Annotated in this window: 49 protein-coding genes and 5 tRNA genes (2 of these 54 cut by a window edge); 44 read left to right on the top strand and 10 right to left on the bottom strand. The window is 56.4% G+C overall.

All coding sequences use genetic code 11. From position 1 onward, the window contains the following. On the top strand, positions 1-145 hold the 3' portion of the coding sequence (locus tag A3K90_RS03780) for a hypothetical protein (protein ID WP_292005026.1). 80 nt of this gene lie to the left of the window's left edge; the window shows 145 of its 225 coding nt (coding positions 81-225); the start codon falls outside the window, past its left edge; it ends in the stop codon at positions 143-145. 174 nt (positions 146-319) lie between these two features. Here A3K90_RS03780 and A3K90_RS03775 read toward each other — a convergent pair whose 3' ends face one another. The 3 genes from A3K90_RS03775 to A3K90_RS03765 form a co-directional block, all read right to left on the bottom strand. Beyond that, entirely contained in the window at positions 320-1,093 is a 774-nt protein-coding gene (locus tag A3K90_RS03775) for an SDR family oxidoreductase (protein WP_076792368.1), read from the bottom strand. A 26-nt stretch (positions 1,094-1,119) separates the two neighbouring features. Next, positions 1,120-2,289 carry a Coenzyme F420 hydrogenase/dehydrogenase, beta subunit C-terminal domain gene (locus A3K90_RS03770; RefSeq protein WP_303681247.1) on the bottom strand — a complete coding sequence of 390 codons (1,170 nt, stop codon included), beginning with the start codon at positions 2,287-2,289 and terminating at the stop codon, positions 1,120-1,122. A 251-nt stretch (positions 2,290-2,540) separates the two neighbouring features. Continuing rightward, positions 2,541-3,164: a hypothetical protein gene (locus A3K90_RS03765; RefSeq protein ID WP_303681246.1), complete on the bottom strand. Its 624-nt coding sequence runs from the start codon at positions 3,162-3,164 to the stop codon at positions 2,541-2,543. A gap of 278 nt (positions 3,165-3,442) precedes the next feature. Between A3K90_RS03765 and A3K90_RS03760 the strand changes: the two genes are divergently transcribed. From A3K90_RS03760 to ribE, 17 genes are all read left to right on the top strand, one after another. Next, entirely contained in the window at positions 3,443-4,486 is a 1,044-nt protein-coding gene (locus tag A3K90_RS03760; protein WP_303681245.1) for an IS630 family transposase, read from the top strand. A 110-nt stretch (positions 4,487-4,596) separates the two neighbouring features. Continuing rightward, the gene (locus tag A3K90_RS03755) at positions 4,597-5,253 is read left to right on the top strand and encodes an isoprenylcysteine carboxylmethyltransferase family protein (RefSeq protein ID WP_303681244.1); all 657 of its coding nucleotides are present in this window, start codon (positions 4,597-4,599) and stop codon (positions 5,251-5,253) included. Beyond that, the gene (locus tag A3K90_RS03750; protein WP_292002549.1) at positions 5,250-6,122 is read left to right on the top strand and encodes an alpha/beta fold hydrolase; all 873 of its coding nucleotides are present in this window, start codon (positions 5,250-5,252) and stop codon (positions 6,120-6,122) included. Before A3K90_RS03755 ends, A3K90_RS03750 begins: the two co-directional genes overlap by 4 nt. A gap of 116 nt (positions 6,123-6,238) precedes the next feature. Beyond that, positions 6,239-6,469 carry a metal-sensitive transcriptional regulator gene (locus A3K90_RS03745; protein ID WP_303681243.1) on the top strand — a complete coding sequence of 77 codons (231 nt, stop codon included), beginning with the start codon at positions 6,239-6,241 and terminating at the stop codon, positions 6,467-6,469. 6 nt (positions 6,470-6,475) lie between these two features. Further along, complete coding sequence (locus A3K90_RS03740; protein ID WP_303681242.1) at positions 6,476-7,795, top strand: TolC family protein; 1,320 nt, start codon at positions 6,476-6,478, stop codon at positions 7,793-7,795. A 39-nt stretch (positions 7,796-7,834) separates the two neighbouring features. Beyond that, on the top strand, positions 7,835-8,248 hold the full coding sequence (locus tag A3K90_RS03735; RefSeq protein WP_303681240.1) for a hypothetical protein: 414 nt from the start codon (positions 7,835-7,837) through the stop codon (positions 8,246-8,248). Continuing rightward, positions 8,245-11,454 (top strand): efflux RND transporter permease subunit, encoded by a 3,210-nt coding sequence (locus A3K90_RS03730; RefSeq protein WP_303681239.1) that lies wholly within the window; start codon positions 8,245-8,247, stop codon positions 11,452-11,454. The genes A3K90_RS03735 and A3K90_RS03730 overlap by 4 nt, the downstream gene beginning before the upstream one ends. A 20-nt stretch (positions 11,455-11,474) precedes the next feature. Then, positions 11,475-11,783, top strand: coding sequence for a hypothetical protein (locus tag A3K90_RS03725; RefSeq protein ID WP_303681238.1), 309 nt, complete (start codon positions 11,475-11,477; stop codon positions 11,781-11,783). A gap of 7 nt (positions 11,784-11,790) precedes the next feature. Next, entirely contained in the window at positions 11,791-12,438 is a 648-nt protein-coding gene (locus tag A3K90_RS03720) for a hydroxyacylglutathione hydrolase family protein (protein ID WP_303681237.1), read from the top strand. A gap of 203 nt (positions 12,439-12,641) precedes the next feature. After that, positions 12,642-13,088 (top strand): CBS domain-containing protein, encoded by a 447-nt coding sequence (locus A3K90_RS03715; RefSeq protein WP_011358708.1) that lies wholly within the window; start codon positions 12,642-12,644, stop codon positions 13,086-13,088. Between the two features lie 135 nt (positions 13,089-13,223). Further along, the gene (locus A3K90_RS03710) at positions 13,224-14,927 is read left to right on the top strand and encodes an FAD-dependent oxidoreductase (protein ID WP_303681236.1); all 1,704 of its coding nucleotides are present in this window, start codon (positions 13,224-13,226) and stop codon (positions 14,925-14,927) included. A 12-nt stretch (positions 14,928-14,939) separates the two neighbouring features. Next, positions 14,940-15,974 carry a succinate dehydrogenase/fumarate reductase iron-sulfur subunit gene (locus A3K90_RS03705; RefSeq protein WP_303681235.1) on the top strand — a complete coding sequence of 345 codons (1,035 nt, stop codon included), beginning with the start codon at positions 14,940-14,942 and terminating at the stop codon, positions 15,972-15,974. Between the two features lie 17 nt (positions 15,975-15,991). Continuing rightward, on the top strand, positions 15,992-16,840 hold the full coding sequence (locus A3K90_RS03700; protein ID WP_303681234.1) for a CoB--CoM heterodisulfide reductase iron-sulfur subunit B family protein: 849 nt from the start codon (positions 15,992-15,994) through the stop codon (positions 16,838-16,840). A gap of 153 nt (positions 16,841-16,993) precedes the next feature. Beyond that, complete coding sequence (gene hemE / locus A3K90_RS03695) at positions 16,994-18,049, top strand: uroporphyrinogen decarboxylase (RefSeq protein WP_303681233.1); 1,056 nt, start codon at positions 16,994-16,996, stop codon at positions 18,047-18,049. 84 nt (positions 18,050-18,133) lie between these two features. Beyond that, the gene (locus tag A3K90_RS03690) at positions 18,134-18,973 is read left to right on the top strand and encodes an ion transporter (protein ID WP_303681232.1); all 840 of its coding nucleotides are present in this window, start codon (positions 18,134-18,136) and stop codon (positions 18,971-18,973) included. Between the two features lie 112 nt (positions 18,974-19,085). Beyond that, the gene (locus A3K90_RS03685) at positions 19,086-19,721 is read left to right on the top strand and encodes an SIS domain-containing protein (protein WP_303681231.1); all 636 of its coding nucleotides are present in this window, start codon (positions 19,086-19,088) and stop codon (positions 19,719-19,721) included. Positions 19,722-19,747: 26 nt separating this feature from the next. Then, a complete protein-coding gene (gene ribE, locus A3K90_RS03680; protein WP_303681230.1) occupies positions 19,748-20,215 on the top strand; it encodes a 6,7-dimethyl-8-ribityllumazine synthase in 468 nt (155 codons plus the stop codon). Positions 20,216-20,338: 123 nt separating this feature from the next. On the opposite strand, the gene A3K90_RS03675 is transcribed toward ribE, so the two are convergent. From A3K90_RS03675 to A3K90_RS03665, 3 genes are read right to left on the bottom strand one after another with little or no spacing between them, the layout of a single operon-like run. Beyond that, positions 20,339-21,034 (bottom strand): 1-acyl-sn-glycerol-3-phosphate acyltransferase, encoded by a 696-nt coding sequence (locus tag A3K90_RS03675; RefSeq protein ID WP_303681229.1) that lies wholly within the window; start codon positions 21,032-21,034, stop codon positions 20,339-20,341. A gap of 27 nt (positions 21,035-21,061) precedes the next feature. Further along, a complete protein-coding gene (gene thrC, locus A3K90_RS03670) occupies positions 21,062-22,378 on the bottom strand; it encodes a threonine synthase (RefSeq protein WP_303681228.1) in 1,317 nt (438 codons plus the stop codon). Positions 22,379-22,407: 29 nt separating this feature from the next. Then, on the bottom strand, positions 22,408-23,370 hold the full coding sequence (locus A3K90_RS03665; RefSeq protein ID WP_303681227.1) for a homoserine kinase: 963 nt from the start codon (positions 23,368-23,370) through the stop codon (positions 22,408-22,410). Positions 23,371-23,583: 213 nt separating this feature from the next. On the opposite strand from A3K90_RS03665, the gene atpA reads away from it, so the two are divergent. The 6 genes from atpA (at position 23,584) to A3K90_RS03635 (ending at position 32,297) form a co-directional block, all read left to right on the top strand. Next, positions 23,584-25,167 carry a F0F1 ATP synthase subunit alpha gene (atpA, locus tag A3K90_RS03660; protein WP_303681226.1) on the top strand — a complete coding sequence of 528 codons (1,584 nt, stop codon included), beginning with the start codon at positions 23,584-23,586 and terminating at the stop codon, positions 25,165-25,167. Positions 25,168-25,212: 45 nt separating this feature from the next. Next, a complete protein-coding gene (locus A3K90_RS03655; RefSeq protein WP_303681225.1) occupies positions 25,213-26,085 on the top strand; it encodes a F0F1 ATP synthase subunit gamma in 873 nt (290 codons plus the stop codon). 375 nt (positions 26,086-26,460) lie between these two features. Next, entirely contained in the window at positions 26,461-28,920 is a 2,460-nt protein-coding gene (gene thrA / locus A3K90_RS03650) for a bifunctional aspartate kinase/homoserine dehydrogenase I (RefSeq protein WP_303681224.1), read from the top strand. After that, positions 28,913-30,208, top strand: a complete 1,296-nt coding sequence (locus tag A3K90_RS03645) for a CinA family nicotinamide mononucleotide deamidase-related protein (protein ID WP_303681223.1) — start codon at positions 28,913-28,915, stop codon at positions 30,206-30,208. The genes thrA and A3K90_RS03645 overlap by 8 nt, the downstream gene beginning before the upstream one ends. 88 nt (positions 30,209-30,296) lie before the next feature. Then, on the top strand, positions 30,297-32,177 hold the full coding sequence (gene mutL, locus A3K90_RS03640; protein WP_303681222.1) for a DNA mismatch repair endonuclease MutL: 1,881 nt from the start codon (positions 30,297-30,299) through the stop codon (positions 32,175-32,177). 47 nt (positions 32,178-32,224) lie between these two features. Next, positions 32,225-32,297, top strand: a tRNA-Arg gene (locus tag A3K90_RS03635). 45 nt (positions 32,298-32,342) lie between these two features. Here A3K90_RS03635 and A3K90_RS03630 read toward each other — a convergent pair. Next, positions 32,343-32,759: a cytochrome c gene (locus tag A3K90_RS03630; protein ID WP_303681221.1), complete on the bottom strand. Its 417-nt coding sequence runs from the start codon at positions 32,757-32,759 to the stop codon at positions 32,343-32,345. Positions 32,760-32,846: 87 nt separating this feature from the next. Here A3K90_RS03630 and mtgA point away from each other — a divergent pair, with 87 nt between their 5' ends. Then, positions 32,847-33,668, top strand: coding sequence for a monofunctional biosynthetic peptidoglycan transglycosylase (gene mtgA, locus A3K90_RS03625; protein WP_303681220.1), 822 nt, complete (start codon positions 32,847-32,849; stop codon positions 33,666-33,668). Between the two features lie 68 nt (positions 33,669-33,736). On the opposite strand, the gene rd is transcribed toward mtgA, so the two are convergent. Further along, positions 33,737-33,904: a rubredoxin gene (gene rd, locus A3K90_RS03620; protein ID WP_303681219.1), complete on the bottom strand. Its 168-nt coding sequence runs from the start codon at positions 33,902-33,904 to the stop codon at positions 33,737-33,739. A gap of 134 nt (positions 33,905-34,038) precedes the next feature. Next, complete coding sequence (dapF, locus tag A3K90_RS03615; RefSeq protein WP_303681217.1) at positions 34,039-34,845, bottom strand: diaminopimelate epimerase; 807 nt, start codon at positions 34,843-34,845, stop codon at positions 34,039-34,041. A 387-nt stretch (positions 34,846-35,232) separates the two neighbouring features. Between dapF and A3K90_RS03610 the strand changes: the two genes are divergently transcribed. The 3 genes from A3K90_RS03610 (at position 35,233) to A3K90_RS03600 (ending at position 39,123) form a co-directional block, all read left to right on the top strand. Then, positions 35,233-37,437: a photosystem I reaction center subunit IX gene (locus tag A3K90_RS03610; protein ID WP_303681216.1), complete on the top strand. Its 2,205-nt coding sequence runs from the start codon at positions 35,233-35,235 to the stop codon at positions 37,435-37,437. 93 nt (positions 37,438-37,530) lie between these two features. Beyond that, the gene (locus A3K90_RS03605; protein WP_303681215.1) at positions 37,531-38,283 is read left to right on the top strand and encodes a 4Fe-4S dicluster domain-containing protein; all 753 of its coding nucleotides are present in this window, start codon (positions 37,531-37,533) and stop codon (positions 38,281-38,283) included. An 87-nt stretch (positions 38,284-38,370) separates the two neighbouring features. Continuing rightward, positions 38,371-39,123 (top strand): polyprenol monophosphomannose synthase, encoded by a 753-nt coding sequence (locus tag A3K90_RS03600; RefSeq protein ID WP_303681214.1) that lies wholly within the window; start codon positions 38,371-38,373, stop codon positions 39,121-39,123. A gap of 85 nt (positions 39,124-39,208) precedes the next feature. On the opposite strand, the gene fusA is transcribed toward A3K90_RS03600, so the two are convergent. Next, complete coding sequence (gene fusA, locus A3K90_RS03595; protein ID WP_303681213.1) at positions 39,209-41,281, bottom strand: elongation factor G; 2,073 nt, start codon at positions 41,279-41,281, stop codon at positions 39,209-39,211. A gap of 168 nt (positions 41,282-41,449) precedes the next feature. Here fusA and eno point away from each other — a divergent pair, with 168 nt between their 5' ends. The 16 genes from eno to rpoC form a co-directional block, all read left to right on the top strand. Next, positions 41,450-42,763, top strand: coding sequence for a phosphopyruvate hydratase (gene eno / locus A3K90_RS03590; protein WP_303681212.1), 1,314 nt, complete (start codon positions 41,450-41,452; stop codon positions 42,761-42,763). A gap of 97 nt (positions 42,764-42,860) precedes the next feature. Then, on the top strand, positions 42,861-43,175 hold the full coding sequence (locus A3K90_RS03585; protein WP_303681211.1) for a septum formation initiator family protein: 315 nt from the start codon (positions 42,861-42,863) through the stop codon (positions 43,173-43,175). Positions 43,176-43,236: 61 nt separating this feature from the next. Beyond that, positions 43,237-45,303, top strand: a complete 2,067-nt coding sequence (gene ispG, locus A3K90_RS03580) for a (E)-4-hydroxy-3-methylbut-2-enyl-diphosphate synthase (RefSeq protein ID WP_303681210.1) — start codon at positions 43,237-43,239, stop codon at positions 45,301-45,303. A 1-nt stretch (position 45,304) separates the two neighbouring features. After that, complete coding sequence (locus A3K90_RS03575) at positions 45,305-46,087, top strand: SDR family oxidoreductase (protein ID WP_303681209.1); 783 nt, start codon at positions 45,305-45,307, stop codon at positions 46,085-46,087. Between the two features lie 70 nt (positions 46,088-46,157). After that, positions 46,158-46,230 (top strand) — tRNA-Thr (locus tag A3K90_RS03570). A 12-nt stretch (positions 46,231-46,242) separates the two neighbouring features. Next, positions 46,243-46,325, top strand: a tRNA-Tyr gene (locus tag A3K90_RS03565). Between the two features lie 25 nt (positions 46,326-46,350). Beyond that, positions 46,351-46,423, top strand: a tRNA-Thr gene (locus tag A3K90_RS03560). A 20-nt stretch (positions 46,424-46,443) separates the two neighbouring features. Continuing rightward, positions 46,444-46,516, top strand: a tRNA-Trp gene (locus A3K90_RS03555). A 52-nt stretch (positions 46,517-46,568) separates the two neighbouring features. Beyond that, positions 46,569-46,760, top strand: a complete 192-nt coding sequence (gene secE, locus A3K90_RS03550; protein WP_303681208.1) for a preprotein translocase subunit SecE — start codon at positions 46,569-46,571, stop codon at positions 46,758-46,760. 22 nt (positions 46,761-46,782) lie between these two features. Continuing rightward, positions 46,783-47,361, top strand: a complete 579-nt coding sequence (nusG, locus tag A3K90_RS03545; protein ID WP_303681207.1) for a transcription termination/antitermination protein NusG — start codon at positions 46,783-46,785, stop codon at positions 47,359-47,361. A gap of 48 nt (positions 47,362-47,409) precedes the next feature. Then, positions 47,410-47,835 carry a 50S ribosomal protein L11 gene (gene rplK / locus A3K90_RS03540; protein ID WP_303681206.1) on the top strand — a complete coding sequence of 142 codons (426 nt, stop codon included), beginning with the start codon at positions 47,410-47,412 and terminating at the stop codon, positions 47,833-47,835. 71 nt (positions 47,836-47,906) lie between these two features. Continuing rightward, entirely contained in the window at positions 47,907-48,596 is a 690-nt protein-coding gene (gene rplA, locus A3K90_RS03535; RefSeq protein ID WP_303681205.1) for a 50S ribosomal protein L1, read from the top strand. A gap of 18 nt (positions 48,597-48,614) precedes the next feature. After that, on the top strand, positions 48,615-49,133 hold the full coding sequence (rplJ, locus tag A3K90_RS03530; protein ID WP_303681204.1) for a 50S ribosomal protein L10: 519 nt from the start codon (positions 48,615-48,617) through the stop codon (positions 49,131-49,133). A 75-nt stretch (positions 49,134-49,208) separates the two neighbouring features. Then, positions 49,209-49,583 (top strand): 50S ribosomal protein L7/L12, encoded by a 375-nt coding sequence (gene rplL, locus A3K90_RS03525; RefSeq protein ID WP_303681203.1) that lies wholly within the window; start codon positions 49,209-49,211, stop codon positions 49,581-49,583. Between the two features lie 180 nt (positions 49,584-49,763). After that, on the top strand, positions 49,764-53,669 hold the full coding sequence (gene rpoB, locus A3K90_RS03520) for a DNA-directed RNA polymerase subunit beta (protein WP_303681266.1): 3,906 nt from the start codon (positions 49,764-49,766) through the stop codon (positions 53,667-53,669). A 74-nt stretch (positions 53,670-53,743) separates the two neighbouring features. Continuing rightward, positions 53,744-57,671, top strand: the 5' portion of a protein-coding gene (rpoC, locus tag A3K90_RS03515) for a DNA-directed RNA polymerase subunit beta' (protein ID WP_303681202.1). Its footprint extends 569 nt past the window's final position; only the first 3,928 of its 4,497 coding nucleotides appear in the window; it begins with the start codon at positions 53,744-53,746; the stop codon falls past the right edge of the window.

Below are 57,671 nucleotides of genomic sequence, written 5' to 3'. Positions count from 1 at the left end.
CTCACCGCTTGGTATTCCACCTTTTATCAGGGGGATTCCAAGAGTTCTGCTTGCCGGTGCAGGTGGATTTCTTGCAGGAGCGGTTGCTGAAAAGGTTATTGAGAACATTGGTCTGATATTGCCACCTCACCCTGAAGAGGATTAGCCATACCCACCGGAGAGCATCACTGCTCCCGCATCATCAGACGTATATTCCTGACTTGATTTATTGTCGGTTGAAACACGCGTTCAGGTGACTTGAAGCCTGGAAACGGAATTTTCAGGGTGTTATCTTATGATTGTCTCTTTTTGTGTGGTTGCTATTTCCATTGCAGTTAGGTCACCTGCCCAATAAAAAATTGAAAGGCAATGACGCGAGTTTGCCGATCATGTCGGGCGGCGTCATGCGGTTGATGCATGCCCCATGTGTATTGTTTGCAAGAATTCTTTTTGCAAGGTCTTCCGTTGCTTCCCGAACATTTTCGCCAAGCAGTGAAAGAAAGAGCCGGCCAGCATCGGTTTGCTGTGCGGTTTCAGCTTGCAGCGCCGTACGTATGATTCCCGGTATGATTGTGCCAACCTTGATCTTAAGCGACCTGGTCTCTTCAATAAGGGATTTCGAGAAATAGTGTACAGCCGCCTTTGTCGTTCCAAAAATACCCATTCCGTGAATTATTCCCCCGTCGGCCCCCTGACCTTCAAGATTGTACAGGTATCCCGATCCCTGTTCGATCATTCCTCTGATGGCTACATGAGACCCATTTATGGTTCCGGCAAGATTTACATCGAGGGTATGGCCGATCTGCTTCATATCGAGTTTCCAGAACGGAAGCAACGGGTGGGCAATGCCGGCGTTGTTTATCCAGATATCTACCTGGCCGATCGATTTATGCGCATGGTTCCAAAGTTCCTGAACCTGCTTGTAGTCGGAAACATCACAGGTTTTAGCCGAGATATGTTCGGAGCCATGCTGCTCGATCAGTTCATTCAGGGCTTTGTCAAGGTTACTACTGTTGCTGCTGCTGATCATGACACGGCAGCCTTTTGAGAGAAATGCATGCGCAAGACCCAAGCCAATCCCTCTACTGCTTCCCGTGATGACGATGTTTTTCATGTTAATAGCAGTTTGTTCGGTTAAATTCAGGACTCGATTATTCTTTCTATCGATGAAAGATCATATTGAGAAAGAAGGTCATAGATATGGGTCGGCACAATGCCTATATCGTCCGGACGGTACATTTTAAGGAAATAGAAGTTCCTTATAGCATGTATATCTATTGAGTATTTTGCAAATTCAGTTCCTCCTGGACCGGATTTCGCTTTTTTATAGCTCAGATAGATGCCAAGCCATTTAGGCATCGCTTTCCGGTCATCAAGCTTCTCCGGTTGAAGAATCGGCATGAGAGTTGGCTGAAGTGCTGCTTGTACCGCACTATGACTATCGCCAAAAAAAACTTCAGGTGACGTTTCTATTTCATCATTGATAAGATCCAGCAGCTTTTTTCCTCTTTCAGTTCTGACAATAATCCATTGTGTTTTTCTGTTTTTGCTGTAGGGGGCGCCTAAATAGCCGACAGTGATATCTGAAAGGCTGTTAATGTAATCAAAGCAACTCAGGCAGGAGTTCGGAAACACTCCTACTTTCATAACCGCTGATGGAAGGCAGAAAAAAGGGATTTTTTCGACTTTTCCGGCTTTGTGCAGAATATGTACCCTGTAGTCCTGCATGAATTCGAAATTGATAACCGTTTCCGGTTTTTTGCTGATATTCCGGAAAACCCATTGAAGGTGGGATGGTTCCAGATTATCTGTGCAAGGAATGCCTACGATATACAGTTCCAAATTGGCAAAATAGGGTTTTTTTCTTGTAAAATCCCTTACCATATGTACATGGCAGGCAGCGCCGACAATCAGGAGTCTTGTCGTTTTTTCCCGATAAGCCGTATGCAATGCCTGAAGCACCGGAGAAAGTACGGGTTTGTTGCCGCGGGCCTCATGAATATCCTGAGCGGTTTTAGCAAGCACTGCTTTTGGTTTCAGAGGCTCTCCATGAAGCGTAAGCACCGCATCCACAAGGTTTGTTTGCAGAGCCATTGTCGATATTCGGGTAATGATGCCGCTCCATTGCGCGCCATTGACAGGTTTTTTAAGTGTTGCGTTGAATCGTTTGAGGCTGATACCGAAACGCAGTTCGTCGCTGTCTTCCGGGTTCCTTACTCTTCCGAAAATCCTTTGTTCATGATTTTCTACCCATCCACAGCGAAAAACACAGCTTTCCAGGCTCTCCTTCACCGGCCAGACATTGCCCATGCATAGACCGCAGTTGCTGCACAATGGCTCGTCGAAGCGAGGTGTCTGTATTTTTGATGGTTTAGTCATAGGAAGAGATGAAGTTTTCAACGACACAACAGAATGTTGCATTAAAATAGGTATTTTGTTTTGAGTGATCAAGAGGCATGCATCAAGCCTTTATTTTAAGGGCGCTTTGTGCATGGTACATGATAACTTATGCTGATAATCAGACTGCGGTCAGACAAACCCTGTGTTGCCATCTTTTCTGTCTATTTCTTTCCACCTTCGGCGGCAATTTCAGGCATAGAGCAGCAGATATCCGACTGAACCTGACAAAGCATGCTTTCGGTTGCCTGTTGCATGATTTTCGACATAATCATATCGGTCATGAATTTCAGTGCCGGTTCCGGCATGAGATTGAGCGGAAATGACAGTTTGAAATCCAGCGATATATTTGTTTCGAAATGAACCGTCGTCCGATTGTCTGTCTGGTGAAGAAGGAAAATTTCAGAAAAAGTTTTGCCGATGAAGGTATGGTCGTTGTTAAAAAGCAGTTCCGGGGCCGAGTCGACGGTTTCCCAGATAATTTTTTTCCCGGGGGTCTCTGTATCGATGGGAGCCCGGCTTTCACCGGCGTAGCGCCTGAAAACAGCACTGTCTGTCGGTATATGTTCTTCGGTCTGTCTGACAAAAAAGATTGCTACGATCGGGTTATTTCGAGGATCGTCAACCTCGAAGGTCCATTGAAAAACATCGAAATCCGGTATATAGCGGACATATCTGCAGTACGGATTGCATTTCAGGATTTTCTCGTGATTTGAGAAATAAACAGTCGATTCCTGCAGGCATGACTCAAGAACGACCAATGCTTTACTTTTTCCTACAACTTCCATGATTACACAAAAACGTTTCTTTCTCCCTGATGTTGTTTCATACTCACTTACTACTCTAAAAGGGCGCGACAATTTGTTTTTTTAACTGGACGCGCGATTAAGGCTCAGGATGAACGGACATTTGCTGCCTGAGTGTTTCTGATGAACAGGTTTACTCGCCCAACAGTTCCTTACCTGAAGATTTCAATATCCCCTTAAAATCTAACCGTTCTTGCCAGTATTGCAAACAACTATTATTAATCCGGCAATTATAGTTCTCAATTTATTATATTGAGAGCATGGAAAAAATAGACGTTAGAAAAGTATCGGACCGTGAGCGTGAATTATTGCGCAAACAGGTCATAAGCCTTCGAACGAAAGGCAAAAAAAACAGCGAAGTAGCCGAATTGCTTGGCTTGCCTGTTGAGACAACCAGCCGTTGGTGGCAGTGGTATTTACGCGAAGGAAAGCAGATGCTTTCGGTGCCGAAACGTGGTCGCAAAACCGGTGAAAAACGACATCTGAGCGTAGAGCAAGAGAAACAGATCCAGAAGATGATAGTTGATCATTATCCTGATCAATTGAAACTGCCATTTGCACTCTGGGACCGACAAGCCGTTCGGCAGTTGATCAAACTGCAGTTCGGTTTTCTTATGCCTATTCGAACGGTCGGAGAGTATCTTTCACGCTGGGGCTATACTCCTCAAAAGCCGATCCGAAAAGCATGCGAGCAGCGTCCTGCGGAAGTCGGACGGTGGATGGAAGAATCATATCCTGCCATAGCAGCGCAGGCCAAGGCTGAAAAGGCAGAGATTTACTGGGGAGATGAGACCGGTATCGCAACGAATGGCAACTGTGTACGCGGCTATGCCCCAGCCGGGAAGACCCCTGAATTGCGCCTGAATGCCCGGAAAGAGCACATCAGCATGATGTCAGCAATCAGCAATCGGGGCAAACTGCGATTCATGCTGTATGAAGATGCGATGAACGGCAAGCGGCTCATAGAATTCATGAAACGTCTGGTCAGGGATGTCGGTCACAAAGTGATTCTGATCCTCGACAATCTGAAAGTACATCATTGCAAACCGGTCAAAGAATGGCTTGGCAAAAACACAGAGAAGATCGAAGTTTTCTATTTGCCCGCCTATTCACCGGAATTGAATCCTGATGAGTATCTGAATAACGATTTGAAACTCGCAGTGCATGGAAATAATGGTGGTGTTGCCCGCACAAAAGATGCGATTCGGAAGAAGACCGTTTCACATTTGAGGCATCTGCAGAAGACGCCGGAACAGGTAGAAAAACTATTTGATCACCCAAGCGTTCGGTATGCAAAGGGTTGAGTCCTTTAATTGCCGGAGTAATAACCTGACTTCACCGACCCTTTTCATTATATTTTCAGAGAGCATTACCTTTCCTCCGATGTGAGCTTGAAAAACCAGTAAAACAATGTATGGCCATGCATGATGAGTTGCCGTTCAGGATTATTTTTGCCGGGATCTACGTCGCGGGTTTCCTGATGAGAGGCTTGTTCATACAGCGCATGAAACCTCAAGAAAAACCGATAATACCTGAAGCGGGAAATGCAGGGGAAATAAGCCGTTTCAGGGTTATTTTCCAGAAGGTAATGTTTTTTTTATGGATAGCTATCGTGGCGAGTTACACATGGTATCCACCATGGGTTGAGGCTTTGCATTTTCCTTTTCCCACATGGCTCCGTTACGGGGGCGCTATTGCTGCTGCAGTATCTTTTCTGTTTCTTTTTCTGACCATGAAAACACTCGGAAGATACTGGAGTCCTTTGCCAAGATTGATGGAAGGGCACAAGCTTGTAATCACAGGGCCCTATCGTTTTATCAGGCACCCCATGTATACCGCCATGATGGTGCTTTTTATAGCTTTTATACTTATTACGGCGAATGTGGCCGTAACTGTGTTTAGCTTGGTTGCCATTGTGTTGACTGTCAAATGGGCTTTAAAGGAGGAGAAAATGCTGATCGGTTTTTTCGGGGACGAATACCGGGCGTATGTGACGCATACGGGTGCTTTTTTGCCTGCCCCCAGGAAGATGGTTCGGCAAATCTTTTTTAACCAGCACGAACAGCCATGAGTTTTGCCGATATAACAAGAGGGAAGATATATTATGAAGACACCGGATGGGGTGTTGGCGACGATCGGGAAGTCGTTTTGTTTTTCAACGGCTGGTCAATTTCTGCGAGATACTGGATACCTGTAATAGATCGCTTATCTTCGCAGTACCGTTGTCTTTCCTTCGATCAAAGCGGAACGGGCCGAACCGTATGCAGCCCATCGTGTCTTTCCTTTTCCGTCGAGGGGTTTGCCGATGAGGCGTCGGAATTGCTTGTACGTCTTGGCCTTCTCGGCTCCAGAAAGCTGCATATTGTCGGCCACTCGATGGGAGGTATGATCGCGACGGAAATCTGCAACAGGCATCCCGAATCCCTTGTTTCGGCAACAATTGTCAATTGTGGTATTTTCGATGACGAACTGCTCAAATCTTTCCATCATGTTCTGGTCGGCGGTATGATAGATGTTGCCATGCTCTTCAAGTGGGTATTTCTTTTCGAACCGTTCAAGTCGTTGTTCATCGATCGCGCGATTAGCCGGCCCATCGACCAGAAGTACAGGACTGTTTTCGTCGAGGATTTCGTGACAAGCGACACCAGGGCAGCGACCGCTGTCGGAAAATTTGCCATAGATCCTCAAATAATAGGGAGATATACGTCTGAAGCTGTAAAGATCTGTGCGCCGCTTCTCTGTGTGGTCGGCATGGCCGACCGAACAATCCCGCCAGAAGGCATGCAAACCCTTTATAACAGACGTATCGAGCAGAGTGCCTTCTTAACCAGGCAGGCCAGGTTCGATCATGCCGGCCATCTGCCGATGCTCGAAGTGCTTCCGGAGTTTGAACTGGCTCTTCGCAGCCATTTTTGTGCAGCAAGCAGACTTATCGGATAAGCAGAGAGCGCGAGCTCCTGTTTTTTTTGAAAAAATTTTTTATAGATTCCATGCCCATACGGGGTATGGGTATGTTTCTGTGCTGTCGGCAAGTCCTGCAACTTGATGATAAAGATATGGATGATGTGATTTTGAGGTTGAAAAAAGTTAACGGCCAGATACAAGGGCTGATAAGGATGGTGGAGAACAGTGATAACTGTGAAAAGGTCATAGTCCAGTTCCAGGCGGCTAAAGCCGCTCTTGAAAAGACCTATTCGCTGGTTCTCGACAGGAGTCTCAAAGAGTGCATGAGCCAGGACGATTCGAAAAATGTTGAAAAGATTCTTAAACTGATTTCCAAACAGTAATACACGATGAAGGTATCCAAGGCGCTCGCCGCTTTTCTGGTTGCGGCATCCCTTTCAACCCCTTCCGGGGCGGAGGCTGCGGCAAAGACGCTGAAACTCTCCCTCAAGGAGGCCATCACGATGGCCCGCGAGAAAAACTCCACCATCAAGGCTGCCCGCAGCCGCGTGGATCAGGCCGAAGGGCGGATCGTGCAGAGCCGCAAGTCCTACCTTCCCTCCGTGACCCTCTCCGAAACCTATTTCCGCACCAACGATGCGGGCGCGGTGCTGGTTGGTAAGCTACAGCAGAATATCGCCAACCCAGCCGTTGATTTCGGGGTCGAAGCATTGAACAACCCCGATCCCATCAGCGACTTCAACACATCGCTGCAGCTCATGCAGCCGATCTACAACCGTGATGGCGCAATCGGTCGCGGCATGGCTAGGAAGGCCAAGGTCGCCGAGCAGTACATGACCGCGCGTACTGAAGAGACCATTGATCTCTATGTCAGCAAGGCCTATTACGGCATGATGCTTGCCCTCCGCAACATCACCGCTATCGACCAGTCGATTGCCACCATGCAGCGCCACAGCACCGAGGCCGGCAGGGCTTACAATTCCGGCATGCTTCCGAAGTCCGACAAGCTTTCCACCGATGTTCGCCTGGCTGAGCTTCGTGAGCAGAAGATGATGCTTCAGGACGGCGTGAAGGAGGCCAAAGACGCCCTTCGTGTCCTGCTCAACCTTGAGGCTGATGTCAATATCGAGCCTACCGGCACCTTTTCAGTGGACGCAGCGCTTCCTTCTGTCGCGGCCTCTTCTACCCGTTCCGACCTCATGGCTATGGAGACCTACCGTCAGCTTGCTGAAGAGCAGGGCGAGATGGCCAGTGCCGCAGGCCTTCCCCGCCTTAATGCATTTGCCCGCGCTGACCACCATACCGCCGACTTCGACAAGGATGGCTCAAGCTGGATGGTTGGCCTGAACATGCAGTGGCAGATCTTCGACGGCATGGCAATTTCCGGCAAGGTGCAGGAGGCCAAGGCCCGTGAGCGTGAGGCTCGTTATAGTTATGAGGCGGCCAAGAGCAACAGTGCTGCCGAGGTGGCCAAGGCCCTCCGCTCGATGAAGACCGCCAAGGAGCGGATCGCGGTCGCTGGCCAGTCGCTTGAGGAGGCGAAGGTAAGTCTCGACTATATCGGCGAGCAGTACCGTACAGGCAAGGCGATGACCTTTGAGCTCCTCATGCGGGAGGGTGCATATACCTACGCCAAGATGAGGCTGAACCAGGCGAAATACGACTACGCGGTCGCCAAAAGCGAACTGGCCTATTACGGGGCGAAATAACTCAGCTCTCTGCAACTGCACGGTAAATCATTGAAGCATATGGCACTGAAAAAACAAAATATTGTCTTTGCGGCCTTCACTGCCCTGCTCTTTGCTGGGTGTGGCGGCCATGAGGCGCCCTCTCCCCAGCAGCCTGCTGCCGCTGAGACGGTCGCTGTCCAGAATATTCTGCCGGTGGAGGCCGTGCAGGGCTCCGGCAATGGAAGTCAGCTGCTCGTTCCCGCTACGGCGGTGTTCCGGGAAGGCGCCTTGCAGGGAGTGCTTGTTGTTGGAGACGATGGCCGCATAGCAGTTCGCTGGATCAGCACCGGCCATGCCGTTGCCGGGAATCTTGTCGTGCTCGCCGGCCTCGATGCGGGAGAACTTGTCGTCGGGTCCTATGATCCGGCACTTCGTGAAGGAATTACAGTAACAAAGAGTCAGTCTGTGACAGAGGAGGTTCAGTCCAAATGAATGAAGGTATTGCCGGTAAACTCGCCAAGCAGTTTATCAATTCGAAGATTACGCCCCTCCTGATGGTTGCGGCGCTCCTGGTCGGTGTCATTGCGACATTCATGACCCCAAGGGAGGAAGAGCCGCAGATTGTCGTGCCGATGGTCGACATCTACATTCCCTATCCCGGAGCAGCGCCTTCCGAGGTTGCGGAGCGTGTTGCAAAGCCGTTCGAGCGCTCACTCACCGAAATCCAGGGCGTTGATTACGTCTACTCGACCTCCATGCCCGATTTCGCTCTTGTGACCGTCCGCTACGATGTGGGCGCAAGCACTGAGGAGAGCATGGTCAAGCTCTGGGGCACACTCATGAAGAACATGGACAAGATGCCTGCAGGTGTCCAGATGCCGCTCATGAAGAAGGTCGCCATCGATGACGTTCCCGTACTGAACCTCACCTTCTGGGGCGGCAAGACCGATCCCTACCGGCTCCGTCAGGCCGCCATTGATGTGGCTGACGAACTGAAGAAGATCCCCGATATCGGTGATGTCGAGATCAAGGGCGGTCTGAAGCGCCAGGTCCGCATCCTGCTTGACAAGAGCAAACTGCAGCGCTACAATGTCAGCGCGCCGCAGATCATGCAGCAGATCCAGTCGGCCAACAGCCAGATCACTTCTGGCGACTTCACCTCGATGAACCGCGAGGTCATCGTCCGCACCGGCAAGTTCCTGGAGAGTGCAGAGGATGTGGGCAGTGTCGTTGTCGGCGTTTACGGCGGCTCGCCCGTCTACGTCCGTGATGTTGCCACCATCAGCGACGGTCCTGAAGAAGTGAACAACTACAACTTCCTCACCTGGGGAGCAGCTGCTCCGGCCGGCATGCCGGATGGCGAGTTTCCTGCCGTAACCCTCACCGTCGCCAAACGCAAGGGCACCGATGCCAGCGTGCTGGCCGGCAAGGTGATCGCCAAGGTCAATCAGCTTGAGGAGCAGAAGGTTGTTCCCCACGGCATCACCGTCACTGAGACCCGCAACTACGGTGAAACCGCAACCGAAAAGGTTTTCACCCTTCTCGAGCACCTCAGTATCGCCGTTGTCGCCGTGACGATCGTCGTCGGCTTCTTCCTCGGCTGGAGAGGTGCGCTCGTCAACTTCATGTCGGTGCCGATCACCTTCGCGCTGACGTTGCTTGTATACTTCCTCTTTGACTACTCGCTGAACCGGGTGACGCTCTTTGCGCTGATATTCGTTACCGGCATCGTGGTTGATGACTCCATCATCATCGCTGAGAACATCCACCGGCACTTTGCCATGAAGCGGCAGCCGAAACTCCAGGCCGCAATCACCGCGGTCAGCGAGGTCGGTAACCCGACCATTCTGGCGACCTTCACCGTCATCGCCGCAGTGCTCCCGATGGTGTTCGTTTCCGGCCTCATGGGCCCTTACATGAGCCCGATGCCCATCGGCGCATCGCTCGCCATGATCTTCTCGCTGCTTGTCGCCCTCATCGCCACCCCGTGGCTCTCCTACCGCCTGTTGAAGACCGAGGAAGGCGGACATGATGAGTACGACATCCAGAAGACCTCATACTACCGTGTGTTCAACTCAGTGCTCTCTCCGCTTATCGACAGCAGCCTGAAGCGCTGGATGGCCTTCGGTGTGGTCGGACTGATGCTGCTTGGCGCCATAGCCCTTGTGCCCCTTAAGGCTGTCGAGATGAAGATGCTGCCGTTCGACAACAAGAACGAGTTCCAGGTCATCATCGATATGCCGGAAGGCACCGCTCTTGAAGAAACCGGACGGGTTGCCCAGGAAATCTCAGGCTACCTCCGTACGGTCCCCGAGGTCGAAAGCTGCCAGTACTACGTAGGCACCAACGCGCCGATCAACTTCAATGGCCTCGTGCGCCATTACTACCTCCGCCAGGCCGACAACATGGCCGATGTGCAGGTCAATCTCGTTGACAAGGCTCAGCGCAGCGACCAGAGCCACGACATCGCCAAGCGTGTCCGTGCGGGCGTGCAGGAGATCGGCAGGAAATACGGTGCAAATGCCAAGATCGTCGAGATTCCTCCCGGTCCTCCGGTCCTCTCCACCCTCGTTGCTGAAATCTACGGCCCGACAGAGAAGGACCGCATTGAACTTGCCGGGAAGGTAAAGCAGATTTTCCTTGAGACTCCCGGCGTGGTCGATGTCGACTGGCTTGTCGAGGACGACCAGGAGGTATACGACCTTGTTGTTGATAAGAAAAAGGCTGCCTTCCGGGGCGTCTCTGTCCAGCAGATCGCCCAGACGCTCCGCATGTCGGTTGCCGGCATGGACATCGGTGCGCTACATGGCCAGCCGGACCTCGAGCAGGTGGTCATCCACGTGCGCCTGCCGAAGGCAGACCGCACCTCACTTGGCGACCTCTCCAACATCTTTGTCCAGTCTCAGGGTATGGGCTCGATGACGAGCCGCCTTCGTGCCGGCGAGATGATTCCGCTGTCGGAACTGGTGAAGGTGGAGAAGAGCGTGCAGGACAAGAGTATCTACCGCAAGGACCTGCACGATGTGGTTTACGTTACGGCTGACGTCGCCGGCGTGACCGAAAGCCCTGTTTACGCAATGCTGGAGATGGACAAAAAGATTGCCGCCCTGAAGCTGCCTGACGGACACAGCGTTTCTCCGCTCTACACCTCTCTTCCTGAGAGCGAGGCCAAGACGGCCATGAAGTGGGACGGCGAGTGGCAGATCACCTTCGAGGTGTTCCGCGATCTCGGTACGGCGTTTGCTGTCGTGCTCGTCATCATCTATCTGCTTATTGTCGGCTGGTTCCAGTCGTTCAAGACGCCGCTCATCATGATGATTGCCATTCCGCTGAGCCTTGTTGGCATCATTCCCGGCCACTGGATTCACGGGGCGTTCTTTACGGCAACAAGCATGATCGGCATGATTGCGCTTGCAGGTATCATGGTCCGCAACTCGGTGCTGCTCATCGACTTCATCCAGATTCGCCGCGACGAGGGCGAGGGGCTCAAGCAGGCCATCATCGAGTCTGCCGCGGTCCGTACCCGTCCGATCATCCTCACCTCCGGTGCGGTGGTCATTGGTTCCATCGTCATGCTGTTCGACCCGATCTTCCAGGGCCTGGCCATTTCGATGATCTGGGGCGGCGTGCTCTCGACCATCCTGACTCTTGTCGTCGTGCCGCTGGTATACTACATGGCTGAAAAGAAAAACGCATAACCCCAACCAGGGACACCATTATGAAATTTCTCGCAATCATGGGGCATGAGGAGACCCGCCCCCAGGTCCGCAAGCTGTTCAAGGAGCACCGGGTCCATATGTTCTCGAACATTGCCATCCGTGGCTGCAACTGCCAGCGTTCTGACATGGAGCACCAGTCCTGGTGGCCTTCTGACGAAAGCCTCGGCACATATTCCTCGCTCTGCTTCGCCATCCTTGACTCATCGAAGGCTGATGAGATCATGGAGGCGCTTGAGCGCAACCCCATCGCAGTCGACAAGGACTTTCCTGCACGCGCGTTTCTCATGAACGTCGAAAAGTTCTTATAACAGGGCGATGACATTGCTGGTCGAGCAGTTCCGCACCGGCGGCGACAGGAACTTCGGTTACCTCGCCGCCGATGCAGAGAGCCGTCTGGCTTTCATCGTCGACCCCTCCTACAGTCCCCAGCCCATTGTCCATGCCGCCACTGAGCGCGGCTACAGCGTCCGCTACATCTTCTCGACTCACGGCCATCAGGACCATACCTGCGGCAACGATCAAGCCCGGAGGCTTACGGGTCTGGAGCCTCTTCTCTATGGTTGCACCTGCCCTCTTACCGGCATCAAGGTGCTTGATGGCGCACATTTCCCTCTCGGCTCGCTAGACCTGGCCGTCATCCATACGCCGGGCCACACTCCCGACTCCATCTGCCTCTATTCCGAAGGCGCGCTCTTCACAGGCGACACGCTTTTTGTCGGAAAAGTCGGTGGTACCGGCACTGATGACGAGGCCCGGAACGAGTACGACTCCCTGCACCATAAAATCCTGACGCTCCCGCCCGAAACAACGGTCTGGCCGGGTCATGACTACGGCCTCCGGCCTGTGTCTGACATTGGCACCGAGAGGATGACGAATCCCTTCCTTATGCGAGCGGATGTTGCCCTGTTTATTGATCTAAAGAGGAACTGGGCGGCTTATAAAAAGGCTCACGGCATCGCCTGACTCCGGGCCTCTGGTGGCGATTTTCTGAGCGATTTTGTGAATCAGCCCGTATTGCTTACATTATAGGCTCAGTTTTTTCCCTTCGGGTAGCAGGCCCTCTGCGCCCCGGTGCAGTTTCTCATGCAGTATGATCGAGAGAGCGGGCAGCACATTCTCCGGCCCGTCCGGTGTTTTATCCATTCTAAAGTAACCAGATGTCGACTATGGACCAGCTTATTACATTACGGACGCTGCCGGTATCGGCCCTCATGCAGAAGGATTTCGCAATGATCAAGGGAAGCTGCACGGTTGCAGAGGCCCTGCAGATCATGAAAAAAAGCGGCGAGAGCGGTCTTATCGTAGAGCCGCGCAATGAAGACGACTGCTACGGCGTCATCACGGAAAAAGACATTCTCGGCAAGGTTATCGATCCCGGCGAAGATGTGCATCGTGATCCCTGGAATACCCCTGTCTTCCAGATAATGAGCAAGCCGGTCATCAGCGTCAACCCGAGCCTCCGCATCAAGTATGCGCTCCGCATGATGAAGCGCACCAATGTCCGCCGCCTGACGGTGATGGACGGCAACGCGGTGGTAGGCGTACTCAATATGACCGATGTCCTCCATGCCGTCGAGGAGCTGCCGGCTCACGACGACCATGTCGCCCTGTAAGGTGACGGTCCCCAGCGGCCTTTCCTGAGAGATTCCGAGAAAGAGACTATCCAGAATGCGGGGCTCCGCCACTGCTGTGCCTTGCCATTTAATCCGTGCGCCTGCCAAAAGAGGCCATACATAAGACTTGAGCGAATGAAACCATTTGATATCATTATCGTCGGAGGGGGGGGCGCCGGGCTCTACGCCGCCATGGAAGCGATGAAGACGAATCCGTCGCTGAACATCGCAGTGCTCTCGAAGGTCTATCCCAACCGCTCCCACACGTCTGCCGCCCAGGGCGGCGCCAACGCCGCGCTCGCAAACACGGCCAAGGACGACTCGGTCGAACTGCATATTTTCGACACCATCAAGGGTAGCGACTACCTCGCCGATCAGGATGCCGCCGAAGTGCTCTGCACCGAGGCTCCGAAAATCATCCGCGAACTCGACAACATGGGTACCCCGTGGTCGCGCCTTGACGACAAGACCATCGCTCAGCGCCCCTTCGGCGGTGCAGGCCGTCCCCGATGCTGTTACTGCGCCGACAAGACGGGGCACACCATCCTCCAGACCCTCTACGAACAGTGTCTGAAGAAAGGTGTGGTATTCTTCAACGAGTACCTTGCACTCAACCTTTCCGTAAAGGGCAGTCGCTCCAAGGGGCTCATCGCCATGGACATCAAGACCGGCAAGATCGAGGCGTTCACCGCCCGGACCGTGATCTTTGCCACCGGCGGCTATGCCAAGATGTACTGGAACCGTTCGAGCAACGCGCTCGGCAACTCCGGCGACGGTCAGGCCATCGCCTACCGCGCAGGCATTCCGCTGAAAGATATGGAGTTTGTCCAGTTCCACCCGACCGGCCTGCGCAAGAGCGGTCTGCTTGTTACAGAGGGTGCTCGTGGCGAGGGCGGTTACCTTGTCAACAGCCTCGGCGAGCGTTTCATGTCGCGCTACGCACCTGAAAAGATGGAACTCGGACCGCGTGACCTCGTCTCCCGTTCCATCGAAACCGAAATTCTCCAGGGCCGCGGTTTCGACAGCCCTGCAGGCAAATACGTCCACCTCGATCTCACCCATCTTGGTGCCGACCTCATCCGCCAGCGCCTTCCCCAGATCCGTGAGATGTCTATGTACTTCGAAGGCGTCGATCCGATCGAGGAGCCGATTCCCGTCCGCCCGACGGCCCACTACTCCATGGGAGGCATTGATACTGACAACCAGGGCCGCACCGTGATGGAGGGAGTCTATGCCGCCGGCGAATGTGCCTGCGTTTCCGTCCATGGGGCCAACCGCCTCGGCGGTAACTCCCTGCTCGACATCCTCGTCTTCGGTCGCATCGCGGGCCATACGGCAGCTGAGGAGGCCCGCAGCTTCGAACCCGGCAATATTACCGACGCTGAACTGAAGGAGCATGCCGAAGAGATCCGCAGCTACATGCAGCCCTCGGGTCACTATGAGCGCTACGGCGCACTCCGTGAAGAGCTTGGCCATACTCTCGGCACCAATGTCGGCATCTACCGCGAGGCCTCGCTGCTCCGGAAGGGGATCGAGGAGATCGCCGCCCTGCGGGAACGCTTCAAGAAGGTCCGGGTGTTCGACTCGAGCGACGTGTTCAACACCAATCTGCTCCAGGTCCTTGAGCTCCGTAACATGCTCGACCTCTCCGAAACCGTCGCCGCAGGCGCGTATGCCCGTGAAGAGAGCCGCGGTTCACACACCCGCACCGATTTCCCGACGAGGGACGACGGAAAGTGGCACAAGCATACGATGGCGACCCTTGTCGACGGCAAGCTGGAACTCGGCGAAAAGCCGGTGACGATGGGCCGTTATGAACTCCAGGAAAGAACTTATTAACCACACGAGCCCATGACTGTCTCAAGCGAACAGCATATCGAAGGCAAGCGGGATGTCACCTTCCGGGTGTTCAGACTGAACCCCCAGGTTGACAGCAAGCCTTATTTCGATGACTATACCATCCCGGTCGAACGGGGTATCACGGTGCTTCGTGCGCTGAACTACATCAAGGAGAACATCGACGCCTCCGTCAGCTACCGGGTGTTCTGCCAGGCAGGCATCTGCGGTTCCTGCGGCATGCGCATCAACGGCATTTCCAAGCTCGCCTGCACCACCCAGGTATGGGATGAGCTCCCCAAGTGCCGGGAAGCAGGCATCATCAAGATCGAGCCGCTGCGCAACCTGCCGCTTCTCAAGGATCTTATCGTCGACATGGATCCACTTGTCGGCAAGATGAAGCACTACCGGAACTGGGTTGAGTCGAGCATGCCGGAACCCGAGATGGGGAAGAAAGAGTTCCTTGTCTCCGAAGAGGAGTTCTCGCGTTACGACAAGGCCACCGACTGCATTCTCTGTGCATCCTGCGTTTCGGAGTGCAGCATCCTTCGTGCCAACAAGGAGTACGTTTCGCCTGCAGTGCTCCTGAAGTCGTACCGCATGAACGTCGACACGCGCGACAGCCTCCATGACGTCCGCCTCGCCGAACTGGTGCAGGATCACGGCGTGTGGGACTGCACCCACTGTTACCGTTGCCAGGAGACCTGCGTGAAAAATATCCCGATCATGGAAGCCATCCACGGCATCCGTGAAGATGCCATCGAGTGCCGCGGCCTGAAAGACACTGCCGGCGCCAAGCATGCCGAGGCGTTCATGTCCGATATCGAGAAGAAGGGCAAGCTGGTCGAGGCAACCCTGCCGTTCCGCACCAATGGCGTTGCATGGACGGTGAAGAACCTTCTGCCGATGGCCGTGAAGATGATCCTGAAACGCCGCACGCCGCCACCGCCACCGCTCGTCAAGTCGTCGAAAGGCATGAAGCAGTTCCGCGAGGAGTTCCGTGAGATGACTGAGCATGTGAAAGATGATCACAAGACCCATAATAAATAATCGGGAGGCATGACCGGATGAAGAGATACGCATATTACCTGAGCTGCATCAATGAGTCCATGACCAAGGAGGTTGACCGCTCGATTGCACTCTGGCAGAAGGACCTCGGCATCGAGCTTGTGCACCTGCACGAGAGCACCTGCTGCGGCGGGAGCAACCTCGACTATGTCAGTCCGAAGCACTTTGCGCTGGTCAACGCGCGCAACATCGCCCATGCCGAGAAGATGGGCCTCGACCTCGTGGTCTCCTGCAATACCTGTCTCATGACCATCCGCAGCGCCAAGAAGAAACTTGACGCATCGCCGGAACTCAGGGCCGAGGTCAATGAGATTCTTAAAAAAGAGGGGCTGGAATACCGCGGCACCTCAGAAGTCCGCCATCTGCTCTGGGTGCTCATCGACGATGTCGGCCTCGAGGCCATCAAGTCCAAGGTGAAGGTTCCGCTTTCGAAGTTCCGCATTGCGCCGTTCTACGGTTGCCACATTCTGCGTCCTTCAACAGTGCTGGGCAAGGACAATCCGCTTGATCCTTCATCGCTTGACCAACTGATCGAGGCGCTTGGCGGAAAGACCATTCCCTACCGCCACAAGAACCGGTGCTGCGGTTTCCACACCCTGCTCGTTGCAGAAGAGGAGTCCCTCAGCGTTGCTGCTGAAGCGCTTGGAGAGGCTATCGAAGAGAAGGCCGACTTCATCGTTACCCCCTGCCCGCTCTGCCACACGGTGCTCGACGGCTATCAGTCGAAAGCCCTCAAGCAGGCTCAGATACACAGCTCCATTCCCGTGTTCCACCTCTCGGAGATGGTCGGCCTTGCGCTCGGCTACAGTCCGAAAGAGCTCGGCATCAAGCGCCATATCGTCAGCTGACATGGCGCCTCGCTGAGGATGAAGTTTTAAAAAAGGCTGAAAAGTCGTACCTTTGCTGATTCGAAGTGCGTTCAGCCCCCACGCCCCCTGCTCTTCTGGGGACACGCTCTGAAAGGCCGCCTGTTTTGTTCAACCATCAAACTTTAGCACTGCATGCTCAAAAATGATCTTTTCCTCCGGGCACTGAAGCGCCAGCCATGCTCACGGACCCCCATCTGGGTGATGCGCCAGGCCGGCCGTTACCTCCCCGAGTATCGCGCAATCAGGGAAAAAACCGACTTTCTCACCCTGTGCAAAACTCCTGAGCTGGCCATGGAAGTCACCATCCAGCCGGTCGAGCTGATGGGCGTCGACGCGGCGATCATCTTCTCTGACATCCTCGTCGTCAACGAGGCCATGGGCATGGATGTTGAGATCATTGAAACAAAGGGCATCAAGCTTACCCCTCCGATCCGCTCGCAGGGTGATATCGACCGACTTATCATCCCAGAAGTGCAGGACAAGCTCGGCTACGTGCTCGATGCCATCCGCCTCACGAAGAAAGAGCTTGACAACCGCGTTCCCCTCATCGGGTTCTCCGGTGCGGCATGGACCCTCTTCACCTACGCTGTCGAAGGCGGCGGATCGAAGAACTATGCGTTCGCCAAGAAAATGATGTACCGTGAGCCGAAAATGGCCCACCTGCTCCTCAGCAAGATTTCCGCCGTCATCTCCGAGTATGTCTGCGCACAGGTTGAAGCCGGAGCCGATGCCATCCAGATCTTCGACTCATGGGCCAGCGCCCTGTCCGAGGATGACTACCGCGAGTTCGCGCTTCCCTACATCAAGGAGAACGTGCAGGCGGTGAAGGCAAAGTACCCTGACGTTCCTGTCATCGTCTTCTCGAAGGACTGCAACACCATTCTTTCGGAAATCGCCGACACCGGCTGCGACGCCGTCGGACTCGGCTGGGGCATCGATATTGCGAAAGCCCGTACCATCCTCGGAGACCGCGTCTGTCTTCAGGGCAACATGGATCCGACGGTCCTCTACGGCACGCCCGAGAAGATCAAGGCCGAAGCAGCAAAGGTCCTCCGTCAGTTCGGCCAGCACACCGCCCAGTCCGGCCATGTCTTCAACCTCGGCCACGGCATCCTGCCCGACGTTGATCCGGCCAACCTGAAGCTGCTCGTCGAGTTCGTCAAGGAAGAGAGCGCCAAATACCACTAAGGCTTCTTTCAGGCATTTTTTTTTCGAGCTCCGCCAGTGCCGTGCACCGGCGGAGTTTTTTTTGATGTGCAACAAGATTGAACTATGCAACAATCCGCGACACCAAAAGAAAAACTGCGGCACATCATCTTTGATTATGATACGGTGCCTGCCAAGGCTTTCGATCTTCTTCTGATTTTTGCCATTTCCAGCAGCGTGCTGGTCGTCATGCTTGACAGCGTGCCCTCCCTTCATGCCGCGGCCGGGGATATTTTCCTCGCATGCGAGTGGTTTTTTACCATTCTTTTCTCCATCGAGTACGGCCTCCGACTGTATGCGACCGAAGACCGCCGGCGCTACGCCCTGAGTTTTTTCGGCATCGTTGACTTCCTCTCCATTTTTCCCACCTGGCTGAGCCTCTTCATACCCGGCACCCAGTACCTGCTTGTCATCCGCTTTTTCAGGGTGCTGCGTATCTTCCGTCTTCTGAAGCTCATGCAGTTCGTCCATGAGGCGAACTTTGTCCGGGCATCAATTGTGGCCTCTTCGCGCAAGATTCTGGTGTTTCTGTTTTTCGTCATTGTGCTTACAAGCATCGTCGGCGCCCTCATGTACCTGATAGAGGGTGAGGAACATGGGTTCAGGAGCATTCCTGAAAGTATCTACTGGGCCATCGTTACCGTTACGACAGTCGGCTACGGCGACATATCTCCAGGGACTCCGCTTGGACGATTTCTGGCGGCTTTGCTCATGATCACCGGTTACAGCGTGATTGCTGTCCCGACGGGCATCGTCTCTGCAGAAATGTCTTCCATGCGCTCATCCTGCAGCCCCGAAAGGTTCTGCCGCGCATGCCCCGGCCTCCGCCACGAACCCGATGCCGCGTTCTGCCGCCGCTGCGGCCTTCCGCTTGAGGATGCTCCGGATGGCGATGGCCTCAGCTGAGGCTTTTTCTTCGCTTCCTGCCTTTTTCGTTATATTAGCGTACAATTTTGTCCGGAGTCCCTTCTGTTGCGTAGTCCGGATAAGACACCCTAAACCCGTACCATCCCAAACAATGGACAATGGCGGAAAATGTTCCTGCAGGCTCACTGACAGGAATCGACTTGAAGAAAGTGTCCTTGAAACGATGCTCTACAGCGCACGCCTTAAGGAGCGTGTCGCAAGAGAGAACAGCGCGGTCATTGCCGCAATGGCGCGTCTCATGGCCGATACTTTTTCTGCGGGCCGGAGCGTGCTTTTTGCCGGAAACGGTGGAAGCGCGGCCGATGCCCAGCATCTTGCAACGGAACTTACCATCCGTTACCGAAGCACCGTGAAGCGCCCTGCCCTGCCCGCCATCGCCCTGTCCAGCGACAGCATGGCGCTCACTGCCGGGGCCAACGATCTTGGCTATGACGCTGTTTTTGCGCGGCTTGTGGAGGCATACGGCAAGGAAGGGGACCTCTTCGTGGGCCTTTCCACCAGCGGCAACAGCATGAGCGTCATCAATGCTATGAAAGTTGCTCGGCAGCAGGGGATGAAGAGCATCGCCCTTCTTGGCGGTGAGGGTGGACTCATGAAAGGAATGGCCGACCTCCAGCTCATTGTTCCCCACTCCGGTACGGCCGACCGGGTGCAGGAGTGCCATATCACTGTCGGCCACGTCATCATCGATCTTGTGGAGCAGATTCTCGGATACTGCGACACCTAGGCCTAACCCATAAACAACCAACCAGCATGCAGATCAAACAGATTGAAGGGGCGCTCAGCGCCAAAGACGCCCGGTTCGCCCTCGTCATATCCCGGTTCAACGATTTCATCGGCCAGAAGCTGATGGAGGGAGCCATCGACTGCATCCGCCGCCACGGCGGATCGGAAGAGAACATCACCATCTACCGCTGCCCCGGAGCGTTCGAGTTGCCGATGGTCGCCAAGAAGGCGGCCCTCACCGGCAAGTACGATGCCCTCATTACCCTCGGAGCCATCATCCGCGGAAGCACCCCTCACTTCGACGTCGTTGCCGCTGAGGCTACCAAAGGCATCGCCCAGGCGTCGCTTGAAACCGGTGTGCCGATCGCATTCGGCGTGCTTACTACCGAGAACATCGAGCAGGCAATCGAGCGAGCCGGAACGAAGGCAGGCAACAAGGGCTTCGATGCAGCACTAACTGCCATCGAAATGGTGAACCTCTACCGGAACATGTGATCCACGCTTCTGGTGAACGCCAAACAATACGAGAGGGCCGCTGCGTGTCAAATGGAAACGCAGCGGCCCTCTCTTGTTTTTCCTCGCCGGGCTCGGGGGTGTGGGGTTCCCCGGTGCCGCTCCTCAGTTGAGGTTCGCTGCGATGGCGTCGCGAGAGGCCTGCATGAGGGTTTCGACGTTCGGGAAGTCGGCGGTGCGGAGGGGTTTGCCGATGATGAGGCGGACCTTGCCGCGGTGTATGGCAAGGCTCTTTTTCGGGGTGATGAGGTGGCTTCCGATGATGGTGACGGGCAGAACCTCGGCTTTGGCTTTTTCAGCCACGAGAAATGCTCCGCGCTTGAATGGGAGCAACTTGCCCGTGGCGGACCTTGTTCCTTCAGGGAAGATGTGGACGGAGCGGCCGCTTTTGATTACTTCCGATGCGGCCAGCAGGCTTTTAAGGGCTTCGCGGTTCTGGCCGCGCTTGATCATCACGTAGCCGCCGTTCTTCAACGCCCAGCCGAAGACGGGGATTCTGCCGAGTTCCTCCTTGGCGACGAAGCGGAGGTTGAGCTTCATTGAGCCGAGGAGCAGCGGGATGTCGGCCATGCCGGCATGGTTGCTTACAACGAGGTAGCTGCCGCCCGCCCTGTAGTTTTCCTCGCCTTCCACCTCCACCGTGATGCCGAAGAGCCACGCGCTGAAGCGCCCCCACCAGGAGGCGATGCGGTGGAAGCGGTCTCCGGTCCCGTCAATAGTGTTCATGATATAGCCGGCGAGCATTCCGAAGAACATCACCGGAATCAGGATAATGAAGAAGAGCAGGGTGCGAGCGTTCATGGGGTGTGCTGTGGGTTGGTGGGCACCTCAGTGGTCCAGCCCGTTGAGGAAGCCCGCAAGGTCGCGGTAGTTCGGCTCGATCATGGTCGCCTGTTTTTCTTTTGCCAGGAGGCACCCGAGCCGCTCGGGGACCTCGACCTCCAGCTGGAGGGCTTCATGGATGGCCTCAAGGAACTTCGACGGATGGGCTGTCGAGAGTACGACGCCGGGGTTGTCGCAGTACATCCCGTCCTGGCGCATCCTGAGGAGGGCGCAGTAGCCGACGGCTGTATGGGGGTCCATGACATAGCCGAACCGGCTGTGTACGAGGCGGATGGTCTCAAGGGTCTCCCGGTCGGTGACCGAGGTGCCGGTGATGTCGCGGGCCATGGCATCGTGCTCCCCCTGATAGAAATGGATGAGCCGGGCAAAATTGCTCGGGTTGCCGACATCCATCGCCGTCGAGAGCGTGCGGCGGGTAGGACGGGGTTCGTAGCGCCCAAGGGAGAGGTAGCGGGTGACGCTGTCGTTGGCGTTGGAGGCGGCGATGAAGCCTCCGATGGGGAATCCCATCTTTTTTGCCAGCACGCCGGCAGTCAGGTTGCCGTAGTTGCCGGAGGGAACCGAGAATACGGGGCCCTGCAGTCCGTAATCCTCTTGGAGCCGGAGTGTGGCCCAGGCGTAATAGAACGACTGCGGGATAAGGCGCGAGATGTTGATAGAGTTGGCCGAGGTCAGGGTGAGGCGCTCCTTGAGCGATGGGTCGACGAAAGCCTCCTTCACCAAACGCTGGCAGTCGTCGAAATCACCGTTCACTTCAAGCGCGTGGACGTTGCCGCCGGCGGTGGTGAGCTGCTGCTCCTGCAGGCGGCTGACCTTGCCGGAGGGGTAGAGCAGCACCACGCGGGTGTTCGGGATCCCCTGGAAGCCGTATGCCACGGCGCTTCCTGTATCACCGGATGTTGCCACGAGTACCGTGATCAGCCGGTTATCCTCGGCAGCGAACCATCCGGTCATGCGAGCGAGGAAACGGGCACCGTAGTCCTTGAATGCGAGGGTTGGCCCGTGGAAGAGCTCAAGGACGAAGGCTGCCGGATCAAGCTGGACGAGCGGGGTCGGGAAGTTGCAGCACTCGCGGACAATCTCCTGCAGCTCGACAGGAGGGATCTCGCCGTCGACGAACTTCTTTGCAATGGCAAAGCCTACATCGCTGAACGTGGCGCCCTCAAGCTGCAGGAGCTCCTGAGGGGTGAAGGAGGGTATGGCGGAGGGTACGTAGAGACCGCCGTCGGGCGCGAGCCCCTCGAGGGTGGCCCGTTTCATGGAGACCGGCGTGGAAGATTTGCTGGTGCTGAAGTAGATCATGTGCGGTAAGGCTTCGGCGGTTGTGTTCGTTACAGTATCCTTGCGCCTTCTCTGCAGATAGGCGACACCCACATGTCGGAAGGCAGCTTTGCCTTGGAGGTAAGGAACGCTTCCTGCATGGCGCGGCCGGCTTCCCGGGCGGTGTCGGGAGAAGAGGCGAATGCGAAAATCGAGGGGCCTGAGCCGGCGATGCTGCATCCGAGGGCGCCTGCCTTCAGTGCGGCTTCCTTCACTTCGAAGAACCCCGGGATCAGGGGCGCACGTTTGGGTTCGGCAACGACGTCAATGAGCGAGCGGCCGATGAGCGGGTAGTCGGCGGTGAGGAGCCCGGCGACGAGTGCCCCCACGTTGCCCCATTGCTGGGTCGCCATCTTGAGCGGGATTTCGTTCGGAAGCACGGAGCGGGCAAAAGATGTCCGCAGTTCCGTATGGGGGTGGACGAGCGAGCAGTACAGGTCATCCGGCGGAGGGATGACGATGAGGTCGAGCGGCGTGTAGCTGCGGATGAGGACGAAGTTGCCGAGGATGGCCGGCGCGGCATTGTCGGCGTGGGCCGAGCCGCAGGCGACCCTCTCGCCTTCGATGGCGAAGTGGACCAGTTCCATTTTCGTGCATGGCTGGCCGAGCAGTTCGTTTGCCGCCGCAAGGGCTGCTGCCGCACTGGCCGCACTGCTTCCCATGCCGCTGCTGAGTGGCAGGTGCTTCTTCAGTTCAAGTGAAATATGGCCGTTGAAAGCGATGCCCTTCTGGGCGCGGAGGTGTTCGAGAAACTTCAGGACGACAAAGCTTGAGGTGTTCTTCTTCGGGTCGAGGGGGAGTTTTCCGCCGTCACCCGAAATGGCGGAGATGGTGACGGGGCACGACGAGTGCTTCCGCTCCGAAAGCGTCAGGATGACCTCGTCTCCGGGCTCCTTGATGGCAAAGCCGAGCACGTCAAAACCGCAGGCCACGTTTCCGACGGTTGCTGAAGCAAATCCCCTGACTGTTTTCATACCGTATGATGCGGGTCGGATACGGGCCTCATAGGCTCATGCCGTGCCCCTTGAAAAACCAAGTTGTTCAAATGCGAGAGAGTACTTGAATAACTAAAAGCTTTTCATTAAATTTGGCTTTTATTTTTGGAAAGGGAAGAGACCCTTTGAATTCAAATGAAAGTAAGCAGAATCTTTCTCTTTTCTTAACAAATAACCAAGCGGAATAAGCATATGTCTACAACAGTCAGGCCTGATGAAGTTTCATCCATACTTCGCAAGCAGCTTGCCGGCTTTGAGTCCGAAGCCGAAGTTTATGATGTGGGAACCGTGCTGCAGGTCGGCGACGGTATCGCACGTGTGTACGGGTTGTCCAAAGCTGCTGCCGGTGAACTCCTTGAGTTTCCGAACAAAGTCATGGGCATGGCTCTGAACCTGGAGGAGGACAATGTCGGCGCCGTTCTCTTCGGTGATTCCACCGAGGTCAAAGAGGGTGATACCGTCAAACGCACGGGCATCCTTGCCTCTGTTCCGGTTGGTGAAGCAATGCTCGGCAGGGTAATCAACCCGCTCGGCGTACCCATCGACGGCAAAGGCGTTATCGACACCGATATCCGTCTTCCCCTCGAGCGCCGCGCTCCCGGCGTCATCTACCGCAAGTCGGTGCATGAGCCGCTACAGACCGGCCTCAAGGCAATCGACTCCATGATTCCGATCGGCCGCGGACAGCGCGAGCTCATCATCGGCGATCGCCAGACCGGCAAAACCGCCGTTGCGCTTGATACCATCATCAACCAGAAGGGCAAGGGCGTGTTCTGTATCTACGTTGCCATCGGCCTGAAGGGTTCGACGGTTGCACAGGTGGTCAACACTCTTGAAAAGTATGGCGCGATGGAGTATACCACCGTCATCTCGGCAACAGCTTCCGATCCTGCACCGCTGCAGTTCATTGCTCCCTTCGCCGGCGCCGCCCTTGGCGAATACTTCCGCGACACCGGCCGCCATGCGCTGGTCGTCTACGATGATCTCTCCAAGCAGGCTGTCGCATACCGCCAGCTTTCCCTTCTGCTCCGCCGTCCCCCGGGACGCGAAGCATACCCCGGTGATGTGTTCTTCCTGCACTCCCGTCTGCTTGAGCGTGCGGCTAAGATCACTGACGACATCGAAGTCGCAAAGAAAATGAATGACCTTCCCGACGCCCTCCGCCCGATGGTGCAGGCTGGCGGAAGCCTTACGGCACTGCCGGTCATCGAGACCCAGGCCGGTGACGTGTCGGCATATATCCCGACCAATGTGATCTCCATCACCGATGGCCAGATCTTCCTTGAGTCGAACCTGTTCAACAGCGGACAGCGTCCTGCAATCAACGTCGGCATCTCGGTCTCCCGCGTCGGCGGCGCCGCCCAGATCAAGGCGATGAAGAAAGTTGCCGGTACCCTCCGTCTTGACCTCGCACAGTTCCGGGAACTTGAAGCCTTCTCGAAGTTCGGTTCCGACCTCGACAAGACCACCAAAGCGCAGCTCGATCGCGGTGCACGCCTTGTTGAAATCCTCAAGCAGGGCCAGTATGTGCCGATGCCCGTGGAACGTCAGGTTGCAATCATCTTCCTCGGTACCCAGGGCCTTCTCGACCTTGTAGCGGTGCAGCATGTCAAGAAGTTTGAGGAGGAATTCCTCGCCATGCTCGATTTGAAGCACGGCGACATCCTGAAATCCATTGCAGAAACCGGTGCCCTCGAGGCCGACGTGGCCGCAAGGCTGAAAGAGGCGGCGGCGAAGTTCGTCACCACCTTCAACGAAAAGGTAAAGGCCCGATAGGCTGGTGCAGGGTATTTCAGATAATTCATTAACGACCCGTAATACATGCCAACATTAAAGGACATACGAGTTCGCATCAAGGGTGTGAAGTCAACGCAGCAGGTGACCAAGGCCATGAAGATGGTTGCGGCTGCGAAGCTCCGCAAGGCGCAGGAGCGGGCGGTCATGGCCCGGCCTTACGCTGCGAAGCTCAAAGAGATGCTCGGCTCGCTATCCGGCAAGGTCGACACCTCCGCAACGCCGCTGCTTGCTGACCGTGCGGACGCCTCGAAGGTCCTGGTGGTCCTCATCACCTCCGACAGGGGGCTATGCGGCGCCTTCAACACCAACATCATCAAGCTTGCGCACCGCACGATTCATGAGGATTTCGCTGCAGCTCACGCTGCCGGCAACGTCCAGCTTATTTGTGCCGGTACCCGCGGTTTCGATTTTTTCCGCAAGCGGGGCTACAGTATCTTGAAAGGGTATCCCGCAGTGTTCCAGAACCTTGATTTCTCGACAGCCCGCGAGATTGCCGAAACCGCTTCTTCAATGTATGTGAAAGGAGATGTGGACCGGGTAATCGTGGTCTACAACGAGTTCAAGTCGGTTCTTGCGCCGACCCTGAAGGCCGAAGTGCTGCTTCCGATCAAGAGCGATGCGCCTGTTTCCGAGGGCGGCGACTACATCTACGAGCCATCGCCGGCTGCCATCATTGAAGAACTGGTGCCGAAGCATCTCAATACCCAGGTGTGGGGAATGATGCTCGAATCCAACGCTGCCGAACAGGCTGCAAGGATGACTGCCATGGATTCTGCGACTGAGAACGCAAAGGAGCTGCTCCGGGGCCTCAATATCAGCTACAACCGTGCCCGCCAGGCGGCGATCACCAAGGAGCTGAGTGAGATCGTCGGTGGCGCCGATGCACTTCAGAACTGATAGGATTCTCTCTGGAGAACAAGGAAAAGCGCCCCGCTCGGGGCGCTTTTTTTTTTGAGTGCATTATCGTCTCGTTCAACATGCAAAGCACCGGGTGCCTGCCTGGCATGGAGCAGGGATGGGCTTGAGGACGCTACCAGCGCTAAATGCGTGGCGTATAACCTAATAAAAGAGCGGGTTATGGTTTCGGTGGCTGTTAATGTAAAGGTTTTTATATTAGTAGCAACGTGTGCAGCGGCTCATCTGGAGGTCTCGGGCAGCCGGACCGATTCCCTCAATCTTTTCCGGTCGTTACCCTGCATCAGATGAGTTGTATTTTAAGGCGCATTGGATGAAATTCTACGGAGTCATTAATACCCAGTAACTCGAGGGCACATGAAAATATTCAAGTTCGGGGGGACCTCCCTCGGCTCGGCAGACCGCATCAGGAATGTTTCCGCCATCATATCCAAGGCGCTCACCGACGACCGCCTGGTCATTGTCATTTCTGCCATGCACGGGGTGACCGACCGTCTGCTGGAAGCTGCCCGAAGGGCATGCGGAGGCGACAACGGGTACGTGGCCGTTCACGAAGAACTGGCGGAACGCCATCTTAGTGTTGCGGCAGATCTGCTCGAGGGGCCAGCCTTTGATGAGCTCAGCGGGGTCCTCCGCCGGGAACTCGAAGAACTGCACGATATGCTGCACGGGATCTTCCTCCTCCGGGAACTCTCCTTCAAGAGTTCGGCTCTCGTGCAGAGCTTCGGGGAGCGCCTGTCGGCAAGGATTGTTGCTGCCTGGCTCAGCCTGTCGGGCATCCCGGCCGCCTACGTGGACGGCCGTGAGCTGATTGTCACCGATGCCAGCTACCCCGACGCCCGGCTTGACGAACCCGCTACCCGGGAACGGGTCAGTCTCCGCCTTGCCCGGAAAACGGAACTTCCCGTGGTGACCGGCTACATCGCCGCCGCCGCAGATGGTACGGTGACCACGCTTGGCCGTGGCGGATCCGACTATACGGCCTCCATTCTCGGCGCTGCGCTCGGTGCTCGTGAAATATGGATATGGACCGATGTCGACGGGTTCTTCAGCGCCGATCCCAAGCGGGTGCCCGACGCACGGGTGCTTCCCTATATCAGCTACGCAGAGGCTATGGAGCTGTCGCACGCTGGCGCGAAGATTCTCCACCCGCTCGCCGTGCAGCCGGCCATGAAGTCCTCCATTCCGATGGTCATCAAGAACTCGTTCAACCCCGGAGCAGCCGGAACGCGTATCGAGCGTGAAGTGCATCGCGATGAGGCGCTCGCCCTGCCGGTTACGGGTCTCACCTCCATCAACACGGTGGTGCTTCTCAACCTTTCCGGCAGCGGTATGGTTGGTGTGCCCGGCATTGCCTCCCGCCTGTTTACCCGCCTCGCACGGCACCGCATCAACGTAATCTTCATCTCCCAGGCCTCCTCTGAGCAGTCGATAAGTCTGGCCATCAAGCCGACGCAGGCTGCCGAGGCCAAGCTTGTGCTCGACGACGAGTTCTCTGCCGAAATAACTGCCCGCCAAATCGACCCTCTGGCCGTCCGTCGGGATCTTGCGATGATTGCCGTCGTCGGAAACAACATGTCGGGACATCCCGGTGTGTCGGCCCAGCTGTTCGAAACCCTCGGCAAGAACGGCATCAACGTCATTGCCGTGGCCCAGGGTGTAAATGAAATGAACATCTCCTTTGTTGTCGAGAGTCACGACGAGGACAAGGCTCTCAACTGCATCCACGAATCCTTTTTCCTTTCACGCCGACGGGTGCATGTCTTCATCGCAGGTACCGGCACGATTGCCAGAAGCCTGATCGGACAGATCTCGGCACACCGCAGGAAACTGCAGGAGGAGAATGGCCTCGATGTGGTGGTTGCCGCTATGGCCAACACCCGCAGCATCGCATTCAACCGCTCGGGCATAGACCTCGAAGGGTGGCCGGATGCCCTGGAGCCGCGCGGTGATTATCAGGGAATCGATGGCTACCTCCGCTTCATCATGGAGAAGAACCTGCATAACACCATTTTCGTCGACTGCACCGCCAGTGCCGATGTTGCCGCGAAATACCCCGAGCTGCTTCGCTCCGACATCTCCGTCGCCACAGCCAATAAACTCGGCATGGCGGGGCCCTGGCCGCTCTACCGCGCCATCCGCGATGCCCGACGCCAGAGCAATGCCCGTTTTCTCTATGAGACCAACGTCGGTGCCGGCCTGCCGATTATCAACACCCTCGGTGATCTTAAAAACAGCGGAGACAGGATCCGGAGCATTGAGGGCGTGCTGTCCGGGACCCTCAGTTTCATTTTCAACGAACTCCGCAAGGGCGGGCGGTTCAGCGAAATTGTTCGCAGCGCGCGCCAGGCCGGCTACACCGAGCCGGACCCCCGTGACGATTTGTCGGGAGCGGATTTTGCACGCAAGTTCCTCATCCTCGGCCGGGAACTCGGCTTTGAGCTCGAGTACGACGATGTTGAGTGCGAGAGCCTTGTTCCCGAGGAACTTCGGGGCGAAATGGATGTCGATACCTTCCTCGATCGCCTCAGCTGTGTGGACGAAGGGTACGGCGATGCCATTGAGCAGGCGGGCCGGCAGGGGATGACCATTTCATTTGCCGGCGAGATCCGTGACGGCAAGGCCTCGATCGGCGTGAAGCGGGTTCCGCAGGAAAGCCCCCTTGCCGGGCTTAACGGCTCCGAGAACATGGTTGTCTTCACTACCGACCGATACCTCCAGACCCCTCTCGTTGTCAAGGGACCGGGTGCCGGCGGAGAAGTCACTGCAGGAGGCGTGTTTGCCGACATCCTGCGCATCGCCGGCTACCTTGTCTGAGCGCGTGCCGTCCCTTCGGGCGGAAATCGTTTCGGTCGGCGACGAACTGCTGAAAGGTCAGCGCGTCAACACCAACGCCTCCTTCATCGCCCGCGGCCTCGGTACGGTCGGCATTCCGGTTGTACGCATCACGGCATGCTCCGATTTCGAGAGCGAGATGGCCTCCGTTTTCAGGGAGACGCTCGAGCGTGCTGATGTGGTGCTTGTGACCGGCGGCCTTGGACCTACGAGGGACGACCGTACACGGAAGGCTGCCGGGGAACTTCTGGGGCTCGGCCTCCGGCTCGATCCCGATGCCCTCAGGGAGGTTGAACGGAGGGTCACGGCCCACGGCAGGACAATGAATGAGCTCATGCAGTGCCAGGCTATGGTGCTTGAGGGCTCGATGGCCATCCCGAACACCCGCGGTACGGCCGCAGGGATGATTATTCCCGCAGGCCGGCGTTTTGGCGGAAGCTATCTGGTGCTGATGCCCGGCGTACCCTCTGAGATGGAGGCGATGATGGAGTTGACGGTGCTTCCGTGGCTCAGGAGCCTCAGCGATACGACCATCATCCATACCCCCGTAAAGACCACCGGTATCGGCGAGTCCACACTTGCCGACATTATCACAGATATTGAAGACTCGATTCCGGATGGTACGAGCCTGGCATACCTGCCGCACGGCGCCGGGGTCGATCTGATGGTCAGCACCATCGCCCGGGACCCCCGGATCGCCGAGCGGGACAACGCCGCCGTGGTCGAGGCCATCCGGGAGCGGGCAGGGGTGTTCATTTTTGGTGTCGGAACGGCAAGCCTCGAGGAGACCATCATCGGCATGCTTGCTTCCGGTGGATTCACACTTTCCGTAGCGGAATCCTGTACGGGAGGACTCATAGCAAGCCGTCTGACCGATGTGCCCGGTGCGTCGGTTTCGTTGATGCAGGGGTACATCGTCTACAGCAACAGTGCCAAGGAAGAACTTCTCGGTGTCAGCCGGGGCCTCATCGATATGTACGGTGCGGTCAGTGAAGAGGTCGCCCGGGCCATGGCGCTCGGCTGCCTCCGCCGCAGCGGAACCTCGATTGCGCTTGCAACCACAGGTATCGCCGGCCCCGGTGGCGGCAGCCCTGAAAAGCCTGTCGGTACCCTTTGCGTGGCCCTTGCACGCCAGGTTTCGGGCACCGGCCCTTCGGTCGAGGTGCGGACCCTCCATATGCACGGCGACCGTCTGCAGAACAAGCACCGGTTCACGGAGGCCGCGCTTCGTGAGCTTTGGTCGGCGCTGCGGGGTGAACCGGGAGGATAACTTCCTCCGCCGCTTTCAAAGACGGGTATTTATCGATAAGTTGCTGGTCGAGAAGGTTCAGTCGAACAGCATCCATATGTGAACAGGTATGCCATCCATTGCCAGGCTTCCGGACAATGTAGCCAACAAGATTTCAGCGGGGGAGGTCGTCCAGCGGCCGGCTTCCGTCGTCAAGGAACTCCTTGAAAACGCCATAGACTCCGGTGCTGACCGGATTTCAGTGGTTATAAAAGACGCCGGCAAGGAACTGGTGCGCATCATCGACAACGGTAGGGGCATGAACAGGGAGGATGCCCTGCTTTCGGTTGAGCGGTTCGCCACAAGCAAACTCAGGGACGTCGAGGATCTTGAAACCCTCTGCACCCTCGGCTTCCGGGGCGAGGCCCTTGCCAGCATCTCCTCCGTCTCCCATTTCGAGCTTCGCACCCGGGAGGCCGATGCACCTGTCGCACTCCGATTCCGCTATGAAGGAGGCATCCCTGCCGAAGAGTCGGAAGTGCAGGGAGAGCCGGGTACGTCAGTAAGCGTACGCAACCTTTTCTACAATGTGCCTGCCCGCCGGAAGTTCCTGAAGTCCAACGCCACTGAGTACGGACATATTTTCGAGCTCGTGCGCTCGTTCTCTCTTGCCTATCCTGAAATACAGTGGCAGCTTTTGAACGATGATGAGGAGCTGTTCAACTTCCGGACCCCTGATCTTTTGGAGCGCCTCGATACCTTTTATGGAAAGGGGTTTGCCGAAAGCCTCATCGAGGTCGGCGAGGAGAACGACTACCTTTCCATCAGGGGATACATCGGCCGCCCTGCGCTCCAGAAGCGCAAGAAGCTTGACCAGTACTTTTTCATCAACCGTCGCCTGATCCAGAACCGCATGCTCACACAGGCCCTCCAGCAGGCCTACGCTGAGTTGCTCGTGGAGCGCCAGGCGCCCTTCGCCCTTCTCTTTCTCGGCATCGACCCCTCACGGGTGGACGTCAACGTGCACCCTGCGAAGCTCGAGGTCCGCTTCGACGATGAGCGAAGCGTGCGCAACATGTTTTACCCGGTGATCAAGCGGGCCGTGACAATGCATGACTTTTCCCCCGACCTTGCAGCAGGAGGACAGAGGGCAGAGACAGCCGATGAGGCTGCTTCCCGGGGGTTCGCTCATGGCGGTGGCGGCACCTTCCGGACCCTTTCATTCCAGGAGGTTCCGGAGCGGGCCATTACGACGGGAGAGCTCTATGGCAGCTACCGCGAAGGGGCATTCGGACGTTCCCTCCCGGCAGTTCCGCAGCCTTCACATCAGGAGGTGATGTTCCCTGTTCCTGAAGTCCCGGCCGCCCGTGAGGACATCTCACAGCTGCTCCGGTCGAGCATGCACGAGGGCCCGGAAGGTGCTGAAGTTGATCCAAAAGGGGAGGATCCGAAGATCTGGCAGCTCCACAATAAGTACCTTATCTGCCAGATCAAGACCGGGGTCATGATCATCGATCAGCATGTGGCTCATGAGCGGGTTCTCTACGAACGTGCCGTGGAGGTGATGGATAGCAGCGTGCCGAACTCCCAGCAGCTGCTCTTTCCGCAGAAGGTCGAGTTTCGGCCGTGGGAGTACGAAGTGTTTGAGGAGATAAAGGATGACCTGTACCGGCTGGGGTTCAACCTCCGTTCGTTCGGCAGCCGGGCGGTGATGATTGAGGGTGTGCCGCAGGATGTGCGGCCGGGAAGTGAGGTTACCATCCTGCAGGATATGATTGCCGAGTACCGGGAGAACGCATCCCGTCTTCGCCTGGAAAGACGGGACAATCTGGCCAAATCATACTCCTGCCGCAACGCCATCATGGCGGGCCAGAAACTCTCGATGGGGGAGATGCGCACCCTCATAGACAACCTCTTCGCCACCCGGGAACCTTACTCATGTCCGCACGGCAGGCCAGTCATCATCAAGATGACGCTTACACAGCTCGACCATATGTTCGGGAGGTCCTGAGGGCTTGCTTCTTTCGGGCAAAGATGCTAAATTCACGCTTCACCGATACCCTTGTAGCTCAGTGGATAGAGCAACAGTTTCCTAAACTGTGGGTCGGCAGTTCGAGTCTGCCCAAGGGTACAGAAGGAAAAGAAAGCCCGGAGCAGCCCTCCGGGTTTTCCGATTCTAACGGCAGGTGCCTTTTGGCTGGCCTGCACCCCTGCCGGGGCCCATGCCGGCTCCGCCCTGATCCCAGACCCATCCGGCTACTGCCCGGAGGTCCGCTTCGCTGAGTGCGGACATTGATGGCATGAGGCCGAAGCGTTCGATTGCCTGGACTTCAATGACTGATGCCGCTTTGGAGGGCGACTGCATGAATGCCGTCATAGCCTTGACGCCTGCGGCTTTCGTTGCGAACTCTGCACGGTATCGGGCGGCGATTGGAATGATCGGGGGTGCAGATTTCGGCGGCGGCGCCACGCTGTGGCAGACGCTGCAGTTGCGCTCAAATACCGCTTTCCCGTCGGGAACGGCGGCAAAGCAGTCAACGGCGGCAGCCGAAAAGATGAGTCCGGCCGCAAGTGGCAGTATCGCCTGTTTCATGTCGGTGCTTCCTCGTGTTACATTGGATGAAAAGATATTCCTGCCTTCAATGGAAAAGATACCGAAAAAAACAAACCGCCCCAGCATATGAAGTTTCTGCGGAACATCGCTATCCTGCTTTTCTGCCTCTTTGTTGTCGATATCATGCGATACTTCGTCATTCCCGATGTGGAGGGGCTTGCCCGAAAAACCCCCGAGACCACCGCGTTCATGCAGTACCGGGTGGAGGCATGGCGCCGCGCCGGATACCCCGGAAGAGAGACCGAGCGGAAGGTCGTTCCGCTGAGGGCGATATCGAAAAACGTCGTCAGGGCGGTGTTGATTGCCGAAGACGACAAGTTCTGGCAGCATGACGGGTTCGACTACGAGGCAATGGAGCGTGCGCTGGAGAAAAACCTCAAGGAGCGCAAAATAGCCATGGGCGGCAGCACCGTCAGCCAGCAGCTGGCAAAGAACCTCTATCTCTCTCCCTCGAAGAATCCGGTACGCAAGATCAAGGAGGCCATTCTTACCTGGCGGATCGAACGCTCGCTCTCAAAGCGCCGCATTCTGGAGCTCTATCTTAATTCCGCCGAATGGGGCGACGGTATATTCGGCATCGAAGCTGCTGCCCGCCACTACTACGGTGTAAGCGCCAGCCGGCTGAACGCCCGCCAGGCATCCCGCCTTGCCGCCGTGCTCCCCAACCCCATCCGCTGGTCACCAACCGGCAGTTCCCGGTATGTCCGGAACCGCTCGGCCATCATCTACCGCATCATGCAGAAGAGGGGGGGCGTGGCGCCATCCTCCGGCGTGAGGGCGCCGCTTCCGGTCGATACAACGGCAACGGTTGCCGATACCATCACGATCGGTGTCCCGCGCGAACTCATCGACGAGGTGTTCATGGATTCTGGAGAGGGCGGAAACTGAACACGCCGCAAATGGCGGCGTGCAGTTTGATACGATGGGGGGCGGGCATCTGGCGGCGCCCTCCCCGATCAACGTTCTTCGTAGGGTTCGAAGAGGGTCTTGTCGACGCCGCAGACAGGGCATACCCAGTCTTCGGGGACATCTTCAAATGGCGTTCCGGGCGCAACTCCGCTGTCGGGGTCGCCGGCTTCGGGATCATAGACGTAGCCGCAAGGGACACATACCCATTTCTGCATGATGGTTCTCCGTTTGGTGTTGAATGGTTTTGACATTAAGGCTCAAGTGGGGGGATTTTGCCCCTGCAGCGAAAATGAATTCCCTCTGCCGGTAAAAAGTTCACGACCTCCTGCCGTTTTACCCAATCTGTCGATCAGCCTGCCTTGACCACACCGGTATAGACGATGACGGCTGGTCCGGTGAGATAGACCTCCCGCATATCTCCACTGAATGCCACTTCGAGGATGTCTCCGCTTTTCACCCGGACACTGATGCATTCGGCGGAGGTAATGCCGAGGCGGCGGCTGAGAAGTGCTGCCGCCACCGCGCCGGTTCCGCAGGCCAGTGTCTCGTCTTCGACGCCCCGCTCGAATGTTCTGATGTTGATGCTCTCAGGGGAGGTGACCTCCAGGAAGTTGACGTTGGTCCCACCAGGGAAAAGGTCGGTGCGGTGGCGGATGGCTCTGCCTTCCTCGATTACATCCACGGCATCAAGTTCCTCGGTGCGGATCACGGCGTGTGGTGAGCCGGTATCGATAAATGCGCAGGATCGGCCGCCTAGATCGATTTCGTTTCTTGCGTCACGGGGCTCGCGCATCCGGAGCCGCACCGTTTCCGGTCCGCTCACCCATGCCTGATAAAGGTCGTTGTTGGCCTCAAAACGGAAGCATCCTTCGGTGTCCGGCTCCACGCCGATGCTCTGGGCGAACCAGACCGCACAGCGGCCGCCGTTGCCGCACATCGTGCCCGGAAGGCCGTCGGCGTTGTGATAGAGCATGCTGAATGCGGCTGTTTCCGATGGCTCGATGAGGATGAGCCCGTCGGCGCCGATGCCGGTTCTGCGAGTGCAGAGAGCGCGGACAGCCGAAGCATCGAGGGTGATGGAGCGGTCACGGTTATCCATGACGATGAAGTCGTTGCCCGCGCCGGATAGTTTGCTGAATGGAATCTCGCGCCTCATGTCCGGAATGTTTTGGAATGGTGTTGAATTGGAACTCCATGCTCCTGCAGCGCGATCGGGGTCCTTTCCCCTGATGCTCCGCCAAAGCCTTCCCCATAGGGGCTTTCCTGCTTTATAATAAAACAATAGCCCGTCAATGGCGGCCCAAAAAAATTTATTATTAAATAATTTTTCTTATTTTATTTAATACTGCGTCAGGTGGGAAGACCGCCTCAGCAGCCATTCCGGTATTGCCGGCACCGGGGAAGGTGCCTTCGTTGCGTTATCGGGGATGGGTGGAACACTTGCTCCGATGGGCCATTCCTCAATACGGTGTATGCCGCTGGTCCGGAGGGTTTCTTTCGGTTTCTTCAACCTGAAATATGTCCAAACAAAGGAGAGAATACAATGGCTGAACAAGTGAATCCGGCAGGAGTCAAGCCAAAGGGGACGGTTCCGCCTCCCAAGGGGAGCGCTCCTTCTCCGAAGGCGAGCGGCGCTTCGGGCGGTCCTTCCGTCATCAAGGAGCAGGATGCCGCTAAAATGAGAAGGTTCCTGTTCCAGCGGACAGAGACCCGGTCAACGAAATGGTATCAGGTGTTCGACACCGACAAGATCGACGACGAACAGGTTGTCGGCGGCCATCTCGCCCTTCTTGGCGTTCTCGGGTTCCTCATGGCCATTTATTATTTCTCCGGCATTCAGGTCTTCCCTGCATGGCTCGGTGGAATGCCAGGGTTCCATGACAACTGGTTCTACCTTACCATCAAGCCGAGGATGGTCTCTCTCGGCATCGACACCTACAGCACCGAGACAGCCGACCTCCAGCAGGCGGCAACCAATCTCATCGGCTGGGCAGCGTTCCACTTCCTTTCCGGCTCCATCCTCCTCTTCGGCGGCTGGCGTCACTGGACCCACAACCTGACCAACCCGTTTACCGGTCGCGCAGGAAACTTCCGCGATTTCCGTTTTCTCGGCAAGTTCGGTGACATGGTCTTCAACGGCACCAGCGCAAAGACATACAAGGATGCGCTCGGACCTCATGCCGTCTACATGTCCCTCCTCTTCCTCGGTTGGGGTCTTCTCATGTGGTTCGTTCTCGGTTTCGCTCCTGTTCCCGATTTCCAGACCATCAACTCCGAGACGTTTATGTCTTTCGTGTGGTTCGTGGCCTTCTTCGCTCTCGGCATCTACTGGTGGAACAACCCCCCGAATGCTGCCATCCATCTCAATGATGACATGAAAGCCGCCTTCTCGGTGCATCTCACCGCGATCGGCTACATCAACATCGCCCTCGGTGTCATCGCCTTCGTTGCATTCCAGCAGCCCTCTTTCGATCCCTATTATAAAGAGCTTGACAAGCTGGTGTTCTATCTCTACGGTGAGCCTTTCAACCGCGTCAGCTATGACTTCGTGCAGGAAGGCGGCAGGATCGTCTCCGGCTCCAAGGAGTTCTCGGAGTTTGCTCCCTTCGCAATTCTTCCCAAGAACGGCGCCTCGTTCGGCATGTCGAGGGTGGTTATCAACCTCATCACCTTCAACCACATCATCTGCGGTGTTCTCTATGTCTTCGCAGGTGTCTACCATGGCGGCCAGTACCTCCTCAAGATCCAGCTCAACGGTCTCTATAACCAGATCAAGTCCATCTGGATCACAAAGGGCCGCGACCAGGAAGTTCAGGTCAAGATCCTCGGTACGGTCATGGCTCTCTGTTTCGCCACCATGCTGTCCGTTTACGCTGTCATCGTGTGGAACACCATCTGCGAGCTGAACATCTTCGGAACGAACATCATGATGTCGTTCTACTGGCTGAAGCCGCTTCCGATGTTCCAGTGGATGTTTGCGGATCCGAGCATCAACGACTGGGTCATGGTTCACGTCATCGTGGCAGGTTCGCTCTTCTCGCTGATTGCACTCGTCCGCATCGCCTTCTTCGCCCACACCTCACCCCTCTGGGATGACCTCGGCCTGAAGAAGAACTCCTACTCCTTCCCCTGCCTTGGACCAGTCTACGGCGGTACCTGCGGTGTCTCGATCCAGGATCAGCTCTGGTTCGCCATGCTCTGGGGAGTGAAGGGTCTGTCTGCAGTCTGCTGGTATATCGACGGCGCATGGATCGCTTCGATGATGTACGGTGTGCCTGCGGCTGACGCGAAGGCCTGGGACTCTGTGGCCGGCCTTGCGCACCACTACACCTCCGGCATCTTCTACTACTTCTGGACAGAGACCGTGACGATCTTCTCGAGCTCACACCTCTCGACCATCCTGATGATCGGCCACCTCATATGGTTCATCAGCTTTGCTGTCTGGTTCGAGGATCGCGGCTCCCGTCTTGAAGGTGCTGACATCCAGACCCGCACCGTCCGCTGGCTTGGCAAGAAGTTCCTTGGCCGGGACGTCACCTTCCGTTTCCCTGTCCTGACCATCTCGGACTCGAAGCTTGCAGGTACGTTCCTGTACTTCGGCGGAACCTTTATGCTGGTGTTCCTTTTCATTGCCAACGGCTTCTATCAGACTGATTCACCCCTCCCGCCGACCGTCAGCGACGCAGCGGTGTCCGGTCAGGTCCTCCTGACCCAGGTTGTGGACTACCTGATGAAGCTGATTGCCTGAACTGCTTGACCGGGGGAGCTTCCGGGCTCCCCGACAGGTCTGAGTGCAATAGGAAACTACAGAAGACTATAATCAATAGAGGAGGGTTCCCTGATGGCCGATCCTGTAAAACAGCCAGAAACTCAGCCGGCTCCAGCCGCGAAGGCTCCGGCTGCGCCCAAGGCCGAAGCGCCTAAGGGTGCGCCGCCGAAGGCACCGGCACCTGCCGCGAAGCAGGGGCAGGCAGCGCCTAAGGGTGCACCGGCTAAACCGGCTGGCAAGGCCCGCCTTGAGCCGCTGAATGTCAATCTTGGTCGTTGCGGCGTCCGCCAGGAATCCGCGCTGCCATATAAGAAGCCTGCTGCAGCAAAGCCGGCGCCAGCAGCAAAGCCTGCACCTGCGCCAAAAGGGGCACCTGCTGCAAAAGGTGCGCCTGCGGCTAAGCCCGTTGCAGGAGCAAAACCTGCACCTGCCGCCAAGCCGTCAGCACCCGCAGCACCGGCACCAAAAGCTGCTCCTGCTGCTACACCGGCAGCGAAGCCTGCTGCGCCGAGGGCGAAAAAGCATTATTTCATCTTCGAGAATCTCTGCGTAGGATGCGGCCTCTGCCTTGACAAGTGTCCTCCTAAGGTCAACGCCATCGGCTACAAGTTCTATGGGGATGTCCAGGAGGGAGGCTTCCGTTGCTACATCGATCAGGATGCATGTATTTCCTGCTCGGCCTGCTTCTCGGGAGATGAGTGCCCGTCCGGCGCACTTGTCGAAGTACTTCCTGATGGCGAAGTTCTTGACTTCTCATTCACGCCACCTGAGAGACTTGATTTTGATCTCCGTTTCCTGCACCGCTTCCACCGCGAAGCCCGCTGAAGAGAAGCAGGAAGGTATCGTTCTCTTTACAAGAGCATTGTCCGCCCGGCAATGCTCTTTTTTTTCGATTATCCTGATTATTGCCGCATGAACGAGCAAGAGAGTGGCGGAGCGGGTAAAGCCTCCGCCCTCGTCATCATACCTACCTTCAACGAAAGCCAGAACATCGGGCGACTCATCGATACCCTCAGGGCCCTGTACCCTGAAATGCTCGACATTCTGGTTATTGACGATAATTCGCCCGACGGGACTGCCCGAATCGTTACCCAGATACAGCAGTTCAGCAATGCGGTTCATCTCATCCAGCGTGAGCGGAAGCTCGGGCTCGGTACAGCCTACATTCAGGGGTTTCGTTTCGCGCTGGATCGTGGGTATCGGTTCATTCTGGAAATGGATGCCGACTTCTCGCATGATCCCGCAATGGTTGGAACCCTCATTGATTCTGCTGCGACAGCAGATCTCGTGATAGGCTCGCGCTATGTCGGCAACCGGGTCAATGTCATCAACTGGCCGCTCAGCCGACTGATTCTTTCGAAAATGGCGAGTATCTACACCCGGGTTATCACCGGGATGCCTGTCTCGGATCCGACCGGGGGGTTCAAGTGCTTCCGTCGCGACGTGCTTGCTGCCATCGATCTCGACCGGATTGCTTCGCAAGGGTACTCGTTCCAGATCGAGGTGAACTTCAGGGTATGGAAGAAGGGGTTTCGGATCCTCGAGGTCCCGATTGTATTTACCGACAGAACGGTGGGGCTGTCGAAAATGACGAAGGGAAACATCCGCGAAGCAGTATGGATGGTCTGGTGGCTTAAACTGAAGTCCCTCGTGGGGATTCTCTAGGGAGAAATGGTTGTAAAACAGATGCGCCGGGCAGCTTGCAATAAGCAGCCCGGCGCATGGTGTTTCAGTCTCAGCTTAACTCACCTCAGGCATTCTTCTCAGCGGCCAGTTGCTGTACCACCTCGGCGGGGGCCTCTTCATAATGACTGAACCGGTAGCTGTAGCGAGCCCTGCCCTGGGTGAGGCGTGTCAATGCATGATGGAAGGTCTGAAGCGCGGCCTGCGGAAGTTCGGCCTTGACTACCTGCATTCGGACATCGGCTTCCATACCGAGTATTTTTCCCCGTTTGGCTGAAATCTCCCCGACGATTTCGCCGGTGTACTGGTCGGGCGCGGTCACGGTGAGCTCTGTAATCGGCTCAAGCACCATAGGCTTGGCTTTTTCGATTGCAGCCTTGAATGCCAGGGCGGCTGCAATCTTGAATGCGAATTCGGAGCTGTCGACGGGGTGGTACGAACCGTCGTAGACGACTGCCTTCAAATCGACCACCGGGTAGCCGGAGATGGTACCGGTGGCAATCGCCTCACGGAGTCCCTTTTCAACAGCAGGAATGTAGCGGGTGGGGACCACGCCGCCTACTACCTCACTGGAGAATTCAAATCCGCTGTCGCGCGGGGCGGGGTCGAGTCGTACCCAGACATCGCCGTACTGGCCTCGTCCGCCCGACTGTTTCTTGTGGCGGCCCTGTGCAGAAGCCTGTATGCGGATGGTCTCGCGGTACGGAATTCTGACCGGGGCGGTCTCGACCTTCACATTGAATTTCTTTTCGAGGCGGCTGAGGATGATGTCGAGGTGCGTCTCGCCCTGCGTTTTGAGGATGGTCTGGTTGAACTCAACGTCATGCTCTATCGAGAAGCTGGGGTCCTCTTCATGCAGATGGTGGAGGCCAGCAGAAATCTTCTCTTCATCTCCCTGCGTCACCGGTACGATGGCCGTGGCGAGCACCGGAACGGGAAAGGTGATTGGGCTGATGCGGCAGTTGGTGCCCTTGTCGGCAAGCGTGTCGTTGGTATGTGCGTCCTTCAGTTTGACGACCATGCCGATATCTCCGGCAAGGAGGCTGTCGACCGGAGTGCGTTTTTCGCCGACGACTGTATAAATCTGGCCGGGTTTTTCAACCTGGCCGGTTTGCACGTCCTGCAGTTCATGGCCGGATTCAAGATGGCCGGAGTAGACCCGGAGGTAGGAGATTTCACCAATCCGGGGTTCCGACATGGTCTTGAAGATGAATGCGACCGTTGCACCCAGGGGATCAGGTTCAAGCAGCTGCTCGTTCTCGCCGACCGTGCAGAGGGAATGCTCCGGGCCGCGCTCGATGGGTGAGGGAAAAAGGTTGACCATGGCGCCAAGCAGGCGTTCCGAGCCGATGAGGTGCAGCGGTGAGGTGCAGAACACAGGGAAGAATGTGCGTGACACAAGCGCACTTTTGATGCCCTGGCGAAGTTCGTCCTCGGTGAGGGAACCGACTTCAAAAAACTTTTCCATCAGTTCTTCATCGGTTTCGGCGACCGCTTCCACCAGTTGCTGGTGAAGCTCCTCAGCCCGTTTCAGGTAGAGGTCCGGGATCGTGGACACGGTCATGCTGCCCGGTTTGTCCGGATGGAACTCGAGCTGCTTCATCAAGAGGATATCGATGAGTATGTGGTGTCCGGCACCCTCTTCTGCGGGGAACTGGATCGGGGTGACGAGGTGCCCGAAATGGTCCTGCAGTTCCTGAATGGTCTCGTTGAAGCGTGTCCGGTCGGCGTCGAGCTTGGTCAGCACGAAAACGGTCGGTTTGTAGTACTCCTTCGTGTACTCCCAGATGGCATCGGTGCCAACCTCTACGCCGGTAGAGGCATTGACGGTGACGAGCACCGTATCTGCTACGCGCATGGCGGACTTGACGTCACCGTGGAAATCAAGCAGGCCGGGGGTGTCGATGATGTTCAGCTTGCAGCCGTTCCAAATCCCGTTCAGAAGGCTGGTGTTGAGGCTGTGCTTGCGGCTTATTTCATCGGGGGAGTAGTCGGAGAGGGTATTGCCCTCCTCGATGCTCCCGGCCCGGTTTATGAGCCCCATCGAGAGGGCGAGGGATTCGGTGAGGATGGTCTTGCCGCTACCGGCATGGCCTGTGATAACGATGTTGCGGATTTGATCAGGTTGGACGGCTTGCATGGCGGTACTCCTTGTTGGAAGGTAATGGAACAGTGCAGCAGTTGAAGCTTAACTGTCAATTAACGAAAAAAAGTCCTATTTGCTTCTCTGACGGGGGTGAAATGCTATGGAAAAAAGGATATATTTTGGTTTTCCAGCGAACCACCGCAAACCAAATCATCCTAACCAATGCCTGTAATCCACAAGATCCACGCCCGTCAGATCCTTGACTCACGGGGCAATCCCACTGTCGAAGTCGACGTCTATACTGAAAGCTCATTCGGCCGTGCAGCCGTTCCCAGCGGTGCGTCGACCGGCGTCCACGAGGCGGTGGAGCTGCGTGACGGCGACAAGGGAATCTACCTCGGCAAGGGTGTCCTGAAAGCTGTGGAGAATGTCAATACCATCATCAATGAAGGCCTCAGGGGCATGCTCGTAACAGAGCAGGAAGAGATTGATGCCCGCCTGCTCGAGCTCGACGGCACACCGAACAAATCCAGGCTCGGCGCCAACGCCCTTCTCGGCGTCTCCATGGCCTGCGCCAAAGCCGGCGCTGAATACTCCGGCCTGTCGCTCTTCCGCTACATCGGCGGCACCATGGCAAACACGCTTCCGGTTCCGATGATGAACGTGCTCAACGGTGGGGCCCATGCCGACAACACCGTCGACTTCCAGGAGTTCATGATTATGCCGATCGGGTTCAGCTCCTACTCCGATGCTCTTCGTTGCGGCGCGGAAATCTTCCATGCACTCAAGGCCCTTCTCCATAGCCGTGGCCTCAGCACGGCTGTCGGTGATGAAGGCGGGTTCGCTCCCAACCTCCGTTCGAACGAAGAGGCTATCGAGCTGGTGGTCGAAGCCATCGGCAAGGCTGGATACAAGGCCGGTTCTCCCGCTTCAAAAGGCGGCCTCGGCGATGCCCAGGTCATGATCGCGCTCGATCCGGCCAGCTCCGAGTTCTACGACACCGAGAAAAAGAAATACGTTTTCAAGAAGTCCGACAAACGCGAGCTCTCTTCTGAAGAGATGGCCTCGTACTGGGAAGAGTGGGCCAACACCTACCCGATCATCTCCATCGAAGACGGTATGGCAGAAGACGACTGGTCCGGCTGGAAGCTCCTCACCGAAAAGATCGGCGACCGTGTGCAGCTTGTCGGTGATGATCTCTTCGTGACCAACAGTCTGCGCCTCGCCGAGGGCATTGAAAAAGGTGTGGGCAACTCGATACTCATCAAGGTCAACCAGATCGGCACCCTTACCGAGACCCTCCGGGCCATTGATCTGGCCAAGCGCAACGGCTACACCTCGGTCATCAGCCACCGCAGCGGCGAAACCGAAGACAGCACCATCGCCCAGATTGCCGTCGCCACCAACGCCGGACAGATCAAGACCGGCAGCATGTCGCGTAGCGACCGCATGTCGAAGTACAACGAACTGCTCCGCATAGAGGAGGAGCTCGGAATGCAGGCAATCTATCCCGGAAAGCAGGCCTTCAGGGTCTGAGGCCGAATTGTTCCAGGGGGGGAGCCCCGTGCCGCCTCATGGCCGGCACGGGGCCTTTCCTTCGGCTCCCCCGGGGCGAAAAACATCCTGAGGCATCTTGAGCTTGAAACACGCGCTGAACATGTTCTGGGGCTATGTCTCCACCAACCCGAAAAAGTTTTTTTTCGTGGTGCTTGCCGTTGTGTTCGTGATCTGGCTCCTCTTTGACGACTACGGCCTCTTGACAAGAATCTCTATGGAGTCCGAGCACCGCGTACTGCTCCGAACGCAGGAGGAGGGACAGCAGCGGATACTTCGGAACGAAGAGCGGATCCGTCATGCCGCCGATCCCGACAGCATCGAAAAGGCTGCCCGGGAAAGGTATAATTTCCGCCGCGAGGGGGAACGCCTCTATATCATCAGTGAGGAGTAGCCCGCTCTCTTTCACTCTGCACCCCATACATTTCAACAGCAAAGGAAAACCCGACAGTCCCATGTACGAGTACCGCCGCCGTCTTACCAGAGAAGTGCCGTTCGGCCCCATATCCCTTGGTGGATACCTGCCGATACGGGTGGAGTCCATGATCAATACCCACACCTCCGACACCCGGGCTTCGGTCGAGCAGTGCCGCAGGCTCCATGATGCGGGTTGCGAAATCATCCGCCTGACTGTCCCTACCGAGAAAGATGCTGAAAACCTCCGCGCCATCCGCGACCAGTTACGGCGCGACGGCATCAGGACGCCGCTCGTTGCAGATATCCACTTTTCCGCTCGCGCTGCCATGAAGGCGGTGGAGTTTGTCGAAAACATTCGAATCAATCCGGGCAACTACGCGACACGCAAGAAGTTTGCAGGCGGCGAATACACAGAGGACGAGTACCAGCGGGAGCTTCAGCATGTCCGCCAGGAATTCCTGCCGCTCGTCGAAAAAGCCCGCAGCCTGGGTGCTTCCATGCGCATCGGTACGAACCACGGATCACTGTCCGACCGCATCGTCAGCCGCCGGGGCAACTCCCCGGACGGTATGGTTGAGGCTGCGCTTGAATTCGCCCGCATATGTGAAGACGCCGGCTACTATGACATCCTCTTTTCCATGAAGTCATCCAATGTCAGGGTGATGATTCAGGCATACCGCCTCCTTGTCGAGCGTGCAGACAAGGAGCTTCTCCACGCATATCCACTCCATCTCGGTGTGACTGAGGCGGGAGACGGTGACGAGGCCAGGGTAAAATCCGCCATGGGCATCGGTGCCCTGCTTGAAGACGGTCTTGGCGACACCATCAGGGTGTCACTCACCGAAGACCCTGTCAACGAGGTGCCTGTCGGGTTCGAGATCGTTCGGAAGTACAACACGTTCCATCAGGTGAAGGGCAAAAAGGCTCATCTCCCGCTCAAGCATCTTATCGAGTCCTCCGGTGAGTCCGTTCGATCGCGTGCTGCAACGGAGGAACTTCCCTTTGATCCTGTGAGCTACAGCCGGCGGTGCTCGAAGCCGCTGGCGATCGGTGGCAGTGTGCTTGGCGGCGAAGCCCTGCCGCTGGTGGAGACTGCGCTGCAGTCAACGCTCTCTGACAGGGAGGGCGCGCATTCGGAAGCGCTCCTGCGGCTTCGTCCCGAACTTGAGGTCGGCTCGATCCGCTCCGAACTGCTCACGGTCCCCGTTGCCGAACGGAGCGATATTCCTCTTCTCCGGGAGTTGCTTCAGGGGCTTGGCCCGGCTGCGAGCTCTCTTGGCGCATCGAGTGCCGATCCGGATATATTCGCTCTTCTTTTACAGGAGGATCTGGCGAAGGTCCGCTTCGATATCACTGAAGAGGAGATGCTTCCCAGAAATCTTGTCGACATGATCCCCGCCGGGAGCTGTCCTGCGGTGGAGTTTTCGTTCGTGCGCCAGCGCTCCGGCGTCGGCGTTGCAGCTGAAGTGCTTGCTTCGTTTGCTGAAAAAGCCCGCACGAGAGGTCTTCAGAGAGTTCTCTTTTCCATAGTCTCCTCAGAAGGACTCTACGCTGCACGCCGCCTCGCTCTTGAGTTCCGCCGTCGCGCCATCGATGCCCCAATCTCTGTACGTTTCAGCGGGAGCGATCCCCTTCGACTCAGTACCATAATCGATGCCTCCGTACAGGCCGGGCCGCTTTTTTCCGATGGACTCGGCGACATGCTCTCGCTCCAGACACCACTCAGTCCGGAAGATGAGATCAATCTCGGGTTCAATATCCTGCAGGGAGCCCGTGCACGCATGTCGAAAACCGAATTCATCTCCTGCCCCGGCTGCGGCAGGACCTATTTCGACCTTGAACGTGCTGCCGCCTCCATCAAAAAACGCCTCTCACACCTGAAAGGTCTCAAGATCGGTATCATGGGATGTGTGGTGAACGGGCCGGGCGAGATGGCCGACGCCGATTTCGGGTATGTGGGTGCGGGAAAGAACCGTATCAGCCTCTATGTCGGAAAGGAGTGCGTTGCCGAGAACCTGCCTGAGGTGGAGGCCGTCGATCGCCTGATCGATCTCATCCGGGAGCACGGCCGCTGGGTCGAGCCGGCCGCACCGATAGGGGGATAGCATGGCCATGCGCTGCACCCTCATAACCGGAGCCTCAATGGGAATCGGCGAGGCTTTTGCCCGCGAGTTCGCCCGCAGGGGGAACAACCTCATTCTCGTCGCCCGTTCAGCAGAGCTTCTGCACACGCTTGCCGCAGAGCTCCGCACAAAAAGGCACGTCGAAGTGCTGGTATGCGTGTCGGATCTCACCCGGCCGACGGCGCCAGAGGAAATCCATCAGTTCTGCCTCCGTGAGGGTGTGAAGGTGGACCTCCTCATCAATGCGGCGGGTCTCTCGTTTGCTGGGGCGTACAGTGGGATTCCTGCGGAAAAACTCGAGGAACTGATGGCGGTCAACATTCTTGCGCTTGCCCGCCTTACCCGCATTTTTTCGGCAGATATGGCATCTTCGGGCGAGGGTGGCATCATCAACATTGCCTCGCTTGCCGGACTGCAGGGCATCGCCGGTCTCGGTCTCTATTCGGCGACCAAGTCTTTTGTCATAACCCTCACCGAAGCCCTTCATGAAGAGCTGAAGTCATCCGGGGTGAAAGTCCTGGCAGTCTGCCCCGGGTTCATCGAAACAGGCTTCTTCGCTGTCGCAGGCCATGACCCGGCGACCATCCTCCTACCCATCTCAGACGCTTCAGTTGTGGTGAAAGCGGCCGTTCGCGGGCTCATGAAAAACAAGATGCGGGTTTATCCCACCCTCCTCGACACCCTCCTCGCCTTTGGCGAAAGGCTGACCCCGCGAGAGGTTTCCGTCCGGCTTGCGGCATTTCTCTCCGGTTCCTGGGGAAAATAATTTGTTCCCTTTTTCTTTTGCATTTTTAAATCCTCTCATTATATTACCTGCCCTGTTTTTTGACTGAGCTGCTGGTGTAGCTCAATTGGTAGAGCAGCTGATTTGTAATCAGCAGGTTGCGGGTTCGAGTCCCATCACCAGCTCTTGATTATTGCGGGTAGGTAGCGAAGTGGTTAAACGCAACAGACTGTAAATCTGTCGACATATGTCTTCGGAGGTTCGAATCCTCCCCTACCCACACAATGGTTTTCCCTGTTTTTCTTGCTGATGTAGCTCAGTTGGTAGAGCACTTCCTTGGTAAGGAAGAGGTCATCGGTTCGAGTCCGATCATCAGCTCCGGTTTTGGTGTTGGCTATACGTCAGTAGCTTAATTGGTAGAGCAGCGGTCTCCAAAACCGCAGGTTGGGGGTTCGATTCCCTCCTGACGTGCACGCATGATTTTTATTTGTATGGAAGCGCAGTTTATTCCGGGCCGTGATTCATGAACAAGTATATCGGTAAGGTCGGTCAGTATTACAGGGACGTTGTCGCAGAGATGCGCAAGGTCGTCTGGCCGAGCAAGGAAGAGTTGAAAGATCTGACGGTGGTGGTCCTGACGGTGTCCGGCCTCCTCGCCCTGTTCACCTTCCTCGTCGACTGGGTGATAAACTTCGTGATGGGAAAGTTACTGTAAGAAACCGGAAAGGGGAGTCAGGATGGCCGCAAGAAAAAAAGAAGCTGAGGACCAGGGAATGCCGCCGGTGGCACGTTGGTATGCCCTCAGGATCTATTCCGGGCACGAGAGAAAGGTCAAGGAGGGTATAGAGGCTGAAGTGGAGCGCAGCGGGCTTGGGGAAAAGATCCTGCAGGTGTATGTGCCCTACGAGAAGTTCGTAGAGGTCAAGAACGGCAAGAAGCGCAGTATGACAAAGAATGCGTTTCCGGGTTATGTGCTGATCGAAGCCATACTTGACAAACAGACCCGCAACCTTATTCTCGACATCCCTTCGATCATGGGTTTCCTCGGTGTTGATGATAACCCGATTCCGCTCCGCCCCGACGAAGTCGAAAAACTGCTTCAACCGGAGGCTGCCGTTGAGCACCGTGCCGTCATAGAGTCGCCCTTCCAGATCGGCGATTCCGTTAAGGTCATCGACGGTCCGTTCAGTTCGCTTACCGGCGTCGTCCACGATGTCTGCACCGAGCGGATGAAAGTGAAAGTAATGATCAGCTTTTTCGGCCGCAGTACGCCGACGGAGCTTGATTTCTCGCAGGTTAAGTCAGTTTCACAATAAATACAACACGGGCTTACGCTGGTAAGCTTCTGAACAGAACATAGGACAATGGCAAAAAAGGTAATCGGTTTTATCAAGCTTCAGATCCCTGCCGGCGCTGCGAATCCCGCACCTCCTGTCGGTCCCGCCCTCGGTCAGAAGGGTGTGAACATCATGGAGTTCTGCAAGCAGTTCAATGCAAAGACCCAGTCAGAGGCCGGCATGATCATCCCTGTGGTGATCACCGTCTTTTCGGACAAGTCGTTCACCTTCATCACCAAGACGCCGCCTGCCGCCGTGCTCCTTCTGAAGGAAGCTAAGCTGCAGAAGGGTTCGGGTGAGCCGAACCGCAACAAGGTCGGCACCGTTACCCGCGATCAGGTACGCAAGATCGCCGAACTGAAGATGCCTGATCTCAATGCCTTCGATCTTCGCGGTGCCGAAGAGATGATCATGGGTACGGCAAGAAGCATGGGTATTGTAGTAGAGGGCTGAGAGAGCCCGTTTCATTTGAAGTCGTGGGAGGCTGCATAGCCGCTTTTTCAACCACTAGCATAACATAAAGAATGGCAGGAAAGAATTACAGGGCAGCTGCTGCACTGGTCGACCGCAACATGGAGTACGACCTCGCAGATGCAGTCGACAAGGTCAAGGAGATCACCAATGTGAAGTTCGACGCCACCGTTGATGTGTCGGTCAAGCTCGGTGTTGATCCCCGTCACGCGGATCAGGTCGTTCGCGGCACCGTCATGCTTCCGCATGGCACAGGCAAAACTGTTTCGGTTCTGGTCGTCTGCAAAGAGGCCAAGACCGCAGAGGCAACCGAGGCCGGCGCAGATTTCGTCGGTTTTGAAGAGTACATAGAAAAAATCCAGAACGGCTGGACCGGCGTTGATGTAATCATCGCCACTCCCGACGTCATGGGTCAGCTCGGCAAGGTAGCCAAGATTCTCGGACCCCGCGGCCTCATGCCGAACCCGAAATCGGGTACGGTGACCATGGATGTGGCAAAGGCTGTCAAAGAGGTCAAGGCTGGCAAGATTGAGTTCCGCGTCGACAAGGCCGGTAACGTCCACGCCCCCGTCGGCAAGGCCTCCTTCCCGGCCGAACAGCTGGTCGCCAACATCACCAGCTTTCTCAAGGAAGTTGTGCGCCTTAAGCCTTCTGCGGCAAAGGGGCAGTATGTCCAGGGTATAGCGGTCTCCAGCACCATGTCGCCCGGCGTCCGGATCAAGAGAGAGAAATTTGTCGCCTAATAACAAACGGTTTATACGATGAAGCGAGATAAGAAAGAACAGGTGGTCAGCGAAGTTTCCGAGAAGCTCCGTCGTTCACAGGGCATATACCTGACCGAGTTCCAGGGCCTCACTGTGGCCCGGATGGCTGAACTCCGCAATGAGTTCCGCAAGGCCGGTGTCGAGTACCGCGTGGTCAAGAATACCCTGATCAGGAAGGCGCTCAGCGATATGGAAGGTGCCGACAAGCTGGCTCCGGCGCTGAAAAGCACTACTGCCGTAGCCTTCGGTTACGACGATCCCATCGCCCCTGCAAGGGTGATAACCAAGTTCAGTAAAACCAATGAGGCCCTGAAGTTCAAGATGGCCGCCATCGACGGTGTTGTGTTCGGTTCGGACAAGCTTCCTGCACTGTCGGAGATGCTGACTAAAACCGAGAACATCGGTCGGGCAGCAGGTGTCATCAACAACGTGGTTGCTTCCGTTCCGATGGTTGTCAATGCGGTGATGAGAAACCTCGTCTCTGTCATCGACCAGGTCGGAAAACAGAAGCAGTAAGGGGTCGTTTTAAGTCTATTACGCACTCAGTACAGAAATTTACAACCGTCAATCAAAACCAGGAGAGAGGCAATAATGTCCATCGAAACACTTGTAGAGGAAATTGGTAAACTTACCCTTACCGAAGCATCTGAGCTTGTCAAATCACTTGAAGAGAAGTTCGGCGTCAGCGCAGCTCCTGCAGTCGTTGCCGGCGCAGCCGCAGCAGCACCTGCCGCAGCCGCAGCAGCTGAAGAGCAGACCGAGTTCGACGTTATCCTGACCGCCGCCGGCGAGAGCAAGATCAACGTTATCAAGGTTGTGCGCGCCATCACCGGCCTCGGCCTTAAAGAGGCCAAGGATCTGGTCGACGGTGCACCGAAGACCGTCAAAGAAGCTGTCTCCAAGGACGAAGCCGAGAAGCTCCAGAAGGAGCTCAAGGACGCAGGCGCATCCGTAGAGCTGAAGTGATTTCAGAAGAGCCGATTTAAACAGCAAGCTCCGCTTCTTTATGAAGCGGAGCTTTGTCTGTTTCTGCAAGTGGTATTTTAGCCGTGCTCACGTGACGATATGACCAGGATGCAACCGGGTAATAGCCGGCCGGGTTAACAGATTTCATGCAATTGAACCAAAAGCGAGGTGCTTGTGAAAGTGGCTGATGCAACATCAACACCGTCTATTGACTTTTCCAAAATCCAAAGCATTATAGAGGCTCCCGACCTTTTAAAAGTCCAGCTCGACTCATTCCATAACTTCATACAGGACAGTGTTCCTCTCGCAAAGCGCAGGGATCAGGGTCTGGAAAAGGTACTCAGGAGCGCATTCCCGATTACCGATACCAGGGGTCTTTACCTTCTCGAGTACATCTCCTACAGCTTCGACAAACCGAAGTACACCGTAGAAGACTGCATCGAGCGCGGGTTGACCTATGATGTGTCGCTGAAGGTCAAGCTGAAGCTTTCCTATAAGGACGAGCCCGACGAAACCGACTGGAAGGAGACCATCCAGCAGGAGGTCTATCTCGGCAGGATTCCCTACATGACCGAACGTGGAACGTTCATCGTCAACGGTGCCGAGCGCGTCGTCGTGGCCCAGCTCCACCGCTCCCCCGGCGTGGTGTTCAGCGAAGCTGTCCACCCGAACGGCAAGAAAATGTATTCGGCCAAGATCGTCCCGACCCGTGGGTCGTGGATTGAGTTCCAGACCGATATCAACAACCAGATTTTCGTCTATATAGACCAGAAGAAGAACTTTCTGGTCACCGCGCTGCTTCGCGCCATCGGCTTTACCCGCGATGAGGACATTCTCGGACTCTTCGACCTTGTTGAAGAAGTTCCGCTGAAGGCGGCAAAGAGGGACCGCCTCGTCGGCCAGTACCTTGCTTCAGACATCGTCGACATGCAGACCGGTGAAGTTGTCAGTGCCCGTACGGCCATCACCGAAGATGTCTTCGAGCAGATTCAGGCTGCCGGCTACAAGAGCGTGAAGATCATGAAGAGCTTCAACGGCAGCGATAAGGGGCAGGATAAGTCCATTGTCATCAACACGATTCTCAACGACAGTTCTGCCACCGAGGAAGAGGCGCTTGAAATCGTTTACGAAGAGCTTCGCGCAAACGAGGCTCCCGACATCGATGCTGCCCGCAGCTTCCTCGAACGCACATTCTTCAACCAGAAGAAGTATGACCTCGGCGAAGTTGGCCGCTACCGCATCGGTAAAAAACTCAGCCGCGAGTTCAGTGAAATGGATGAGTACCTTGGCGGAAAGGGCGAGCTGAGGCAGCTCTCCGACACGATCCACCAGAAGATCCTCCAGACCATCCAGTCGTTTTCCGACGAGCCGCTCGGCGAAGAGATCCTGGTGCTTACCCACCTTGATATCATCGCCGTCATCAACTACCTCATCAAGCTGGTCAACGGACAGGCTGAGGTGGATGATGTCGACCATCTGGCCAATCGCCGCGTGCGTTCGGTCGGTGAGCAGCTTGCCGCCCAGTTTGTCATCGGTCTTGCCAGAATGGGCAAGAACGTGCGTGAAAAACTCAACAGCCGTGACTCCGACAAGATCGCGCCTGCCGACCTCATCAACGCGCGAACCGTCTCAAGTGTGGTCTCGAGCTTCTTTGCCACGAGCCAGCTTTCGCAGTTCATGGACCAGACCAACCCGCTTGCCGAGATGACCAACAAGCGGAGGGTTTCGGCGCTCGGACCGGGCGGTCTTACCCGCGAGCGCGCAGGCTTCGAGGTTCGTGATGTCCACTACACCCATTACGGCAGGCTCTGCCCGATCGAAACCCCTGAAGGCCCGAACATCGGACTTATTTCATCGCTTTCGGTCTATGCCGAAATCAACGACAAGGGCTTCATTCAGACCCCTTACCGTGTAGTTGAGAAGGGGCATGTGACCGATACGGTCATCATGCTCTCGGCCGAGGATGAAGAGAACAAGATCACCGTGCCGGTCAGCATCCCGATGGATGATAACAACAACATCGCCGTCGAATCCGTGCAGGCCAGAACCAAGGGTGACTACCCGCTTGTTCCGTCCGAGGATGTCAACTATATGGACGTCTCTCCCGTACAGATCGTCAGCGCGGCTGCAGCCCTTATCCCGTTCCTCGAGCATGATGACGGTAACCGAGCCCTCATGGGCGCCAACATGCAGCGTCAGGCTGTTCCGCTCCTCGTTTCCGAGGCGCCGGTCGTCGGCACCGGCATGGAGGCCAAGGTTGCTCGTGACTCACGTTCGGTCATTCTCGGCGAAGGCCCCGGAGTTGCCGAAGAGGTCACTGCGGAGTACATCAAGGTCCGTTACGACATCGACACCGAGAATAACGAGCACATGTCGCTGCTCGATCCGAACGAAGGACTGAAGACCTACCGGCTGATCAAGTTCAAGCGCTCCAACCAGGATACCTGCATATCACAGAAGCCGCTTGTGAAAAATGGCCAGAAGGTCGAGAAAGGTACGGTGCTTGCTGACAGCTCCTCGACTGAGGATGGCGAGCTCGCACTCGGCAAGAACGTGCTTGTGGCATTCATGCCGTGGCGCGGTTACAACTTCGAGGATGCCATCATCCTCAGTGAGCGCCTCGTCTACGACGATGTGTTCACCTCCATCCATGTCCACGAGTTTGAATCGAACGTCCGCGACACCAAGCGCGGTGAAGAGCAGTTCACCCGCGACATCTACAACGTCAGCGACGAAGCGCTCAGAAACCTCGATGAAAACGGTATCGTCCGCATCGGTGCAGAGGTCAAGGAACGCGACATTCTGGTAGGCAAGATCACGCCGAAAGGCGAAAGCGACCCGACGCCGGAAGAGAAGCTCCTGCGCGCCATTTTCGGCGATAAATCGAGCGACGTGAAGGATGCATCCCTGCACGTACCCGCCGGCATGAAGGGTATCATCATCAAGACGAAGCTGTTCAGCCGGAAGAAGAAGGTTGGTATGGATGTAAAGGAGAAGCTCGAACTCATCGACGCCCGTTTCGAGCGCCGTGAGATCGAACTTCGCAAAAGCTTCGAGAAATGGCTCCGCCAGATGCTTCAGGGCAAGAAAGTGAAGGGGCTTACGAGCGATAAGGGCAAGAGCCTTGCCGAAGAAGGGGCAGCGTTCGACGATGCACTTCTCGCAAAGTTTTCAAGCCAGCCGTTCCTTGAGTCGATCGATTTCTCTCTCGGCCTCACCGGAACAAAGAAGGTTGATGAAGCCGTTATACGACTCGTCAAGGAGTTCCGCTTTAAGCTGAAGGACCTCGCCGACGAACGCGAGAATGAAAAGTACAAGGTCAATGTCGGCGATGAGCTGCCTCCCGGAATCGAGGAGCTGGCAAAGGTGTACATTGCCCAGAAACGCAAGATCCAGGTCGGTGACAAGATGGCAGGTCGTCACGGAAACAAAGGTGTGGTCGGCAAGATCCTCCCCATTGAGGATATGCCCTTCATGGCCGACGGCACTCCGGTTGACATCGTGCTGAACCCGCTCGGCGTGCCGAGCCGCATGAACATCGGCCAGCTTTATGAAACATCACTCGGATGGGCGGCCAAGAAACTTGGCGTCAAGTTCAAGACCCCGATCTTCAACGGCGCAACCTACGAAGAGGTTCAGGCCGAGCTGGAAAGGGCGGGGCTTCCGTCCCACGGCAAGGTCCGTCTCTACGACGGCCGTACCGGAGAGCAGTTCGATGACGAGGTAACGGTTGGATACATCTACATGTTGAAGCTGAGCCATCTCGTCGATGACAAGATCCACGCCCGCTCAACGGGCCCTTACTCCCTCATCACCCAGCAGCCGCTTGGCGGTAAGGCGCAGTTCGGCGGCCAGCGATTCGGTGAAATGGAGGTCTGGGCGCTTGAGGCATATGGCGCGGCCAACATACTTCGCGAGATGCTGACGGTTAAATCCGATGACGTTGTCGGTCGTAACAAGACCTACGAGGCCATCGTGAAGGGCCAGAACCTTCCCGAGCCAGGCATCCCCGAGTCGTTCAACGTGCTCATCAGGGAGCTGCAGGGTCTCGGCCTCGAGATTCGCATCGACGACAGGGTCCCTTAGCAGGAGGGGCAGGGGCCCCGGAGTGACCAATAGTAACGGAAGCTGAAAAGAGTCGTTTAACCAGGATATCGATCATGATTTTTTCACAGGGAGCATCGCCGCTGAAAGGTGATTTTTCAAGGATAAAGTTCAGCATCGCCTCGCCCGAGAGCATCCTCGCCCACTCGCGTGGAGAGGTGCTGAAACCCGAGACCATCAACTACCGTACGTTCAAACCTGAGCGCGACGGCCTGATGTGCGAAAAGATATTCGGTCCCACCAAGGACTGGGAATGTTACTGCGGCAAGTACAAGAGGGTGCGCTACAAGGGCATCATCTGTGACCGCTGCGGTGTTGAAGTGACCACCAAGAGCGTGCGGCGTGAACGCATGGGACATATCTCCCTTGCCGTTCCGGTCGTCCACACCTGGTTCTTCCGCTCGGTGCCGAGCAAGATCGGCGCCCTGCTCGATCTTTCCACCAAGGAACTCGAGCGCATCATCTACTATGAAGTGTACGTGGTCATCAACCCCGGCGAACCGGGCGAGAAGCAGGGTATCAAGAAGCTCGACCGCCTGACCGAGGAACAGTACTTCCAGATTATTACCGAGTACGAAGACAACCAGGATCTGGAGGATTCGGATCCCCAGAAGTTCGTTGCCAAGATGGGCGGCGAGGCTATCCATATGCTCCTGAAGAACCTCGATCTCGATGGTTCTGCTGTGCAGCTCCGGAAGATCCTGAAGGAGAGCAGCTCCGAGCAGAAGCGTGCCGACGCACTCAAGCGCCTGAAGGTTGTCGAGGCCTTCCGCAAGAGCTACGAGCCGCAGCGTAAGGTCCGCAAAAAGTCCACCGGACTTTTCCCCGAGGATGAAATCCCCGAGCCTTATATCTATGAGGGCAACAAGCCCGAGTACATGGTGATGGAAGCCATCCCGGTCATTCCGCCGGAGCTCCGTCCGCTCGTTCCGCTCGAAGGTGGCCGTTTTGCCACGTCCGATCTCAACGACCTGTACCGCAGGGTTATTATCCGCAACAACCGCCTGAAGAAGCTCATCGACATCCGTGCCCCTGAGGTCATCCTTCGCAACGAGAAGCGGATGCTGCAGGAAGCTGTCGACGCACTGTTCGACAACTCGCGCAAGGCCAACGCCGTGAAAACCGGTGAATCCAACCGTCCGCTGAAGTCGCTCTCCGACGCCCTCAAGGGCAAGCAGGGCCGCTTCCGTCAGAACCTGCTCGGTAAACGTGTCGACTATTCCGGCCGTTCCGTCATCGTCGTCGGACCTGAACTGAAACTCCACGAGTGCGGACTGCCGAAGAGCATGGCCATCGAGCTCTTCCAGCCCTTCGTCATCCGCCGTCTCGTCGAACGCGGTATCGCCAAGTCTGTCAAATCAGCCAAGAAGCTGATTGACAAGAAGGATCCCATTGTCTGGGATGTGCTTGAAAAAGTCATCGATGGCCGTCCGGTGCTCCTCAACCGCGCACCGACCCTCCACCGTCTTGGTATCCAGGCCTTCCAGCCTACCCTGATCGAGGGCAAGGCCATTCAGATTCACCCGCTCGTCTGTACGGCATTCAACGCCGACTTTGACGGTGACCAGATGGCCGTGCACGTGCCGCTTTCGCAGGAAGCACAGCTTGAGGCTTCGCTCCTCATGCTTTCCTCGCACAACCTGATTCTGCCGCAGTCCGGAAAACCGGTCACCGTTCCTTCCCAGGACATGGTGCTCGGTATGTACTACCTTACCAAGTCACGCCCCGGCAGTCTTGGCGAGGCCGGCATCTTCTATAGCCGCGAGGATGTGCTCATTGCTCATAACGAAGGACGCCTCGGACTGCACGCACAGATTTTTGTGCAGTACAATGGTCGTCTCGACCAGAAGTTCGATTCGCTCCGTGCGCTCGACTGGATCCAGGAAGCAGGTACTGAAAAGTACGAGTGGCTCAAGAAGCAGCTCGAGAAAAAGACCATGCTGCTCACTACGGTCGGCCGCGTGATCTTCAACGAAAGCGTTCCCGAAGAGATCGGTTTCATCAACCGCGTTATCGACAAGAAAGTGGCCAAGGAGCTCATCGGCCGCCTCTCGAGCGAGGTTGGTAACGTCGTAACCGCTCGCTTCCTTGACAATATCAAGCAGGTCGGTTTCCACTATGCCATGAAAGGCGGCCTTTCGGTCGGTCTTTCCGACGCCATCGTGCCTGAAACCAAGGCCAAGCACATCAAGGCCGCCCAGCGCGACAGCACGAGGGTCGTCAAGGAATACAACCGCGGTACCCTTACCGACAACGAGCGTTACAACCAGATCGTCGACGTCTGGCAGAAGACCTCCAACATCGTTGCAGAGGAGTCCTACCAGAAGCTCAAGAAAGACCGCGAAGGGTTTAACCCGCTTTACATGATGCTTGATTCCGGCGCCCGTGGCTCGCGTGAGCAGGTCCGCCAGCTTACTGGTATGAGGGGTCTTATTGCCCGTCCGCAGAAGTCCATGTCGGGACAGCCGGGCGAGATCATCGAGAACCCGATTATTTCGAACCTCAAGGAAGGTCTGACCGTACTTGAGTACTTCATCTCAACGCATGGTGCCCGTAAGGGTCTTTCCGACACCTCGCTGAAAACGGCAGATGCCGGTTACCTGACGAGGCGTCTGCATGACGTTGCCCAGGACGTCATTGTCACGATGGACGACTGCGGTACAACCCGCGGCCTTTTCATCCAGCGCAATATCGAGGAGGAGACCAGCGGCCAGATCAAGTTCCGCGAGAAGATCAAGGGACGTGTCGCTGCACGCGACATCTATGACACCATCACCGGCAACGTCATCGTACCTGCCGGCGAGACCATCACCGAGGAGCTCGCAGAGATCATCCAGGACACTCCGGGCGTCGAAGAGGCCGAAATCCGCTCGGTGCTTACCTGCGAGTCGAAAATCGGCATCTGCTCGCGGTGCTACGGTACCAACCTCTCGGTCCACAAGCTGGTTGAAATCGGCGAGGCGGTCGGCGTCATCGCGGCGCAGTCCATCGGTGAGCCTGGTACCCAGCTGACGCTTCGTACCTTCCACCAGGGCGGTACGGCGCAGGGCGGCATTTCCGAAACCGAGACCAAGGCCTTCAATGAGGGTGCGGTCGAGTTCGAGGACATCAAGACTGTTGAGCACGCCGCAATCAACGAGGACGGTGTTGAGGAACAGCACACCATCGTCATCCAGAAGAACGGTAAAGTCAATATCGTCGACCCCGAAAGCGGAAAGGTGCTGAAGCGCTATGTCGTCCCGCACGGCGCTCATCTTGCAGTCGCTCCTGGCGACCAGGTCAAAAAGGACCAGGTCCTCTTCAGCAGCGAGCCCAACAGCACGCAGATCATCGCCGAAATCAACGGTACCGTCAAGTTCGCTGATATCGAGAAGGGTGTGACGTACAAAGAAGAGGTCGATCCCCAGACCGGATTTGCCCAGCATACCATCATCAACTGGCGCTCGAAACTTCGTGCTACCGAGACCCGTGAGCCGCGCCTTATGATTATTGATGCGTCAGGCGAGGTTCAGAAGACCTACCCTGTTCCGATCAAGAGCAACCTGTACGTCGAGGACGGCCAGAAAGTAGTTCCCGGCGACATCATGGCAAAGGTTCCTCGCAACCTTGACCGTGTCGGCGGTGACATTACCGCCGGTCTGCCGAAGGTTACCGAACTCTTCGAGGCCCGTATTCCAACTGATCCGGCTATCGTCACTGAAATCGACGGCTATGTCAGTTTCGGTTCACAGCGCCGCAGCAGCAAGGAAATCAAGGTAAAGAACGACTTCGGGGAAGAGAAGGTATACTATGTCCAGGTCGGTAAGCATGTGCTCGCCAACGAGGGTGACGAGGTCAAGGCCGGCGAACCGCTGACCGATGGCGCCGTTTCACCGCAGGACATCCTTCGCATCCAGGGCCCGAATGCTGTGCAGCAGTATCTGGTCAACGAGATCCAGAAGGTTTACCAGATCAACGCCGGTGTTGAAATCAACGACAAGCATC

This window comes from Pelodictyon luteolum (assembly GCF_001622165.1).
Classification (GTDB): Bacteria; Bacteroidota; Chlorobiia; order Chlorobiales; family Chlorobiaceae; genus Chlorobium; species Chlorobium luteolum_B.
The sequence above is the reverse complement of the archived record's forward strand: the minus strand, read 5'-3'. Positions and strand labels throughout refer to the sequence as shown.

Coding starts and splice junctions, on each gene's coding strand:
- A3K90_RS03735 (WP_303681240.1), top strand. CDS start 7,835: ATGGCACTGAAAAAACAAAATATTGTCTTTGCGGCCTTCACTGCCCTG.
- A3K90_RS03605 (WP_303681215.1), top strand. CDS start 37,531: ATGGCCGATCCTGTAAAACAGCCAGAAACTCAGCCGGCTCCAGCCGCG.
- A3K90_RS03760 (WP_303681245.1), top strand. CDS start 3,443: ATGGAAAAAATAGACGTTAGAAAAGTATCGGACCGTGAGCGTGAATTA.
- mutL (WP_303681222.1), top strand. CDS start 30,297: ATGCCATCCATTGCCAGGCTTCCGGACAATGTAGCCAACAAGATTTCA.
- A3K90_RS03630 (WP_303681221.1), bottom strand. CDS start 32,759: ATGAAACAGGCGATACTGCCACTTGCGGCCGGACTCATCTTTTCGGCT.
- A3K90_RS03575 (WP_303681209.1), top strand. CDS start 45,305: ATGGCCATGCGCTGCACCCTCATAACCGGAGCCTCAATGGGAATCGGC.
- rplJ (WP_303681204.1), top strand. CDS start 48,615: ATGAAGCGAGATAAGAAAGAACAGGTGGTCAGCGAAGTTTCCGAGAAG.
- A3K90_RS03775 (WP_076792368.1), bottom strand. CDS start 1,093: ATGAAAAACATCGTCATCACGGGAAGCAGTAGAGGGATTGGCTTGGGT.
- A3K90_RS03725 (WP_303681238.1), top strand. CDS start 11,475: ATGAAATTTCTCGCAATCATGGGGCATGAGGAGACCCGCCCCCAGGTC.
- ribE (WP_303681230.1), top strand. CDS start 19,748: ATGCAGATCAAACAGATTGAAGGGGCGCTCAGCGCCAAAGACGCCCGG.
- A3K90_RS03765 (WP_303681246.1), bottom strand. CDS start 3,164: ATGGAAGTTGTAGGAAAAAGTAAAGCATTGGTCGTTCTTGAGTCATGC.
- A3K90_RS03740 (WP_303681242.1), top strand. CDS start 6,476: ATGAAGGTATCCAAGGCGCTCGCCGCTTTTCTGGTTGCGGCATCCCTT.
- A3K90_RS03665 (WP_303681227.1), bottom strand. CDS start 23,370: ATGAAAACAGTCAGGGGATTTGCTTCAGCAACCGTCGGAAACGTGGCC.
- A3K90_RS03690 (WP_303681232.1), top strand. CDS start 18,134: ATGCAACAATCCGCGACACCAAAAGAAAAACTGCGGCACATCATCTTT.
- A3K90_RS03685 (WP_303681231.1), top strand. CDS start 19,086: ATGGACAATGGCGGAAAATGTTCCTGCAGGCTCACTGACAGGAATCGA.
- A3K90_RS03715 (WP_011358708.1), top strand. CDS start 12,642: ATGGACCAGCTTATTACATTACGGACGCTGCCGGTATCGGCCCTCATG.
- A3K90_RS03770 (WP_303681247.1), bottom strand. CDS start 2,289: ATGGGCAATGTCTGGCCGGTGAAGGAGAGCCTGGAAAGCTGTGTTTTT.
- A3K90_RS03675 (WP_303681229.1), bottom strand. CDS start 21,034: ATGAACGCTCGCACCCTGCTCTTCTTCATTATCCTGATTCCGGTGATG.
- atpA (WP_303681226.1), top strand. CDS start 23,584: ATGTCTACAACAGTCAGGCCTGATGAAGTTTCATCCATACTTCGCAAG.
- nusG (WP_303681207.1), top strand. CDS start 46,783: ATGGCCGCAAGAAAAAAAGAAGCTGAGGACCAGGGAATGCCGCCGGTG.
- dapF (WP_303681217.1), bottom strand. CDS start 34,845: ATGAGGCGCGAGATTCCATTCAGCAAACTATCCGGCGCGGGCAACGAC.
- rplL (WP_303681203.1), top strand. CDS start 49,209: ATGTCCATCGAAACACTTGTAGAGGAAATTGGTAAACTTACCCTTACC.
- A3K90_RS03750 (WP_292002549.1), top strand. CDS start 5,250: ATGAGTTTTGCCGATATAACAAGAGGGAAGATATATTATGAAGACACC.
- rd (WP_303681219.1), bottom strand. CDS start 33,904: ATGCAGAAATGGGTATGTGTCCCTTGCGGCTACGTCTATGATCCCGAA.
- A3K90_RS03610 (WP_303681216.1), top strand. CDS start 35,233: ATGGCTGAACAAGTGAATCCGGCAGGAGTCAAGCCAAAGGGGACGGTT.
- mtgA (WP_303681220.1), top strand. CDS start 32,847: ATGAAGTTTCTGCGGAACATCGCTATCCTGCTTTTCTGCCTCTTTGTT.
- A3K90_RS03705 (WP_303681235.1), top strand. CDS start 14,940: ATGACTGTCTCAAGCGAACAGCATATCGAAGGCAAGCGGGATGTCACC.
- fusA (WP_303681213.1), bottom strand. CDS start 41,281: ATGCAAGCCGTCCAACCTGATCAAATCCGCAACATCGTTATCACAGGC.
- thrA (WP_303681224.1), top strand. CDS start 26,461: ATGAAAATATTCAAGTTCGGGGGGACCTCCCTCGGCTCGGCAGACCGC.
- A3K90_RS03710 (WP_303681236.1), top strand. CDS start 13,224: ATGAAACCATTTGATATCATTATCGTCGGAGGGGGGGGCGCCGGGCTC.
- secE (WP_303681208.1), top strand. CDS start 46,569: ATGAACAAGTATATCGGTAAGGTCGGTCAGTATTACAGGGACGTTGTC.
- A3K90_RS03720 (WP_303681237.1), top strand. CDS start 11,791: ATGACATTGCTGGTCGAGCAGTTCCGCACCGGCGGCGACAGGAACTTC.
- rplA (WP_303681205.1), top strand. CDS start 47,907: ATGGCAGGAAAGAATTACAGGGCAGCTGCTGCACTGGTCGACCGCAAC.
- A3K90_RS03600 (WP_303681214.1), top strand. CDS start 38,371: ATGAACGAGCAAGAGAGTGGCGGAGCGGGTAAAGCCTCCGCCCTCGTC.
- A3K90_RS03655 (WP_303681225.1), top strand. CDS start 25,213: ATGCCAACATTAAAGGACATACGAGTTCGCATCAAGGGTGTGAAGTCA.
- eno (WP_303681212.1), top strand. CDS start 41,450: ATGCCTGTAATCCACAAGATCCACGCCCGTCAGATCCTTGACTCACGG.
- A3K90_RS03700 (WP_303681234.1), top strand. CDS start 15,992: ATGAAGAGATACGCATATTACCTGAGCTGCATCAATGAGTCCATGACC.
- A3K90_RS03745 (WP_303681243.1), top strand. CDS start 6,239: ATGGATGATGTGATTTTGAGGTTGAAAAAAGTTAACGGCCAGATACAA.
- hemE (WP_303681233.1), top strand. CDS start 16,994: ATGCTCAAAAATGATCTTTTCCTCCGGGCACTGAAGCGCCAGCCATGC.
- rplK (WP_303681206.1), top strand. CDS start 47,410: ATGGCAAAAAAGGTAATCGGTTTTATCAAGCTTCAGATCCCTGCCGGC.
- thrC (WP_303681228.1), bottom strand. CDS start 22,378: ATGATCTACTTCAGCACCAGCAAATCTTCCACGCCGGTCTCCATGAAA.
- A3K90_RS03755 (WP_303681244.1), top strand. CDS start 4,597: ATGGCCATGCATGATGAGTTGCCGTTCAGGATTATTTTTGCCGGGATC.
- ispG (WP_303681210.1), top strand. CDS start 43,237: ATGTACGAGTACCGCCGCCGTCTTACCAGAGAAGTGCCGTTCGGCCCC.
- A3K90_RS03730 (WP_303681239.1), top strand. CDS start 8,245: ATGAATGAAGGTATTGCCGGTAAACTCGCCAAGCAGTTTATCAATTCG.